We start from the raw sequence: 56,858 nt of genomic DNA on the forward strand, positions 1-56,858 counted from the left end.
AGCCCATGAGGTAGGGCAGCGCGTCGGCGAGTTCGGCCGGGCCGCGCAGGGTGACCTGGGGTTCGGTTGTCCGGGTCCGGTCGGTACGGGCGGGGTCGGAGGAACTGTTGAGGTCGGGCGGGTTCGGAGGCTTCGGCGAGTCGGCGGTGGACGGGCGGGCAGCGCCGGACGACTCAGGCGGCCCGGCCGGGCCCGTGGAGGTCTCTGCAGTGGTCTTGGCGGTGGTCTCGGCGGTGGTCTCGGCTGAGGTCGAGGAGTGCTTGGACGAGTGCTCGGGCGGTTCGCTCTGCGGATTCATGGCTCGAAGATCCCGCGGCCGGCCGCTCCGCCGCGACCCCTGTGGACAACTCCCGGGTGACGCCGGTTGTCCACAGGTTCGGGCGGGAGTTCGCGCGTTGTCAGTGGCATCGGGTTGCATGGGGGCATGAGCAACGAAGACCTGCGCACCTCGGCCGATGCCGTCCTGACCCGACTCGTCGGGGATCCCGGCGGCTCCGCCCGGCTGCGCGAGGACCAGTGGCGGGCGATCGAGGCGCTGGTCGCCGACCACCGCCGCGCCCTGGTCGTGCAGCGCACGGGCTGGGGCAAGTCCGCGGTCTATTTCGTCGCGACGGCGCTGCTGCGCGAGCGCGGCAGCGGGCCGACCGTGATCGTCTCACCGCTGCTCGCGCTGATGCGCAACCAGGTCGAGGCGGCCGCGCGGGCCGGGATCCGCGCGCGCACGATCAACTCCGCCAACACCGAGGAGTGGGACACCGTCCAGGCCGAGGTGGCGGCCGGTGAGGTGGACGTCCTCCTGGTCTCGCCGGAGCGGCTGAACAACCCCGATTTCCGCGATCAGGTGCTGCCCAAGCTCGCGGCGGCCACCGGCCTGCTGGTGGTCGACGAGGCGCACTGCATTTCGGACTGGGGCCATGATTTCCGGCCGGACTACCGGCGGCTGCGCACGATGCTCGCCGACCTCCCGCCCGGTGTGCCGGTGCTCGCCACGACGGCCACCGCCAACGCCCGGGTGACGGCCGATGTCGCCGAGCAGCTGGGGACGGGCGAGGGGACGGCCGAGGCGCTGGTGCTGCGTGGCCCGCTGGGCCGGGAGAGCCTGAGCCTGGGGGTGCTGCCGCTGCCGGACGCGGCGCACCGGCTCGCCTGGCTGGCGGACCATCTGTCCGAACTGCCGGGCTCGGGCATCATCTACACCCTCACCGTCGCGGCCGCGGAGGAGGTCACCGCGTTCCTGCGGCACCGGGGGCACACCGTGTCCTCGTACACCGGCAAGACGGAGAACGCCGACCGTCAGCAGGCGGAGGACGATCTGCTGGCCAACCGTGTCAAGGCGCTGGTGGCGACCTCCGCGCTGGGCATGGGATTCGACAAGCCCGACCTGGGTTTCGTGGTGCATCTGGGCTCGCCGTCCTCCCCCATCGCGTACTACCAGCAGGTGGGGCGCGCGGGCCGTGGGGTGCAGCATGCCGAGGTGCTGCTGCTGCCCGGCCGGGAGGACGAGGCGATCTGGAAGTACTTCGCGTCGCTGGCGTTCCCCCCTGAGGAGCAGGTGCGCCGGACGCTGGACGTCCTGGCGGCGGCCGGCCGTCCGGTGTCGCTGCCCGCCCTGGAACCGCAGGTCGAGCTGCGCCGTTCGCGTCTGGAGACCATGCTCAAGGTGCTCGATGTCGACGGCGCGGTGCACCGCGTCAAGGGCGGCTGGACGGCCACCGGCCGGCCGTGGTCCTACGACGCCGAGCGCTATGCGTGGGTGGCCCGCCAGCGCGAGGCGGAACAGCAGGCGATGCGGGACTACGCCACGACGACGGGCTGCCGGATGGAGTTCCTGCGGCGCCAGTTGGACGATGACGCGGCGGTGGCGTGCGGCCGCTGCGACACCTGTGCCGGGGCCCGGTTCACCACCGAGGTGTCCGCCGCGTCGCTGGACGCGGCCCGCGGCGAGCTGGGGCGCCCGGGGGTCGAGGTGGAGCCGCGGCGGATGTGGCCGACGGGGCTGCCGGCCATCGGCGTCGACCTCAAGGGACGCATTCCGGCCGGTGAGCTGGCCGCGACCGGCCGTGCCCTGGGCCGGCTGTCCGACATCGGCTGGGGCAACAGGCTGCGGCCGATGCTCGCGCCGGGGGCCGCGGACGGTCCGGTCCCCGATGACGTGTCGGCCGCGGTGGTCACGGTCCTCGCCGACTGGGCGAAGGGGCCCGGGGGCTGGGCCTCGGGCGCGGCGGACGCGCCGGCCCGCCCGGTGGGCGTCGTCTGCCTTTCCTCGCGCACCCGCCCACAGCTGATCCGCTCGCTCGCCGAGCGGATCTCCTCGGTCGGCAGGATGCCGTTCCTGGGGACGGTCACCGCCACGGACGACGGAGCCGACGGCCGGATTCCGCGCAGCAACAGCGCTCAGCGGCTGCGGGCCCTGCACGGTGCCCTGAGCGTGCCGCCGGAGCTGGCGCAGGCCCTGGCGTCGGCCGGCGGCCCGGTGCTCCTGGTGGACGACTACGCCGACACCGGCTGGACGCTGGCCGTGGCCGCCAGGCTGCTGCGCAGGGCGGGTGCGGACGGGGTGTTTCCCCTGGTCCTCGCCGTGCAGGGCTAGGTCTCGTCGGGGCGGAAGGGGAGAGAGGGGTGGCCGGGGCGGCGGGCCGGAGCCGACGGCGCATGGGGCGAATTCGGGTCGTGGGCGCGAATTGCTCGTTGCCGCATGCGTGTGCGACCGCAAGAATTGGAGCCGCTTCCCCGTACCAGCCCCTCTGCGGCCGGGCAGGGCCTGTCGCGGTGCGCTCTCGCGCGCCCGGCCGCCGCCCGGCGCGTGGACGCGTAGACGAAGGGAGGACCGTGGCCCTCGGTTTCGCCTCGCCCGCGAACATGTCGCGGCTCGCGGGCGGGGGTTCCGCCGCCCGGCTGGGCCGGATGCTGGAGCCCGCCGAGTGGGCCTCGGCCGGTATCCCGCTGCTGCGCAATCCCCGTGGGGTCGTCGTCGGCCTGCACGATCTCCATCGCCCCGGGCCGTCGACCGCCGTCGTGGCGGTGCTGGATCCGCGGGAGCGGGTGACCGCCAGCGCGTCGTTCACCGGGCCCGCGACCGCGCCCGACGGCTGGGAGTTCCGCAACGCGCTGCTGTCGCAGCTGCGCCGGATCATCCCGCACGACCTGCGGCGGCGCGTCCCGGTCCGGACGGCCGTACTGCTCTACTGCCGTGCGGGCGAGCCCCGTTGGACGGAGACGGACGGGGCGTGGCTGTGGGGGCTGCGTGACGCCTGCACCCTGCACGGGCTGCGGTGCGGGGCGTACATCATGCTGACCGCCGACCGCTGGCAGGTGCTCGGCGAGGGCCGGGGCGGGCGGCGGCCCCGGCTGCCGTCCCGTACGGAGGCGCCGCGCACGGCCGTGCCGCGTATGGATGCGTCGCCCACGGCACCATCGGGCGACGCGCCGTCCGGAACAGCGGCGGAGCGGACGAGGGTTCCGGCCGATGTGCCCGGGTCCGGGTCCGGGTCTGAGATCCCGTCCCCCGCCAAGGCGCGGCGTCCTCCTCCGGGGCGGCACGGTGTCCCGGGGACGGCCGGGCCCTCGGGTGCGGACGGAACGTCGGTGTGCGGCTTCCCCGTTCGGGCCGGTGGCGCGCCGCGGCAGGTTCCGCGGGACACGGGGCAGCCGTCCGAGCCGCCGTGGGACGGCAGCCGGGTGGCGCCCCGGCTCACGGCCGCGGCCCGGCGGTACTCGGCGGCCCGCTGAGGGGCATGCGGCGGCCGCCATGCACGGCCGAGGCCGTGGGCACGCGGTCGGCACCGGCGCGCGAGCGAGCCCGACCGGCCGGTGTGGCCGGCGGGCCGCTCCCTGCGGTACCGCTAGGCGTGGGCGCCCAGCACGGCGTTGATCGTCTGCGGGTCGCCGCAGACGATCAGCAGCGCTCCGGCACGGGCCATCGCTGCGGGCAGCGCCTGCGCGGTGGCCTCGTCCGTACCGCCGTTGACGGCGACGACCACGACGGGCCGCCCGGTGGCGCGCCCCGCGGCGGCATCCGCGTAGAACACATCGTCCGCGGCGTCGTGTTGGGCCCAGTAGGACGTCTCACCGAAGGACAGCTCGTGCGCCGCCCACGGATGGGTTTCGCCGGTGGTCAGCACCAGGATCTCGCCCGGCGCGCGTCCGGTGTCCAGCAGCAGATCGACGGCTTCGTCGGCGGCGTCGACGGCGCCACCGGCGGGTGCCGGGATCAGCTGGAGCTGCGCTCCGGCGGCGGTGCCGGGGGCACCGGCGACAGGCTGCTCGGAGCCGGTGCGCTGCGCCGGCGGAGCGGCGACAGGTACACGCGGCGGGGCAGCGGGTCCGGGATTGCCCGGACGGGCACTGGCCGCGGGAGCACCGCGCGGAGGCGCGGGGCGGGGACCGGGACCAGGAACAGGACGGGGGCTCGGCGCGGTGCGGCCAGCGGCCGGAGTAGCGCGAGGACCCGGGACACTCTCGTGAATCTGAGGCTCCTCGGGGATGAGAGGCATAAAGGGATGTCTATCAAACGTAAGTGCGGAACACGTCATCGGGTACCGAATTGATGCCCGCACCGCTCAGAAGCCGAAGCCGAGTTGGCCACCGGCCTCCAGAGCGGCTGCTTCGGGAGTGACGCGCACCTTCTTCAGGTGCCGCCACCGGGGCAGCGCGTCCATGTAGGACCACGACACTCGGTGGTGCGGCGTGGGACCGTGCTCCTCCAGGGCGATGCGGTGGGTCGGGGAGGGGTAACCGGCGTTGCCCGCGAAGTCGAAGTCGGCGTATTCCAGGCCCAGTTCGGCCATCATCGCGTCGCGCCGCACTTTGGCGATCACGGATGCGGCGGCGACCGCGATGCAGGACTGGTCGCCCTTGATGACCGTACGGACCCGCCACGGCGCGCCCAGGTAGTCGTGCTTGCCGTCCAGGATGACCGCGTCCGGACGGACCGGCAGCGCCTCCAGGGCGCGTACGGCCGCGAGCCGGAGTGCCGCGGTCATGCCGAGGGCGTCGATCTCCTGCGGCGAGGAATGGCCGAGGCCGTAGGCCGTGACCCACTCGCCGAGCACACCGGCGAGTTCGGTGCGGCGTTTGGGGCTCAGCAGCTTGGAATCGGTGAGTCCGGCAGGCGGCCGGCGCAGGCCGGTGACGGCTGCGCAGACGCTGACCGGGCCGGCCCAGGCTCCGCGTCCGACCTCGTCGACACCTGCGACGATCTTGGCGCCCATTGTGGCGCGCATCGATCGCTCGACGGTGTGGGTGGGAGGCTCGTACGGCATGGCGCCAGCCAGGTTACGCCTATTCGGCGCAGGCGTCCGCACCGGATCCCCACCGATTCCGGACGGGGCGGGTACGGGGCCCGGCGAGGGCCCGGCGAGGACCCGGCAGACCGTACGGCGCGGTCGCCCCGGAGGCCCGGATCGGCGCAGGGCCCGGCCCCAGCGATGCTCACGCTCTCGCCATCCCGCGCCGGTCCGCGACGCCGGGGCCGGACGCCGGCCGGTCTCCCGTCGCCGTCAGGTCAGGCTCCCGTCCCGGTCGCCTCCGGCCCTGCCTCGTGGGAGACGGCCGCAGTGCCGAGAGCCGCGCCGGAGAGCGCAAAGACGTCGCCGGGCGGCAGGCGGCAGGCGGCAGGCGGCAGGCGGCAGGCGGCAGGCGGCAGGCGGCAGGCGGCAGGCGGCAGGCGGCAGGCGGCAGGCGGCAGGCGGCAGGCGGGAAACGCACGCGAGGGAAATCCGTTACGCCGCAGAAGGTCGCGGATGAGGGCGAGGGCGCGCACCACGACCAGGTGCCCGACGAAAGCCGGCAGCGCGGCGGTCCGCTCACCCGGTAGCAGAGCCGCGAGGCCGGACTCGGGTACGGGAGTCGGCGTGGCGTCGCCGAGACCGAAACCCCACCGCACGCCGGGCCGTCCGCCCGCGCCGGCCGGTCGGCCGACGCGGAGAATGCGCGGCCCGTCGAAGCGGTCCAAGAACGCCGCCAGGCTGGCGCAGATCCCGCCGATCCGCTCCGACAGCCTCGGCAGCATCCCCGCTGACGCCCGCAGCGGAACGAGGGGCGCGTGGTGCGGTTTCCGGTCGGCGTCATCGCCGTCTTACCAGCTGCTCTTCGAGGTTTACGCGCAGGCCGCGCGGCAGGCTGACCACGACTCCCCGCACCTCATGGAGGACCTGGCCGGGGCAGCGGGTTGCCCTCTCACGCGGGCTCTCCCGATGGCCTCGGTGATCCTGACGCAGGCCCGCGGCCTACCTCTCGGCCCGCTCGCTGCCGACGGTCCCGGACGTGTGGACCGCGGCTTGGCGCTCGTCGCCGAACTGCTCACCGGGCTCGGACAGACCTGGCACCGGTAGTCCACGCCGTCCTCCCCCGGTCCTGGCCCGTTGTCCCGGCCCGAGGGCGCTGTGCGCTGCGCCCGTCCACGTCCGACGCGCTCTCTCCGGCTCCTTCCCGCCGTGTCCTCGTGTTGCGATGTCGCGACATCGCCGAGGGCGGCAACGAGGCCGGGCAATGGGGGTTTCGGGCACGGAACGGTCGATGGGGAGTGGTCCACGGGCCGGAGGTGACTCGGTGGCGGCGGGCAACGCCCCGTGCCGCACGCAAGGCGGTACGGGGCGCGAAGTCGCCATGGGACGGTGTCCGTTGGACGGCGGACGCATAGGGAGCAAAGACGCACGGGCGCGGAGGGACGGCGGACGGCTGGGGAGCGCGCAGCCGGGGATCAGAGTGCGTGGCGTAAGCGCGGCGGGATCAGGTCGCGGCAGGCGGAACGGGCGGCCCGGCCGTGGTGGGACGGCGGCGGAGCTCGTCAGCCGGTGGGCGTGGGGGTCCAGGACGGGAGGGGCTCCACGCCGTCCAGCCATGCCCGGGGCGGGGTGCCGCCGCTGCCCGCGGCGACGATGCCGCCGACGATGGCACAGGTGGTGTCCACATCCCCGCCCACCTGGGCAGTGGTCCAGAACGCCTGCTCGTAGTCGCCGAGATGGCGGGCCGCGGCCCAGAGGGTGAAGGGGACGGTGTCGTGGGCGCTGGTCCGCCGTCCGCAGCCGAGGACGGCGGCGACGGTGCCGGAGTCGGCGTAGTCGAGCATGTCCCGGGCGCGGCGCAGACCGGCCTGTACGGCGCTGCGCGGGATCAGCTCCAGTACGCCGTCGAGGAGCTCCTCGGGGCCGATGTCCCGCCCCGGGCTCGCCACCAGGGCGGCTGCGGCGGCGACGGCCATCGCGCCGACGACGGCCTCGCGGTGCTGGTGGGTGACGTACGCGGAGATCTCCGCCTGGTGTGTGGCCTGCTCCGGGTCGTCGGCGTACCAGGCACCCAGGGGGGCGATGCGCATGGCGGCGCCGTTGCCCCAGGAGCCACGGCCGTTGAAGAGCCCGGACGCCAGCTCGTGCCAGTCGCCGCCCTCGCGGATCAGCCGGAGCATACGGTTCACGGCCGGGCCGTAGCCGCGGTCGGCGTCGTGGTGTTCGGCGAAGGAGCGGGCCAGGGAGTCCTGGTCGATCCGGCCGTGGGTGCTGAGCACGGCGAGGACGGAGCAGGCCATCTCGGTGTCGTCGGTCCACTGCCAGGGGGCGGGCGGCAGCTCGCGGCTCTTGAGGGAGGGGACGTGGGCGGGGACGAAGAACCGGGAACCGAGGGCGTCGCCCACGGAAAGTCCGCGCAGGCTCGCCAGAGCCCGCTCACAGCGGTCTGCGTCACGGTGGTCGGCGGTCATCGGTGTGCACTCTAACCGGTGACGCCGTAAGGCTCGGGTACGCACCAGCGCTCGAACGGCCGGTCAAGGGAGTAGCGGCCGTCCGCGCCGAGGAGCAGGGTGCGCCGCTCCGCGTTGCCCGGGTTGGACAGCGATTCGAAGTCCGCGACCGTCCAGTGGAACCACCTCATGCAGAACAGGCGCATGGTGAGGCCGTGCGTGACGATCAGGACGTTCGGCGGGTGGCCGGGGTCCTCGAAGCTGCGCCACAGGCTCTCCAGGAAGGCCCCGACCCGGTCGTAGACGTCCGCGCCGGACTCGCCCTGCGCGAACCGGTAGAAGAAGTGTCCGTAGGCGTCGCGGTATGCCTTCTGGAGCCGTACGTCGTCCCGGTCCTGCCAGTTCCCCCAGTCCTGCTCGCGCAGCCGTGGCTCTTCCCTGACCCTGACCCGCTCCCGGTCCAGAGCGAGTGCCCGGAAGGTCTGGTGGGTGCGGCGGTAGGGCGAGACGTAGGCGGAGACCTGTTCGTCCCCGAAGATCGCCCGGAGCGGGGGGCCGGCTTCCTCGGCCTGCCGGAACCCGGTCTCCGTGAGGCTGAGGGCATGGTCGGGCTCCCGTTCGTAGACGGTGTCGTCGACGTTCCCCGCCGACTCTCCGTGGCGGATGAGGACTATGCGTCGGGGCCGGGCCATACCGCCACCCTAAGACGCCTGCCCTGTACATGCCGCGTGCTGCGACGCCCACGGCTGTGCACCCTCCTCCGCGCATCCCATGCCGCGGTGTCCCCGTGTCGCCTCGCTCTTCCTCAGGTCGGTCACCGTTCCGCACGCCGTGCTTTCTCATATCGCCCTTTCTCGTGTCGCCCTTTCTCGTGTCGCCCTTTCTCGTGTCGTACGTCGTCCGGCTCCGGCGGTCCCGCACCGAACCGGCAGACCGGCAGACGGGCAGACGGGCAGGGGGCCGAGCAGGCGGGCAGGCAGGTGGACGAGGGACGGGAGCACGGCCGGAAACCCGAGGAGCCGGCACCAGGAGCGGGCGCCCGCGAAGAGCGTCGTGCACCCGCGACGAACGCCCGCGGCGACGAGCACGCGGGGCGGTGGGCACGCACGGCGGCGAGCGTGCGCTCGCGGGCCGCGCCTCAGTGCTCGTCGGGGACCGGGCGACCGTCGCGTATCCCGTAGCTGCGGCCGCCGAAGCGCCGGCGCAGCAGGCGGTCGTGGGAGACGACGACCAGCGCGCCGGGCCATACCGCGAGGGCCTCTTCCAGCTCTTCGACCAGGCCGAGGGCCAGGTGGTTGGTCGGTTCGTCCAGCAGCAGCAGATCCGCCGGACGGACCAACAGCCGGGCCAGCGCCAGCCGGCGCCGCTGGCCGGCGGAGAGCGCCCCCACCGGTACCCGCAGATCGCGCTCCCGGAAGAGCCCGAAGGACAGCAGGAGGCCGGCCAGCTCGTCCGCATCGCCGGTCAGGCCCCGCCCGAACGCCGCCAGCAGCGGCTCGGCGGGGCGGGTGACCGGTATTTCCTGGGCGAGGAAGCCGATCCGCCCCCGGCGCCGCACCGTTCCGCTGTCCGGCTCGGTGATTCCCGCGATGACCCGTAGCAGCGTGGTCTTGCCGGCGCCGTTGGCACCGTGGATCAGCAGTCGTTCACCGGCGGCAACCGAGAGGGAGTCCACCGCCAGCCGGTCCGCGACGCGGACCCCGTCGAGGTGGACGAGGGTGCCCTCGGCGTCGCCGGTACCCGGTGCGGCGCGGAAGCGGAGCGGATCCGGCGGTCTGGGGACCGGCTCGTCCCGCAGCCTGCGCAGCCGCTCCTGGGCGTTGCGCACCCTGCTGGACACGGACGCCTGGACGCGGCCCTTGTCCCGGTCGTACGCCATCTTGTTGCCGTCCTTCATCGCCCGGCCCCGGGCGACGTGGTGTGCGGCCCCCGCCGCGAACTCGGTGAGCTGCGCGATCTGCTCGCACCACCGGGCGTACTCCTGCTCCCAGCGCCGGCGGGCGGCCGTCTTGGCGGCGACGAAGGTGCCGTAGCCGTCGCCGTAGCGCACGATGCCGCGGCGGTCGGCGTCCACCTCGACGATCGCGGTGGCGATCCGTTGCAGGAAGAGCCGGTCGTGGGAGACGGCGAGGACCGTGCCGCGATGGGCGAGCAGGGCGTCCTCCAGCCAGTCGAGGGCGGCCGCGTCGAGATGGTTGGTCGGCTCGTCGAGAAGCATGACCTCGGGCGACGCGGCGATCAGGCAGGCGAGTCCGAGCCGGGCCTGCTCGCCTCCGGAGAGGCTGCCCAGCAGCCGGTCGTGCGCGACCCGCTCCAGCCCGAGGCCGTGCATCGCCTTGTCGACACGGGCATCGGCTTCGTAGCCACCGCGCAGCTCGAAGAGGGTGAGCAGCTCGCCGTACTCGTCCAGTTGACCGGCCGTGGCGCGGCCCAGCCCGCGCTCCAGTGACCGCAGCCGGCGTTCGATGTCCCTGAGATCTGCCAGGGCGGCGTCGATCGCGTCCTGTACCGTCCGGTCCGGGCGGAGGCCGGGGGTCTGTCCGAGGTAGCCGATACCGCCATCGGCGCGGCGGACGACCTGACCGTCGTCGGGGTGCTCGGCGCCCGCGATGATGCGCAGCAGTGTCGACTTCCCGGCGCCGTTCTCCCCCACGATCCCGATCCGTTCACCGGGCCGTACGGAGAGGGAGACACCGTCGAGCAGCAGCCGGTCGGCGTAGGAGCGGGAAACGTCGTGCAAGGAGATCTGGGTGGGCAATCAGTCCTCCGGCCAGGTCGTGTGGACGCATGGGGGGCGTGAGCGGGCAGACGGCTTCGGATACAGGTAGGGATGCAGGTGCGGGTCCGGGTGGAGGGGTTCAGGTCCAGGTGCAGGGACGGACGGGGCGTCGGACCGGATGGTCCGTCACACTCAAATGCAACTTCCATTGCATTACGATGATGGCGACACACCCCACCCCGCTAATGCAATAGGAGTTGCAGTTGTCCGGTGAGACCGAGCCCGCGAACGAGAGCAAGGCCGGTACGTCCACGCCGCCCACCCCCGGCACCCGGCGCCCCGGCGGACGCACCGCGCGCACCCGGGCCGCCGTCCGTGACGCCGTCCTGACCGGCCTCACCGAGCACGGCTACCCCGGTCTGACCATCGAGTACGTCGCCGAGCACTCGGGCGTGCACAAGACGACGCTCTACCGCCGCTGGGGAGGCGTCGAGGGCCTGGTGGCCGATGCGCTGGACCTGGCGGGCGAGGACAGCTGGCTCCCGCCGGACACCGGCTCCCTGGAGGGAGATCTGCGCGCCCTCGCCCACGAGGCCGTCGATTCCTTCACCGATCCGGGCGCGGCCGCGTCGGGCTCCGCGATGATCGCGGCCGCCTTCCAGTCGGAGCGGGCCGCCGGGGCGCTGCGCGCCTACTACGCCGAGCGGTTCGCGCGCTGCGAGGTGATCGTGGCACGCGCCGTCGGACGCGGCGAACTGTCGGTCGCCGAGGGCGCCGTGATCGACGCCGGCGCGCTCGTCCGGTCGGTGTCCGCACCGGTCTTCTTCCGCCTCTTCATCACCCGGGAGCCGGTCGACGGCGCGCTCGCCGACCAGACCGCGGCGGCAGCGCTGGCCGCCGCCCGCGCGGGGGCGTTCACCACCGGCTGACCTGGGCCCCCGGGGGCACGCCCCCGGCGCCGCTCACCGACACCCCACCGCGACCGCCGCCCCCGACGACGCCCGCCTCTCACACCGTCCACGACGGTTCGAGCTGCACGACATCCCCGGCGACCGCCCGTACATCCGCCGTCATCTGGGCCCGCAGGGCCAGCCGTTCCACCCGCTCCGGCCGGTACTTCCCCCGCTCGGCCTCCGACTGCCACATCGACAGCACCAGGAACTCCTCCCCCGGAGCCCGCCCCAGCATCCCCCGCAGCATTCCCGGCGACCCCGCCATCGCCGGATTCCAGACCTTCTCCTGCATCAGCATGAAGTGATCCACCCGGTCCTGGCGCACCTGGCAGTGCGCCAGGCGGAGCACGTCCGCATCACCGAACGAGGGCCGGAAACCCACCTTCACGTCAAACTCGTGCTCGAACAGCCGCACTTGGATGTCCTTGAACGTGCCTACCTGGGCGGCCGCCAGCCGGTCGTGCGAGCGCGCCATGAAGGAGTCGTAGAGCGCCCGGCTCTCCCAGAAGGCCACCAGATGCGCGACCCCCGGGCGTCCCCGGCTCCACCCCCCGCCCTGCCCTCGAAACCCCGGCTCACCCAGCAGCCCCGCCCATTTCCGCTGCCCCCGGTCGAACCCTCGACGGTCCACGACGGTGAGGCGAATCCACTTGACCAGCACCGCGCCATCGTACGGCCCCAGGGCGAGCGGCAAGCCGCGCGTCACACCGTCACCACCATGAACTCTCCTACGGACGTGGATCGATGGGCGTCAGCACCCCGAGCCGCCGCTCGACCTCCTCGGCCGCCGCCAGGCACAGGTCCTCCCGATAGGCCCGCCCGATCAACTGCACACCACAGGGGAGCCCACCCGCCACCCCGGTGGGCACGGCCACCGCCGGTACGCCGACGAAGCTCGTCGCGGTGCACAGCCGCATGGCCGTCTGCACGCGCTGACAGCTCTCCGGGTCGCGCACCTCGGCCCCCGGCGCGAACGGCGGATCGGTGAACACCGGCCCCAGGACCAGCGGATATTCGTCCAGGAAGGCCGCCCAGTCACGGCGGATCCCCAGGCGCACACCGGTCAGCCGCAGGTATTCCGTCAGCTCCACCGGGCCGCGCTTCGCCATGCCCAGCTCGATATAGCGGTGCCCACCCTCCCCCAGGAGCGTCCTGACGACCGGCCAGGAGGGGGCGAACTCCGTGAACGTCATCCGGGCGTAGACGTCGAGGGCGTCATCCAGCCGCGGCACGTCCGCCACCTCGCACACCTCGTATCCGGCGTCCCGCAGCGCGTCCGCGGCCCTCTCCACCGCCTTGCGCACCACCGGATGCACGCCGTGCCCACCGGGGTCCGTCACCATCGCCACCTTGAGGGGTCGCACCAACGGCTCGCCGTAGGGGGGCACCGGCACCGCCCTCGGGTCGCGCGGATCGGTCCCGGCCAGCACCTCGTACGCGAGCCGCAGATCGTCGACCGTACGCGCCAGGGGCCCGTCGACCACCAGCACCTGGGCGGCGAGGGAGGGGTCGTCCGGCCCGAGGCGGTGATCCGCGGCGAACCGCCCGTAGGTGGGCTTCAGCCCCGCGACGCCGCAGAAGGACGCGGGGATGCGCACCGAGCCCCCGGAGTCGTTGCCGAGCCCGAGGGCGGCCATCCCACTGGCCACGGCCGCACCGTCACCGCCGCTGGTACCGCCGGGCGTGACGGCCCGGCTCCAGGGGTTCACCGTGTCGCCGAACAGCTCACTGCGGGTATGGACGCCGGCGAGGACGAGGGTCGGCATGTTGCTGTGCCCGACCGGGATGCCCCCGGCGGCGCGCAGTCGCGCCACCGGGGGCGCGTCGGAGCTCGCCACGGCGTCACGGAAGCGCTTCGCGCCGTACGTCGTCGGCACACCCGCGATGGCGGTGCTCTCCTTGACGGTGAACGGCACACCGGCCAGCGGCCCCGGTTCCGTGCCCGCGGCATGCCGCCGGTCGGCCTCCGCGGCCTCGGCGCGCGCCCGCTCGGCGAGCAGCTGCGTCACGGCGTTGACAGCCGGGTTGACCTCGACGATCCGCTCCAGGTGGGCGTCGACCAGCTCGACCGCCGTCACCGTACCGTCACGAACCGCGACCGCCTGGGCGCGGGCCGTCATCTTCCACAGCGCGTCACGCATGTTCTCACCCTCTCGTGCCAGCCTTCCGGCACTTCGACGTTCCGGTGCGCTTCGTCGTCCGGGCGCCCCGAAGTCCCTGCGGAACCAGGCGGTTCGATACCCCCAACGTTTCGATGCGCTTGCATCACTTCGGCATCGTAACCTTGTTCCCGATACATACGCATCGAATAAAAACGACATCGGAACCGGAGTGCGCGACATGCCCAAGCAGGTGGATCACGAGGGCCGGCGCCGGCAGATCGCCGACGCGGTCTGCCAACTGGCCGACGAGAGCGGTCTGGAAGGTGTCACGCTGCGCGATGTGGCGGCCCGTGCGGAGGTCTCCATGGGTGCCGTCCAGCGCTGCTTCGGCACCAAGGAGGAGATGCTGGTCTTCGCCCTCGGCCACATCGGCGAGCGGATCGCGGCGCGGGTGACGGCGCGGCTCGTGGCCTCACCGGCCCAGTCGGCCCGTACGGCGCTCGGGCACGCCACCGCCGAGATCTCACTGCTCCAGGAGGAGCAGCGCGCCGAGGCCCGCATCTGGCTGGCCTTTGTCGCACAGGCCGCGGTCAGCCCACCACTGGCCGAAATCCTGCGCACCAACTACGCCGAATTGCAGGCGGTGTTCACCCGGCTCATCGGCGAAGCCACCGGCTCCGCCGACCCGGGCCGCGAGGCCCGTACCCTCCTCGCCCTCGCCGACGGCCTCACCACCCACGTCCTGATCGGCCACCTCTCCCCCGCCGCCGCGCTGGACGTTCTCGACGGCCACCTGGGCCGCCTGTGGCGCGAACCGGCGGCCTGACCGCCCGACTTCCGGGACGGGCAGCGGGCCGCCGGACGATCAACCCGGCCCGCCGGACGGACGGCGATCCGACAGCCCCCGCTCCAGACTTCCGGACCACCTCGGCGACACCCCCGAGACCCGGCTTCCCACCTCCGCCCACCTGGCCCGACGGCGTCTTCCAGCCACGGACTGACCTCAACTCGACGCCGCTCGACCATCACTTGACCCCAGCCGGCGGACACTCGACGTGTCACCATGTCAACGAATGGGAAATCTTGGGGAGTTACCCGCGCGACGGCCGGGCGGACCTCGCCACCCGGGTTCACCTCGGCCGTAGGCCCGACCGGCTGCGTCCGTCCGCCCCGGCTCCCCACAGCGGCCCGGAACGACAACCAGCACCGAGCGCCCAGCAGTTGCACGCCGACCGATGACAGCCTGACGGCCTACGACGCGTACGACGCGAGAGTGACGGACAGCGAAGCGCAAGAGAAGTCGAGACGAGAAGAAAAGCAAGAAGAAAGGGGAACCCGGTGAGCACTCTCAACAAAGGGATCGAGAAGGTCGAGGTGACGCTCAAGTGGGACCCCAGCCCCCTCGGCACACCCGCCAATGACCTCGACATCATCGCCGCGACGTACCCGGCGGGCGCACCGCACGGCGAGCCGTCCTACCTGGTGCACTTCGACAGCCGGTCACCCGACGGCACCATCACCCTCAACCGGGACAGCCGGACCGGTCAGGGCTTCGGTTCCGACGAGGTCATGACGCTGGAACTGGACCGGCTGAGCGAGACCTACACACGCGTCGTCGTGGGCGTGGCCATCCAGCAGGGCGAGGGCCGCAAGGTCTTCGGCGACGTAGCGAATACCGAGGTCCTCGTCCGCGAGGACCGCACCGATCTGGCGGCGAACGATTTCTCCGGTGTCGCGGACGCGACCGCCGCGACCGTCGCCGAATTCTCCCGGGACGACACGGGCGCATGGCGATTCCACGCGACCCTCCGCGGATTCGACGCCGATCCGCATACGTTCACCTCGCTGATGGGCAGCTGATGGGCAGTTTGACCGCCGGCTGACGGACCGCACAGGAAAACGGCGAAGGGGAGGCGGCTGATATCCGCCTCCCCTTTCCCGTGCGTTCCCCATTTCCAGGAGTCCCCGATTCCCACGCAATCCCGCCTCTCGCGCATTCCCGCTTCCCGCTTCCCGCTTCCCGTACGGTCCGGGCGAGAGCGACTACTCCGCGCCCGCCCGCCGACGACGGCGATGAGCCGCGACCCGTTCACGCGAGGCGCAGGCGGCGGAGCAATAGCGGCGGGCACTTCCGGGGCCGGTGCCCAGGTAAAGAGTGACGCAGCGCGGGGCGGTGCATTCGCCCCAGGTGACACGGCCGTATTCGGTGAGAATCTGCGCCAGCGCCACGGCACTTGAGGCCAGGAACCAGTCGGCCCGGTCCGCGTCCTCGCCCCGGTCGACATGCAGATGCCAGGCGTGGCCGCCGTGCCGGGACAGATACGGGCGCGCACCGCATTCGGCCAGCAGCGCGTTGACGGCGTGGGCGGCCCGGTCGGTGCCGGCGTCGTCCGCCCCTTCGCCACCCGCCGCCTCCTCACCCGATTCGGTGGCGGTATGCGCACCGCCAGCGGCATCCGTACCGACACCCGCAGCGACGCCGTCCCCGTTGGCGCCATCCCCATCAGCGCCGTCCTCGTTGACGTCATCCCCGATCGCACCGCTCCCAGCGGCACCGTTCCCGGCAAGGATGCCGGTGATCCGGACGACGGCGCTCCGCAGTTCCTCCGCGTCCGCCTCCGAGAAGGCCCGCTCGGTCAGCTCATCCGGGCTCTCGCCATGGCGCGCGAGCAGGTCCGCCGGCCCGGCCCGCGACCGTGCCTACGCGCTGGGCACAGCCGTCCACAACGCCGCGTCGGTGGCCGGCCCCGCCGCCGTCAGCGTCCTGGCGGAGCTGGGGTCACCGGGCCCCGCCGTGCTGCTGCTCGCCGGTGCGGCGGCGCTGGTGGTCACCCTGCCGTACGGGCGGACGCGCCCCGCCGTGCCCGCGCACCCGCCGGCCTCCTTGCTCGCCGACCTGGCGGCGGGTCTGGCGGTCGTCCTGCGCACCCCGGAGTTGCGCGCGATCACCGCCGCCACCTGTCTCGCCCATATCGGGATCGGCGCACCGGCCACCACCACGGTGCTGCTCGCCGAGGGCCGCGGCCGACCGGGCGGCGGCGGGGTCCTGATGACCGCCTTCGCGGCCGGGGCCCTCGCCGGTGCCCTGGCCGTGGGCCGGTGGCCACCGCCGGTCCCGGTCGAGGGCCTGGCCCGCCCAGCCCTGTTCGGCACCGGCCTGGCGCTGGCCGCCGCCGCACTCGTCCCCGCACCGGCCGCCTGCGCGGTGCTCACCGTGCCCGCCGGACTCTTCGACGGTCCGCTGCCGACGGCCACCCTCCGCATCCGGGCCGATCATGCCCCGCCACGTCTGCGTGCCCAGGTCTTCCTGCTCGGCGCGGGGCTGAAGATCTCCGCGGCGGCCTGCGGAGCCGCCCTCGCCGGGCTGGCCACCGCGCTGCCCGCGCCCCTGCTGCTCCTCGGGATCGCCGCCCTCCAGCCGGGCGCCGCGCTCCTGCACACCCTCGCGCGGCTCCGCCCGCCCCGTGGTCCCGGTACCCCGAGTGCCGCGGCACGGCGGCCGGAAACGGCCGCGCCCTGAGCACGTCGGCGCCTGCCCCTCCGGCCCGCGGACCGGCGGACACGCCGAAGGGGACCGGCTCCCGGCCGGTCCCCTTCGTACGCTCTTCCTCATCCCGGGCCATGTCTCAGCCCGGTGCGCGGGCCGCGCGGGACGGTGTGTCCCGCGCGGGTCCGCTCATGCTCAGCTGCACCCGCTGGTCGAGCCGCAGCCCTCGCACAGGTAGCAGCTGCCGGCCCGCTGCATCTTCGTGCCGCAGGAGAAGCAGAGCGGCGCGTCGGCGTTGATGCCGAGCTGCATCTCGACCAGTTCGGCGTTGGTGTGCGCCTGCTTCGGGGCGGCCGGGGCGGCCTCCTCGACGGCCTTGACCACCGGGGCGGACTTCGGCGACTCGGCCTGGAGCGGCGCGGACTGGGCCAGCCCCTCCACGTCCATGTCGTCGGCCGGCTCGTACGAACCGGTGTCCAGGTGGCGCTGGCGCTCCTCGACGGAGTGGATGCCCAGTGCCGAGCGGGTCTCGAAGGGCAGGAAGTCCAGCGCCAGGCGGCGGAAGATGTAGTCGACGATCGACTGCGCCATCCGCACGTCCGGGTCGTCGGTCATACCGGCCGGCTCGAAGCGCATGTTGGTGAACTTCGAGACGTAGGTCTCCAGCGGCACGCCGTACTGGAGGCCCACCGACACCGCGATGGAGAAGGCGTCCATCATGCCCGCGAGGGTCGAGCCCTGCTTGGACATCTTCAGGAAGACCTCACCGAGACCGTCGTCCGGGTAGGAGTTGGCGGTCATGTAGCCCTCGGCGCCACCCACCGTGAAGGAGGTGGTGATGCCGGGACGGCCCTTGGGGAGGCGCTTGCGCACCGGGCGGTACTCGACGACCTTCTTCTCGGCCGCGGTCTCCGTCGGCGCCGCGGCCTTGGCGGTGTCCGCGGAGTCCTTCTTCTTCGCCGAGAGCGGCTGGCCGACCTTGCAGTTGTCGCGGTAGATCGCGAGCGCCTTCAGGCCGAGCTTCCAGCCCTCGTAGTAGACCTCTTCGATCTCCTCGACGGTGGCCGTCTCCGGAACGTTGACGGTCTTGGAGATCGCGCCGGAGAGGAAGGGCTGCGCGGCGGCCATCATGCGCACGTGGCCCATGGCGGAGATCGAGCGGACGCCCATGGCGCAGTCGAAGACCTCGTAGTGCTCGGTCTTCAGGCCCGGCGCGTCGATGACGTTGCCGTGCTCACCGATGTGGGCGACGATCGCCTCGACCTGCTCGGGCTGGTAGCCGAGCCGCTTGAGCGCCTTGGGGACCGTGTTGTTCACGATCTGCATGGAGCCGCCGCCGACGAGCTTCTTGAACTTGACCAGGGCCAGGTCGGGCTCGACACCCGTGGTGTCGCAGTCCATCATCAGGCCGATGGTGCCGGTCGGCGCGAGCACCGACGCCTGCGCGTTGCGGAAGCCGTTCTTCTCGCCGAGGCGCAGCACGTCCTGCCATGCCTCGGTGGCCGCCGCCCAGACCGTGGTGTCCAGGTCGTCGGCGCGCACCGCGGCGGTGTTGGCGTCGGAGTGCTGCTTCATCACGCGCTTGTGGGCGTCCGCGTTACGGGCGTAGCCGTCGTACGGGCCGACGACCGCGGCCAGCTCGGCGGAGCGCCGGTAGGAGGTGCCGGTCATCAGGGAGGTGATGGCACCGGCCAGCGCGCGGCCGCCGTCGGAGTCGTAGGCGTGACCGGTGGCCATCAGCAGGGCGCCGAGGTTGGCGTAGCCGATGCCCAGCTGGCGGAAGGCGCGGGTGGTCTCGCCGATCTTCTCGGTGGGGAAGTCCGCGAAGCAGATGGAGATGTCCATCGCGGTGATGACCAGCTCGACGACCTTGGCGAAGCGCTCGGCGTCGAACGACTGGTGGCCCTTGTCGTCGTCGCGCAGGAACTTCAGGAGGTTGAGCGAGGCGAGGTTGCACGAGGAGTTGTCCAGGTGCATGTACTCGCTGCACGGGTTGGACGCGGTGATCCGGCCCGACTCCGGCGAGGTGTGCCAGTGGTTGATGGTGTCGTCGTACTGGATGCCGGGGTCGGCGCACGCCCACGCGGCCTCCGCCATCTTGCGGAAGAGGCTCTTGGCGTCGACCTCCTCGATGACCTCACCGGTCATCCGGCCGCGCAGCCCGAACTTCGAGCCGGTCTCGACGGCCTTCATGAACTCGTCGTTGACCCGGACCGAGTTGTTGGCGTTCTGGTACTGGACGGACGTGATGTCGTCGCCGCCCAGGTCCATGTCGAAGCCGGCGTCGCGCAGCGCGCGGACCTTCTCCTCTTCCTTCACCTTGGTCTCGATGAAGGCTTCGACGTCGGGGTGGTCGACGTCCAGGACGACCATCTTGGCCGCGCGGCGGGTGGCGCCGCCCGACTTGATCGTGCCGGCGGAGGCGTCGGCCCCGCGCATGAAGGAGACCGGGCCCGAAGCGTTGCCGCCGGAGGAGAGCAGTTCCTTGGACGAGCGGATACGGGAGAGGTTCAGGCCGGCGCCGGAGCCGCCCTTGAAGATCATCCCCTCTTCCTTGTACCAGTCCAGGATCGACTCCATGGAGTCGTCCACGGAGAGGATGAAGCAGGCGCTGACCTGCTGCGGCTGCTGGGTGCCGACGTTGAACCACACCGGCGAGTTGAAGCTGAAGACCTGGTGCAGCAGCGCGTACGCGAGCTCGTGCTCGAAGATCTCGGCGTCCGCCGGGGAGGCGAAGTAGCCGTTGTCCTCGCCGCTCTTGCGGTAGGTCCTGACCACCCGGTCGATGAGCTGCCGGAGGCTCGCCTCACGCGCCGGCGATCCCACCGCGCCGCGGAAGTACTTGCTGGTGACGATGTTGACCGCGTTCACCGACCAGAAGTCGGGGAACTCGACGCCACGCTGCTCGAAATTGACCGAGCCGTCGCGCCAGTTGGTCATGACGACGTCACGGCGCGCCCACTCCACCTCGTCGTACGGATGCACGCCGGGGGTGGTGTGGATGCGCTCGATGCGCAGACCCTTGCTCGCCTTGCTGCCCTTGGCGCGGGAGCCTCGTGCCGGGCCGCTCGTCGTCTCTGTCATTCCGCCTCCCTATACGGGCAAACGCCCATATGTGCACACTTCTTCCGTGGCACGGTATATGTCTTTTGGCGACCGGGGCCGCTCACAGACCCCGGTCAGGTCCTGGATATGTGCGCCGAACTCAGTCGGCGGTGGTGGCGGGCACGGGGACGGCCGGGCCGCCGGCCGCCTTGCCGGTCCCGCAGTCCCCCGCGGGCGGCCGCTGCTCGCGCTGCTCCCGCAGCTCGGCGATGGCCGCCTCGAAGTCTTCGAGCGAGTCGAAGGCTTGGTACACGGATGCGAAGCGCAGGTACGCGACGAGGTCGAGTTCCCGCAACGGGCCCAGTATGGCGAGCCCGACGTCATGGGTGGACAGCTCGGCGCTGCCGGTGGCGCGCACCGCTTCCTCGACCCGCTGGCCGAGCTTGGCGAGGGCGTCCTCGGTGACCGGGCGGCCCTGGCACGCCTTGCGCACCCCCGCGATGACCTTGTTGCGGCTGAAGGGTTCGGTGACCCCGCTCCGCTTGATCACCATCAGTGATGCCGTCTCGATGGTCGTGAAACGGCGGGAGCAGTCGGGGCACTGACGGCGCCTGCGGATCGAGGTGCCGTCGTCGGTGGTGCGACTGTCCACCACCCGGCTGTCCGAGTGCCTACAGAAGGGGCAGTGCACGGCTCCACCCTCCTCACCTCGGATACGGGCGTACGCCATCGAACCCGGCGTACGGCTGAACTGCCTCCGGCCGGTCCGTACGGACCCTTCGGAGGAGTCACCAGCATAGGCGATCCTCGGAGCCTCGCAGGACCAGCACCACAACTTGTAGGCGACCAAACGCACCTAAGCACTAGATGTGGTGTCGGGGTGCGTATATCCGCCTACCGCGTGTCGCGGCGGAGGCGGGCCGGGAGGTCGCCCATGAGGGTACGGGAAGCCACCCGGGCGGCGGGGCACAGGGGCGGGGATGACAGAATCGGCCACGGTGTGGCGGCCCGCGCGGCCCGTGACGACGGCAATTGCGCGCCGGCGGTCCGGCCGGTGAACCCGGGCGGAAGCGTATCCCAAAGGCCCGAAATGCCTTTTCGCTATACACCCAGCCACTTGATCGGGTCAGCCAATCAGCGAATTTTCACTCGAACGTGTGTTTGGCGCAACCTTTCGAAAGCAACTACCGTTGGCTAACTAGGGAGAACATTTCGAGAGGGGCCGACGTGACCACCACCGCAGACAGCGCGACCATCACCGCACAGAGCCACTCCCAGAGCCGATTCGAGCAGCCGCGGAAACCGCCGATGGACGACGCCACGTTGGACCCCGAAGAGCAGAAGCCCGCACGTTCGCTGCCGGGTCGGCCGCCAGGGATTCGGGCCGACAGTTCCGGACTCACCGACCGCCAGCGCAGGGTGATCGAAGTAATCCGGGATTCGGTCCAGCGGCGCGGCTATCCGCCGTCGATGCGTGAGATCGGCCAGGCCGTGGGGCTGTCCAGCACCTCGTCCGTCGCCCATCAGCTCATGGCTCTGGAGCGCAAGGGCTTCCTGCGCCGCGATCCGCACCGCCCCCGGGCGTACGAGGTCCGCGGCTCCGACCAGACCACCAGCGCGGCCACGGAGACCGCCGGCAAGCCCGCGGCGTCCTACGTCCCGCTGGTCGGCCGGATCGCGGCCGGTGGCCCGATCCTCGCCGAGGAGTCGGTCGAGGACGTCTTCCCGCTCCCCCGCCAGCTGGTCGGCGACGGCGAGCTGTTCGTGCTGAAGGTCATCGGTGACTCCATGATCGAAGCCGCGATCTGCGACGGCGACTGGGTCACCGTCCGCCGCCAGCCGGTCGCCGAGAACGGCGACATCGTGGCCGCGATGCTGGACGGCGAGGCCACCGTCAAGCGCTTCAAGCGCGAGGACGGCCATGTGTGGCTGCTGCCGCACAACTCCGCGTACCAGCCGATCCCCGGCGACGAGGCGACCATCCTCGGCAAGGTGGTGGCGGTGCTGCGGCGGGTCTGACCCGCCCCTCACGACCGAGCCCCGGAACCACTGCGCCGGTTCCGGGGCTCTGTGCTGTGCTGTGCTGCGCTGCGCGCTGCGGCGCGGACACCCGCGCTCCCTACGACTCGGCCGCCTTCGCCGCCGCGTCGATCGCCGCGAGGGAGCGGCGGACCTGATTGCGGTCGGTGGTGTACCAGAAGTCCGGCATCGACTTGCGCAGGAACGCACCGTAGCGGGCCCGCTCCACCCGGGGGTCGAGGACGGCGACGACACCGCGGTCCCCGGTGGCGCGCACCAGACGGCCGGCGCCCTGGGCCATCAGCAGGGCCGCGTGCGTCGCGGCGACCGCCATGAAACCGTTGCCGCCCGCCTGCTCCACGGCCTTCTGCCGGGCGCTCATCAGCGGATCGTCCGGGCGCGGGAACGGCACCCGGTCCATGACCACCAGCTGGCAGTTCGGCCCCGGCACATCGACGCCCTGCCACAGCGACAGCGTGCCGAACAGGCACGTACGGGCGTCGGCGGCGAACGTGCGGATCAGCTCACCGAGCGTCTCCTCGCCCTGGAGCAGAATCGGCATATCGAGCCGGTCGCGCATCGCCTCGGCCGCGGCCTGAGCACCGCGCATCGACGAGAACAGCCCGAGCGTACGGCCGCCGGCCGCCTCGATCAGCTCCGCGAGCTCATCGAGCATGTCCGTGCGGCTGCCCTCGCGGCCCGGCTGCGCCAGGTGCTTGGCGACGTAGAGGATGCCCTGCTTGGCGTAGTCGAAGGGCGAGCCGACGTCCAGGCCCTTCCAGACCGGGATGTCGTCGCCCTGGGTGCCCTCCGGGGCGAGGCCGAGGGAGGCCCCCACACCGTTGAAATCGCCGCCGAGCTTGAGGGTCGCGGAGGTCAGGACGACCGAGCGGTCCGCGAACAGCTTCTCCCGCAGCAGCCCGGAGACCGACAGCGGCGCGACCCGCAGGGAGGCGCCGAAACGGTCGTGCCGCTCGTACCAGACCACGTCGTACTCGGAACCGTTCGCGATGCGCTCGGCGACCGCGTGGACGTTCTCCACCGAGGCGAGGGCCTGCTTGCGGACGGCGTCCTCGTCCTGGACGGACTTGTCGCGGGTGGTGCCGAGCGCGCTGATCACCGTACGGGCCGCGTCGCGCAGCGCCATCAGGCAGTAGCCGAGGTCCTCGGGGAGCTCTTCCAGACGGCCGGGCAGGGCCAGCTCCATCAGGCGCTCGAAGGACTCGGCGGCCGTCTGGAGCTGGTCGGCGGCCTTTTCGTTGACGAGCTTGGCGGCCCGCCGGACGGCACGGTTGACCTGGCCCGGGGTGAGCTCGCCGGTGGCGGCGCCGGTGACCCGGGAGACCAGCTCATGGGCCTCGTCGATGATCAGCACTTCGTGCTGCGGGAGGACCGGGGCGCCCTCGATCGCGTCGATCGCGAGCAGCGCGTGGTTGGTGACGACGACATCGGCGAGCTTGGCGCGCTCCCGGGCGGCCTCGGCGAAGCACTCCGCGCCGTACGCGCATTTCGACGCGCCCAGGCACTCCCGGGAGGAGACCGAGACCTGTCCCCAGGCCCGGTCGGAGACGCCGGGGGTCAGCGCGTCACGGTCGCCGGTCTCGGTCTCGTCCGCCCAGTCGCGCAGCCGCAGCAGGTCCTTGCCGAGCTTGCTGGTGGGCGTCGCCTGCTCGAACGGGTCGAAGAGGCCCTCCTCCTCTTCCTGCGGAACGCCTTCGTGCAGGCGGTGCAGGCAGAGGTAGTTGGAGCGGCCCTTGAGCATGGCGAACTCGGGGCGGCGGCGCAACTGCGGATGGAGCGCGTCGACCGTGCGCGGCAGATCGCGCTCGACGAGCTGGCGCTGCAACGCGAGGGTGGCCGTGGCGACGACCACACGCTCGCCGTGGGCCAGCGCGGGCACCAGATAGCCGAGGGACTTTCCGGTGCCGGTGCCGGCCTGGACCAGCAGGTGGGACTGGTCGTCCACGGCCTCGGCGACGGCCTCGGCCATCGCCACCTGGCCGGGGCGCTCGGTGCCGCCGACGGCGGTGACGGCGGCGTGGAGCAGATCGGGGAGGGAGGGCTTTGTCATAGCACTGCAAGCCTACGCGGGCCCACTGACAGCCGTCTCGCTCACAGGGCGTGCAGGGGGTTGGGGACGGTGCCGTGGACAGCGGCGTGCGGGCGGTCGTGCCGGTCGCGGTAGCCGTCGACGTGCAGCCGGTTGCGGTTCAGGCACAGCCGCTCGATCCGGGGGGTGAGCAGGTCGAAGGTCTCGTGCCGTTCCTTCAGGCGCGGGAAGCGCTCGTGGTGGCGCAGCACCTCCGCCCGTACGAGGGACCAGAACTCGGCCTCGGGAACGCCGAGTTGCTCCTCGCAGAGCGGCGCGAGATAGCGGAAGACGCCGATGAACAGGCCGGCGTGGATGAACTGGGTGAGGAAGGCGGGCGGTTCGGTGAGCAGCACCGCCCGGACGTCGTCCGCCATCGACTCGTGCTCGGGCAGCGGTACCGAGCTGGTGTTGACGTCGTCGACGAAGTCCTTGACCGCGAGCCGGGTGGGGATGTCGTGCTCGTCGAAGACGACGATGGCGTTCTCGCCGTGCGGGGAGAAGACGGTGCCGTACTGGTAGAGGAAGTGCAGCAGGGGCGGCAGCAGCGCGGCGAACAGCCGGCGGAGCCAGTGGCGCGGGGCCAGCCCGGAACGGCGCACCAGCTCCGCGGTCAGGGCGCGGCCGCGCGGGTCGGTCTGGAGCAGCGCGGCGAGGGTGCGGGCGCGTTCGCCGGGGTCGAGGTAGCGGGTGATCGGCTCCCGCCAGATGCAGCCGAGCAGCTCCTTGAACTGGTACGGGACGCCGGGCAGCCGGTCGTAGAGGGGGTGCTCGACGGTGACGGAGGCGGTCTCGCCGAGCAGGATCACCCGGGTCTCGTCGCGCAGATACGGGTCGGCGTCGCGCAGGCCGTGCACCCAGCGGGTGACGGCGGGGGCGGCGAGGGTGCGCTCGGTGGGCAGACCGCGCCAGACGAGGGTGTTGAGGATGGACAGCGGCAGTTTGACCGAGCGGGCCTGCGGGCGGCTGATGTTGAGGAAGGTACGGATCGACTGCTGGGCCAGTCTGAGGTCGTTGTCGGTGGGCAGCGCGATGAGGGAGCGGTCGGCGAGCTGCGGGGCGAAGAGCGGGGCGATGGTCTCGTCCCACTGCCAGGGGTGGACGGGAAGGTAGAGGTAGTCACCGGGGTCGCGGCCCTCGGCGGCGACGGTGCGGGCGAAGGCGTCCCGGGTGGCGGGGCTGAGTTCCTCGCCGTAGAGACGGTCGGGGGTGGCGAGGGCGGGGACGCCCCGGTAGTGGGCGAGGCCGTGGTGGGCGGCGAGCCAGGGCAGTCGCTGCGGGATACGGGCTTCGGGGGCCCAGAGTGCCGCGTCGGCGGCGGAGAAGCCGAGCCGGCCCTTGTTCGCGACGAGCCAGGGGTGGCCGGTCTGGTGGCCTTCGAGGTCGGCGTAGTCCAGGTCGGCGAGGTCGGCGGCGCTGAGGGCGGTCGCGTCGAGGCGGGTGTCGGCGGCGAGGGTGGCGGTCAGCTCGCGGATGAGATGGCCTGTGGTGTCGCCGGACAGGCCGAGGACGGTGTCGTGGGCGTGCGTGAGGAAGTGGAGGGGGTCGCTGTGGGGGGTGATCGAGTCGGGGTCGACGCGCCAGTGTCCGTAGGCGCCGCGGCGGGCGCGGAAGCGGTAGGTCAGGTCGTCGGTGACCGGCAGCCGGTAGCGGGGGGTGCCGTCGGGGGCGGTGCCGTCGGGCTCGGGGGTGAGGACTTCCTCGTACGCGAGCTCCGCCAGGGTTTTGGCGAACAGGCGGCGCGCGGCGTGCTGCCAGGCGCGGTGCGAGGGCTGGGGCGCACAGGACAAGGTGGGACTCCTCGGAACGGGGCCGCCCCGGCAGGTGCGGGGACAACGGGGGCGGCGGGACGGACGGGGAACGGGTGGCGGGGCGGACAGCGGGGCGGGTGTCCAGGGGGGGGTGGGTGCGGGGTCCGGTACGGAAGCGGGGCCGTCGACGGACGGCCCCGGGGTCAGAGGAGGTGGCGGTGGGCGCGGTCGCGCACCATCAGGGCCGCGCGTTTGCCGGGCAGCTCGATCTCGTCGGCGTAGCGGAATCCCGCGCCCAGGAACGCCGCGACGGAGGCGGTGTTGCGCAGATCGGGCTCGGCGACGACGCGTCCGCAGCGCGGGCGGTGGTCCAGTACGAGATCCGCGGTGGCGCGCAGCAGCGTCGTGCCGAGGCCGCGGCCCCGGTCGCCGACGCCGCCGATGAGGAGGTGTACGCCGGTGTCCTGCGGCCGGGCCGGGTAGTAGCGGGCCACCGGGTCCAGGTCGGCGCGGTAGATCTCCCAGTAGCTCATGGGGATGTCGGCCAGCAGCCCCAGGCAGGGCACGCTGCGCCCGTCGCCGGCGAGCTGGCCGCGCAGATGGGCGGCGGTGGTCTCCTGGGGGCCGGCCAGTTCCCAGAAGGCCGCGACGGCCGGGTCGTTCATCCAGCCGGAGATCCGGGCGAGGTCGCGGTCCAGGTGGACCGGGACGAGTGCGAACGGCCCGGCCGGGGTGTCGGCCGGGCCCCAGCCCGCCAGGTTGTCGAGGAGCGGGCCGGCGGCCGGGGCGTCGGGGGCCACCGGGGGCCGGTCCCCGGCGGTGGGCAGCGGGCCCCATTCGGGCGGGAGTTGCAGGTCGATGGTGTCGTCGGAGCTGGAAGTGAAGCCGGCGTCGGTGGATGGCACGGCGGCGCTCTCCTCTCGTGGCCCCGGGTGCCGCGGGGCCTTGTGGGTCGCGGGGCGGGGCCGGCGGGCTGGGGTGGGTCGGCCAGGCGCCGGGTATCGCACGGGCCCTGGGGGGGGTGTGTCGTCACGGTGGCGTCGTTCGCCCCGAGGGCGGGTCCCGCGCGGTGTGCCGGTGCGGTGGGCCGCCCCGGTACCGGGTGTGCCGGGGTGGTCCCGGCGGCGCCGCGTGGGGGTACCTCCCGGCGGTGGCCGGGAGAGGGCCGTGCCGGCCGCCGCGGAGCAGGCGCCACTGTGACGGCACGCCCTAGGACGCCAGCGGGTTGGACAAAGTGACGTAGACGGACTGGGTGTCGACCGGGCCGACGAGTTCGTCCAGGCCGTGCAGCCGGGTGGCGAGGTTGGCCTTGCAGCGCAGGGTGCGGGCGGTGAGCAGGTGTTCCGGCAGCGGTGAGCGGTGGGCCCGGGGGGCGGCGGCCGCGTCGGCGAGGAAGCGGCGGAAGGCGGCGAGCAGGATCTCCTCGCGGGCCAGGCGCTGCGCGCCGAACGCCCCGATGAGGCCGAGGACGTTGTTGATGCCGAGGTAGTAGGCGAACCGCTCGTCGGTGACGTCGTCGGCGACGAAGGTGTCGCTGGTGGCGCCGATGCCGGGCAGCCGCCGTTCCAGGTCCGTGCGCCGGGAGACGCGGAAGTAGTAGCCCTGGTTGTCGCGGTAGCGGCCGCCGACCGGCCAGCCGTCGGGGTCCAGCAGGACGAGGGTGTTCTGCTGGTGGGCCTCCAGGGCGACGCCGGCCGTGCCGTCGAGCCACAGCACGGGCCGGACGACCGCTTCGAGGTAGCGCAAAAACCACTCGGTCGCGACGGCGCCCGCGGTGCGGCCGGTCCTGGCGCCGAGCGTGGTGACGAGAGCGGCGAGCCGCGAGCGCGTCCGGCCCCGGCCGGGCCTGGGCGAGGTGAGTCCGGCGATGCAGACGGCGTCGTCCGTGGTGGTGAAGGGGTTGTGGCGGATGACGACGTCCAGTCCCTGGACAGGCTCGCCGGCGGCGCCGTCGACGGCGAGATACGCCGGGTCGCGGATGATGTCGAAGCCGGGATGGGCGGACTGCCACTGTTCGGCGAGGCCGGTGCGGAGCAGCCGGTGGACCTCGACGCCGCGCTCCAGTTCCTTGCGGAGGTTCTCCCGGCGGGAGTTGGTGATGCGCACGCCCAGGGAGAGCTTGAGCATGGCGTCCGCGCCGGGGCGGTAGACGGTGCGGACGGAGGAGGTGGGGTGCCAGACGGGTCCGTACGGGCCCAGGTCGTGCAGCAGGCCGGCGTCGAGGAGCGCGGCGACGTCCGGGCGGGCGGCGAGTTCCCCGGCCTGCCAGGGGTGCAGCGGCAGCGGGACGGTTTCGCCGGGGCACCGGAGACCGTCCCCCGCGAGGCCGGCGGCGAGCCGTTCGGCCGGGACGGTCTTGCCGCGTTCGGTCCAGGCGGAGTCGGCGGCGAGGACGGAGCGGTGCACGGCCATCCAGTGCAGCGGGAAGGCCCCGCGCAGTTCGGGCGAGTAGGCGCGCCGCTCGGCGTCCGAGAGGCCCTCGCGGCTCTTCGGTGTGGGGTGCAGCGGATGGCCGAGGAGGAGGGACTGTTCGGCTTCGAGGAAGAGCGCGCTGCGGTCGTCGTCGGGGCGGGCGCGCCGGTCGGCGAGGAAGGCGGCAGTGTTCTGTACGGAGTTGGCGACCCTGCCGACGAGTTCGGCGCCGTCACCGTCCGGGCCGAGGTGCGCGCGGCCGTACGCCGCGCGGCGCCCGCCGTCGTACGCGGCCTCCCGGTGCAGCAGTGCGGCGAGGGTGACGGCGTCCAGCGGAGCCGCGTCGGTGGGGGCGCCTTCCAGGACGGGGGCGCCGAGGCGGTGCCAGCCCGTGGGTGACCAGTAGCGGACGGGGATGTGCAGGACGGTCGCGCTGGCGGGCAGCGGGAGGCGCAGCCGGCCGTCCGGCGGGCGGTGTGCGCCGCTCTCGCGGACCCAGCAGCGCAGCAGGTTCTCGGTGCCGGCGGCGTCGGCGGCGACGGCCGGGTCCGGGTGGTCCAGGGGGTCGGCGTCGCCGTCGCCGAGGAGGGCGCGGTCGTACGGGCGGGGGGTGCCGGCCGTGCCCGCGGAGGGTGCGTGGCGCAGGTCGTCGGCGGTGTGCCGTTGCTGGCGCGGTACCGATTCGATCGTCCCCCCGCCCGGATGGTGGGCGAGGAGCCGCTCGGCGGCCTGGGTCCCGTCTGGGCCGGTGCGTTCGTTCATGGGGAGGTGCCTCGCATGGTCGTGGGGGACGGGCCCGTCGGCGCGGGGGTGGTGCGGACCGCCGCCGCGATGGCGTCGGTGAGGCGGTCGAGGATCGCGTCCGCCTGTTCGTCGGTGAGGGTCAGGGGTGGCAGCAGCCGGATGACGGCGCCGTGCCGGCCGCCCAGTCCGACGATGAGGCCGCGGTCCAGGCAGGCGTCCCGGACGGCGGCGGCGAGCGCCGGGGCGGCGGGGCGGGCCCCGGTGGCGTCCGCCGCGGCCTCGGCGTCGACCAGTTCGACGCCGAGCATCAGCCCGCGGCCGCGGACGTCGCCGATGCAGGCGCAGGAGTCGGCGAGCCGGCCGAGCCGGCCGAGCATCCGGGCGCCGAGCTCCCCGGCGCGCCGGGCGAGCCCGTTCTCGCGGACGTGGGCGAGGGTGGCGGCGCCGGCCGCCATCGCGAGCTGGTTGCCGCGGAAGGTGCCGGCGTGGGCGCCGGGCCGCCGGACGTCGAGTTCCTCGCGGTGGACGATCACCGCGAGCGGCAGGCTGCCGCCGATCGCCTTCGACAGGACGAGCACATCGGGCACGATCCCGCTGTGCTCGACCGCCCAGAAGGTGCCGGTGCGCCCGACGCCGGTCTGTGCCTCGTCCACGATCAGCGGGATGCGCCGGGCGGCGGTGACGTCCCGCATCCGCCGCAGCCAGCTGTCCGGCGCGGGGATCACCCCGCCCTCGCCCTGGACGGGTTCGAGGATCATCCCGGCCGGCCGCGGTACCCCGCTCCCGGGGTCGTCCAGCAGATGCTCCGTCCAGCGCGCGGCGAGTTCGGCGCCGTGCTCGCCGCCGGTCCCGAACGGGCAGCGGTAGTCGTACGGATAGGGCAGCCGGGTCACTCCGGTGTGCGGCGCGCCCCCGGAGGCCGTCGACGCCTCCTCCGGCAGGCCGTGGTGCGCGCCGGAGAAGGCCAGCAGGCCGTCGTGGCCGGTCGCGGTGCGGACGAGGGTGAGGGCGGCCTCGACGGCGTCGGTGCCGGCCGGTCCGCAGAACTGGATGCGCCCCTTCTCCGCCAGTTCGCCCGGCAGGGTGGCGAAGAGTTCGGTGGTGAAGGCGTCCCTGACCGGCGTCGCCAGGTCGAGGGCGTGCAGCGGCGCGCCGGAGTCCAGGACCCCGCGGATCGCTTCGAGCACCACCGGGTGGTTGTGCCCGAGGGCCAGGGAGCCGGCGCCGGAGAGGCAGTCGAGATAGCGCCGGCCGTCGGCGCCTTCGATGGTCAGGCCGCGGGCGCGCACGGGGACGATGGGCAACGAGCGCGCGTAGGTACGGGCGGCGGACTCACGCAGGGACTGCCGGCGCAGGATCCCCTCGTGGGCCGGCGGGGCGGCCGCCGGCACGGATTCGGTCAACGCCACGGCAGTTGTGTCCTCCTGCTGGTGAGCTGCTGATGCCGCGCGGGCCGCTGCGGGCAGCCCGGCGCCCCCGTAGGTACCAACGACGGTGCCGACGGAGGATCACGGCCGGTGTCAAGATCATTGCCGCGGCCGGAACCGGGGGCCCGCCTGGCACCGTCCCTCACGGCACCGGCATAGTGGGGGCCGCGCCGGGATCTTGACGTGCATGACAAAGATCGTGTCGGCGCGGTTCCGCACAGGCTCAGATCGAATTTCTCAGGGGGAGCTCATCCATGCGATCCATACGTCGGCCGGTCCTGGCCGCTGCCGCCCTCACCGCCGTCGTGGCGATGACCGCGACCGCCTGCGGGCCGGAGGGCGGTGGCGCGGACGCCAAGCAGGGCCAGTCAGCGGCTCAGGACACCGGGGGTGAGTTCAAGATTCCGCAGGACATCCAGGACAGGCTCAAGGAACACGGCATCGACCTGGACAAGTGGAAGAACGGCGACTGGAAGAACTGGGACAAGGACAAGTGGCTCCGGGAGGCCGGGGAGTTCATCAACCCGATCATCAAGAACTTCTGGAACCCGGACAAGATCGAGAAGGTCAAGCCGCCGCAGGATCCCAGCAAGCCCGAGGACATCTCGCAGGACCAGGGCAAGACCGATCCCGAGCCGGCGGCGGTACCGGCGCAGCCCGTCCGGACTCCGTACACCTCGACCGCGCCCGGTGTCGGGCTGCTGCTGTTCAGCACGCCCCAGGGTGAGTCGCGCTGTTCGGCCACGGTCGTCAAGGACCCGGCACACCCCGGTAAGTCCAACCTCGTGTGGACCGCGGCGCACTGTGTGCACGCCGGCAAGAGCGGCGGCTGGTACCGCAACATGGTGTTCGTGCCGAACTTCAACCGGAACGGCGTGTCGGCCGCCAAGATGAAGGCCACGCCGTTCGAGGACCGGGTGCCGTCGGGCAAGTGGTGGGCGGACGACATGGCGACGTCCGGCCAGTGGATCAAGGCCGGCGGCGCGGTGCCAGGGGTGCCGATGGCTCCGTACGACTTCGCCCTGATGCATGTGAAGCCCGAGGAGAGCACCGGCGGCAAGTCGCTGGAGGAGGTGGCCGGCGGCGCGTACGAGGTGAGCTTCAACGCGCCGGCGATCGGCAAGATCCCGAGCCTGACCGCGCAGGGCTACCCGGCCGAGGCGCCGTTCGACGGTGCGGTGCAGGAACAGTGCACCGACAAGCCGACCCGGCTGTCGCGCGACGCGCAGCTGCCGACCATGTACCGGATCGGCTGCACGATGACCGGTGGCTCCTCCGGTGGCCCCTGGTTCGTCAAGGGCGCGGACGGCAAGCCGGTCCTGGTCTCCAACATGTCGATGGGGCCGCGCCCGGCCCGCTGGTCGGCCGGTCCGCACCTGGGCCCCGAGGCCAAGTCGATGTTCGACGCGATGAGCAAGAAGTGGGCCGCCAAGCAGTAGGGCGGTGACGGGGCGGTGCCGCGGTCCGGCACCGCCCGCGGTGCGCCGGCGCACCGTGCGAAGGCCCGCCGTACGACGGAGGCCCGCCCCCGGAGGAACTTCCGGGGGCGGGCCTTCGTCCTGCTTCCGCCGTCGTACGCGGCCGCTCCGCGTGGCGGTGCTACGCGGCCGGTACGAACCGCTGGAACTCGGCGGCCAGTTCTTCGTGCACCCGCGCCTTGAGGACCGTGCCGTCGGCGGTGTGCTCCTCGGAGATGACCTCGCCCTCGGCGTGTGCCCGCGAGACCAGGGCGCCGTGGGTGTAGGGCACCAGCACCTCGATCTCCACCTCGGGGCGCGGCAGTTCCGCGTCGAGCAGCGCCAGCAGCTCCGTGATGCCCTGGCCGGTGCGGGCCGAGACCACGAGGGCGTGCTTCTCCTGGCGCAGCAGGCGCTGCAACACCAGCGGGTCGGCGGCGTCCGCCTTGTTGACGACGACGATCTCGGGCACGTCCGTCGCGCCCACGTCGCGGATCACCTGGCGCACGGCGGCCAGCTGCTCCTCCGGCACCGGGTGCGAGCCGTCGACCACGTGCAGGATGAGGTCGGAGTCGCCGACCTCCTCCATCGTGGAGCGGAACGCCTCGACGAGGTGGTGCGGCAGATGCCGGACGAAGCCGACGGTGTCGGCGAGGGTGTAGAGCCGCCCGCTGGGCGTCTCGGCGCGGCGGACGGTGGGGTCCAGGGTGGCGAACAGGGCGTTCTCCACCAGGACACCGGCGCCGGTGAGGCGGTTGAGCAGCGAGGACTTGCCGGCGTTGGTGTATCCGGCGATGGCGACCGAGGGGACCTTGTTGCGCCGGCGTTCCTGGCGCTTGATGTCCCGGCCGGTCTTCATCTCCGCGATCTCCCGGCGCATCTTCGCCATCTTCTCGCGGATCCGCCGCCGGTCCGTCTCGATCTTGGTCTCACCGGGACCACGGGTGGCCATCCCGCCGCCGCCGCTGGATCCGCCGCCGCCCATCTGGCGGGAGAGCGACTGGCCCCAGCCGCGGAGCCTGGGCAGCATGTACTGCATCTGTGCCAGGGAGACCTGTGCCTTGCCCTCCCGGGACTTGGCGTGCTGGGCGAAGATGTCGAGGATCAGGGCGGTCCGGTCGACCACCTTGACCTTGACGACGTCCTCCAGGTGGATCAGCTGGCCCGGGGAGAGCTCACCGTCGCACACCACGGTGTCCGCCCCGGATTCGAGGACGATGTCGCGCAGCTCCAGGGCCTTGCCGGAGCCGATGTAGGTGGCCGGGTCGGGCTTGTCGCGGCGCTGGACGACGCCGTCGAGCACGAGGGCGCCGGCGGTCTCGGCCAGCGCGGCGAGCTCGGCGAGGGAGTTGTCCGCGTCCTGCACCGTCCCGGAGGTCCACACACCGACGAGCACCACGCGCTCCAGGCGGAGCTGGCGGTACTCGACCTCGGTGACGTCCTCCAGCTCGGTGGAGAGGCCCGCGACGCGGCGCAGCGCCGCGCGCGCCGAGCGGTCGTACTGGTCGCCGTCACGCTCCCCGTCGATCTCGTGGCTCCAGGCGACGTCCTCTTCCATCAGGGCGTCGGCCCGCAGGCTCTCGGGGAGGCGCTGGCGGTCCTGCGGAAGGGAAGAAGAGGAGGTCATTTGATCCTTTGTGTCGTTGGGAAGTCCTCGTCGGGACCTGCCGGTCCCGGTGGGACTGTCGGTGGTGACAACGTCCGAGCCGCCCCGGAGATTCCCGGGCCTGTCGGCGTCGCCCGTCGATGGTCGCACGGAGGGTGGGGGCCGTCACGCGGATTTTCCGGCCTGTCGGGCGCGTCCTTGGACGCCCGCCGTGCTCCTGGTGCCCGTCGCGCTCTTCCAGGCGGGGTGGCCGGGCATCGGCGGGGTCTTCGTGCCGTACAGCCAGGACTCGAGGAAGCCGCCGAGGTGCTGCCCGGAGATCCGGGACGCCAGTGCGATGAAGTCGCCGGTACCGGCCACGCCGTCGCGGTGGCGGGACACCCAGGAGCGTTCGAGGCGGTCGAAGGCGGCCCGGCCGATCTTCTCCCGCAGGGCGTACAGGACCAGGGCGCTGCCGTCGTACAGGACCGGGCGGAAGATGCTGGTCTTCTTTCCGGGGTCGGCCGGCTTGGGCAGCGCGGGCGGCCCGCCGCTGGCGCGCCAGCCGTCCGACCACTGGTACGCCCGGCGCATCCGGGCCTCCAGGGGCGCCTTGCCCTTGCTCCGCTCCTGTGCGTAGAGGGCCTCGTACCAGGTGGCGTGGGCTTCGTTGAGCCAGGCGTCGGACCAGCGCCGCGGGCTGACGCTGTCGCCGAACCACTGGTGGGACAGTTCGTGCACCATGACGGACTCGACGTACCAGGCGGGCAGCCCGGCGGTCGTGAAGAGCCGCTTCTCGAACAGCGAGAGGGTCTGGGTCTCCAGCTCGAACCCGGTCTTGGCGTCCGCGATGAGCACCCCGTACGTCTCGAAGGGGAACCGGCCGACCTTGCGCTCCATCCAGGCGAGCTGGTCCGGGGTCTTGGCGGCCCACGGCGAGAGGGCGGCGCGGTCGGCGTCCGGGACCACGTCGCGCATCGGCAGACCGTGCGGTCCGCTGCGCGGCAGGACGGCGGACTTTCCGATGGAGACCTGCGCCAGCTCGGTGGCCATGGGGTGCGCGGTGCGGTAGGTCCAGGTGCGGCGCCGGCCGCGGTCGTCGTGGCCGAGCTGCACTCCGTTGGCGACGACCGTCAGTTCTCGGGGCGCGGTGACGTGGAAGGTGAAGTACGCCTTGTCGGAGGGGTGGTCGTTGCAGGGGAAGACGCGGTGTGCGGCGTCGGCCTGGTTGGCCATCGCCAGCCCGTCGGTGGTGCGGATCCAGCCGCCGTCGCCGCCGGCGGCCGGGTTGCTGATGTGCCGGACGACGATCCGCAGCTGCCGGCCCGACGAGACGGGGAAGGGCAGGTCGACCACCAGGTGCTCGCCGCTGCGCGAGAAGGCGGCCGGTACGCCGTCCACCTGGACGGAGTGGACGGTGCCGCTGGCGTAGTCGAGGTCGAGGCGGTCGAGGTCGGCGGTGGTGCGGGCGGTGATCCGGGTGACGGCGGACAGTGCGCTGTCGTTGCGGCCGGGGTAGTCCAGCGCGATGTCGTAGGAGGAGACGTGGTAGCCGTTGTTGCCGAGCGTGGGGAAGACGCGGTCGCCGATGCCGTGCGGGCCGGTGGCCGGGGGCGCGGCCGCGGCGAGCGTGGCGACGGCCGCCAGCCCGAGGGCGGCGGCACGGCGGCCGGCCCGCGACGGGATCCGGCCGCGTGGGACACGGGGCAGGTCACGGGCGGGGCGGACGGGGCGGACGAGGCCGTGGGGCGGGCGGCGCGAGGGAAACGGCATGGGTTACCGCTATCAGCGCGGCCCGCCCCCGGGCGGGTGGCGCGGCAGTACGGCACCCGAACGGGCGGCGGTTGCGGCGTCCGGCTTACGCCTTCGGTCCGAGGCGGGCTACCGGCGCACCGCCGCGGCCGGCCTGGCGCGCCCCGCCCGCAACACGTCGAAGACGCCCGGCACTTGGCGCATCGCGCGCATCAGGGAGGGCAGCGCGGCGGCGTCGGGCAGGTGCAGGGTGTAGGTGTGCCGTACCCGCTGTTCGTGCGGGGGTTCGACGGCGGCCGACACCACGGCGGCGCCCTGGGCGGCGATCGCTTCGGTGAGGTCCGCCAGGAGGTGCGGCCTGCTGAACGCCTCGGCGAGGAGGGTCACCCGGCAGCCGTGGCCGGTTTCGTCCGCGCCCCGCCAGCGCACCCCGACCGGCTGCCGGCCGGTCGCCGTCATCCGTGCGACCACGGGGCACAGGGCGCGGTGCGCGGTGACCGTGCCGCCCCGTACGGCGAAGCCGGTGACGGAGTCCGGCGGTACCGGGGTGCAGCAGCCCGCCAGCCGGACGGCCGCACCGGGCAGATCCGCCACTGCGAGGACGTCGGCGGGGCCGCGGGGGGCCGCGCCGTCCCGCCCGGACGGACCGTGCCCGGCGGAGCCCGCGGGGCCGGTGTGCCCCGCGGGTCCGGTCCCCGCCGGGGTGGGCGCGGCGGCGGCCGGGGCGTGCGCGGGCGCCGACAGCCACCGGGAGATGGCGAGCCGGGCGGCGGGCGTACGGGCGTGGTCGAGCCACTCGGGCGAGGGGCCGGCCGCGGAGTCCGGGGCCATCAGCAGATGCAGGCTGTCGCCGTCGCGCAGGACGGTGGCGAGCGTGGCCAGGCGGCCGTTGACGCGGGCGCCGATGCAGCAGTGCGCCGCCTCGCCGTGCAGCGCGTAGGCGGCGTCCACGCAACTCGCCCCGGCGGGCAGGCCGATGACGCGGCCCGTGGCGGCGGACGGGCCGTCCGCGGCGTCGTCGGAGGTACCGTCCGCGCAGCAGACGGTGATCTCCCCCTCCTGGGCCAGGTCGGCGCGGAGCGAGGTCCAGAACGCGTCCGGATCGGGGGTGGTGCGCTGCCAGTCCAGCAGTCGGGAGAGCCATCCGGGGCGCGTCGGGTCGGCCCGCTCGCCGTCGGGGGCGTCGGCGCCGTCGGTGGGGGCGTACGGGTTGCCCAGGGCGATCACCCCGGCCTCCGCGACCCGGTGCATCTGGTGGGTGCGGATCAGCGTCTCGGCGATCTTCCCGTCCTCGGCGGTGACGGCGGTGTGCAGCGATTGGTAGAGGTTGAACTTGGGGACCGCGATGAAGTCCTTGAACTCGGAGACGACGGGGGTGAAGCAGGTGTGCAGCTCGCCGAGGACCGCGTAGCAGTCGGCGTCCTCGGCGACCAGGACGAGCAGCCGCCCCAGGTCCGCGCCGGTGACCTCGCCGCGCCGGAGCCGGACGCGGTGCACGGAGACGAAGTGCCGTGGCCGGACGAGGACTTCGGCGTCGATCCGGGCCTCCTCCAGGGTCGTGCGCACGCGTTCCGCCATGGCGGCGAGCGGATCGGGCCGCGCCGCGCACTCGCGTACCAGGCGGCGGGCGGCGGCGTACTCCTCCGGGCGCAGGATCGCGAAGACCAGGTCCTCCAGCTCGCTCTTGAGGGCCTGTACGCCGAGGCGTTCGGCGAGCGGGATCAGCACGTCCTGGGTCACCTTGGCGATCCGGACCTGCTTGTCGGGGCGCATCACGCCGAGGGTGCGCATGTTGTGCAGCCGGTCGGCGAGCTTGATGGACATCACCCGGACGTCGTCGCCGGTGGCGACCAGCATCTTGCGGAAGGTCTCCGGTTCGGCGGCCGCGCCGTAGTCGACCTTCTCCAGCTTCGTCACGCCGTCGACGAGGTAGCAGACCTCGGCGCCGAACTCCGCGCGCACCTGGTCGAGGGTCACCTCCGTGTCCTCGACGGTGTCGTGCAGGAGGGAGGCGGTCAATGTCGTGGTCTCCGCGCCCAGTTGGGCGAGGATGAGGGTGACCGCGAGCGGGTGGGTGATGTAGGGCTCGCCGCTCTTGCGCAGCTGGCCGCGGTGCGAGGACTCGGCCCGCGCGTACGCCTTGGTCAGGATGTCCAGGTCGGCGTCCGGGTGATGGTCGCGGTGCACCTTGGCGACGTGTTCCAGGGCGTCCGGGAGGCCGTCGCGCGGCGCCGGGCCCAGCAGCGCGGCGCGCCCGATGCGGCGCAGCCCCCGCAACTCCAGCCGGGGGCGGCCGCGCCGGCGCCCCGCCGCTCCGGGACTACCTGGGTTCGTGGCCTCTGCGCTCATGGGCACCTCCGGCGGCGTCGGCCGGCGGTTGGCCGCCGTCAGTCGGGCGTCCGGGCCGGTGCTTGATGCTACCGAGCCCATCACGCACCGCTGTACGCCTCTCGCCCAGCGTGAAACGGATCACCTATTCGAGCGAATCCCGCGACGGGGCCCGTGTCCCGTCAGGCGAGCGCGGTGGCCAGCCAGCCGGGGTCGAAGGCGCCCTCGGCGACGATCACGGCGGGGCCGGTCATCTCGACCGTGCCGTCCGGCAGCTCGGTGATCGACAGGCTGCCGCCGAGCACGTCGACGGTGTACGTGACGGGGGTGCCGGTCCGTGCGGGGTCCGTGCCGTCCCGGCGGGCGGTGGCGACGGCGACCGCGCAGGCGCCGGTGCCGCAGGAGCGGGTCTCGCCCGAGCCGCGCTCATGCACCCGCATCGCCACATGGCGCGGGCCGCGGTCGACGACGAACTCGATGTTCACGCCGTCGGGATAGACCGCCGCCGGGCTGTACGGCGGTACGCCGCGCAGCTCGCCCGCGTGCGCCAGGTCCTCGACGAACGCGACGGCGTGCGGATTGCCCATGTTCACGTTGCGGGCCGGCCAGCTGCGGCCGTCCAGGGTGACCACGACGCTCTCCTCGGGGAGTTCGGCGCGGCCCATCGAGACGGTGACGTCGCCGCTCGTGGCGAGGTGGACGCGCCGGACGCCGGCCCGGGTGGCGATGGCGAGGTCGCCCGCCTCGGCCAGCCCGGCGTGCAGCAGATAGCGGGCGAAGACGCGGACGCCGTTGCCGCACATCTCGGCGATCGAGCCGTCGCCGTTGCGGTAGTCCATGAACCACTCGGCCTCGTCGGCCGACGCGCGTGCCTCGGGGTGCGCCGCGGACCGTACGACGCGCAGCAGGCCGTCGCCGCCGACGCCGGCCCGCCGGTCGCAGATCCGGGCGACCGCGGCCGCGGGCAGGTCGAGGCGGCCGTCCGGGTCGGGAACGATCACGAAGTCGTTCTCGGTGCCGTGGCCCTTGAGGAAGGCGATGCGCTGCGCGGTGCTCACCCCTGAATCGTACGGGGGTGCCGGGGCGCGCCGCGCGGCCGGGGCGTTCAGCGCAGCCGGGCGACGCGCCAGATGGCGAGCGCCGCGAGGACGGCGACCACCGCGGTGTAGATCAGGATGACGCGCCAGCCCGCGCGCCGGCCGGAGCCGCGGACCGGCAGGCCGGGCCAGGTGTGGCCGACGTGGCGGGCGGCCATCATGCCCGAGCCCGCGGCGCAGCAGCAGAGCAGCAGGCCGAGCATCGCGATCACCGCGCCGCCGTCGCCGAACTCGAAGGCGAGGGGGAAGGCGAACATCAGCGAGCCGAGGGCGGCGAGCACGACGATCGGCGCGAGCTGCCACAGGCGCAGCCGGCGCGGCGGGCGGAGCTCCCGGAAGGACTCGCCGCCGCCGGGGTCCTGCCCGGTCTCGGCGCCGGGGCGGTCCGAGTCGTCCAGGGCGGCGCGGTCCGGGGCCGTCAGGGCGGCCGGGTCGGCCGCCGGGACGCGCTCTCCGGAGGCGGTCACACCGTCGCCGGCGTCCGGGCCGTCCGCGTTCAGCGGTGCCGTACCGGGGCCGTTCCGGTCCGGTTGCTGCGCTCTGTTGCGAGGGCCGGCTGCCATTGCCACGCGCCCTCCCCACTGCGACTGCACGCCTCGATCGAGGTTGATGATGACATGTCCGCAGGGGGCCGGACGGCGGCCTGAGCGTCCCGATGCCATGACGTGATCAGGCTGTGACCGGTCGTTCGAGCAACGCCAGCGCGTGCCCCGGCAGTTCCGCCCGCCGGTCGGCCGCGCCGCTGAGCCAGTGGACCCGCGGATCCCGGCGGAACCAGGAGTCCTGGCGGCGGGCGAACCGCTTGGTGGCACGCACCGTTTCGTCGCGCGCCTGCTGCTCGGTGCACTCCCCCGCCAGCTGCGCCAGCACCTGCTGGTAGCCGAGCGCCCGGGAGGCGGTACGGCCCTCGCGCAGGCCCTCGGCCACCAGCCGGCGCACCTCGTCGACGAGCCCGGCGTCCCACATGCGGTCCACCCGCCGCGCGATCCGCTCGTCGAGTTCGGGGCGCGCGACGTCGACGCCGATCTGGAGGGTGTCGTAGACCGCTTCGTGGCTGGGCAGGTGCGCGGTGAACGGGCGGCCGGTGATCTCGATGACCTCCAGGGCGCGCACGATGCGGCGGCCGTTGCCGGCCAGGATCGCGTCTGCGGCGGCCGGGTCGGCGGCGGCCAGCCGGGCGTGCAGGGCGCCGCTGCCGAGCTCGGCCAGTTCGGCCTCCAGGCGGGCGCGGACGGCCGGGTCGGTGCCGGGGAAGTCGAGGGCGTCGAGGGCGCCGCGTACGTAGAGGCCGGAGCCGCCGACGAGGACCGGGGTGCGGCCCTCGGCGAGCAGCCGGTCGATCTGCGCGCGCGCCAGTTTCTGGTACTCGGCGACGTTCGCCGCCCGCGTCACGTCCCAGAGGTCGAGGAGGTGGTGCGGGACCCCCTGCTGCTCCTGGGGTGTCAGTTTGGCGGTGCCGATGTCCATCCCCCGGTAGAGCTGCATGGAGTCGGCGTTGATGACCTCGCCGCCCAGATGCCGGGCGAGCGCGACGCCAAGGTCGGATTTTCCGGCCGCGGTGGGGCCGACGACGGCGATGACCCGCGGAGCGGGAACGGCGATGTTCACCCCGTCAGTCTCGCAAACATCGCGCGCCACTCCCGAACGAGCGACGTGACGGGGGACGGATGAGGTCGTTGCCTGTTCGAGGTCCCGAGTGCCGGTATCTGCAACCGGCGCCCGCGGGCAGCGCAATGGGTGCGCTCCGGGCGGCGCAGGATCTCGCCCGCACACGTAAGGTAGGAGCAGTTATGGGCGTTTTTTCACGTTTTCGCCGCCGTAAGTCCGAGGCTTCGGCCGAGGAGGCGGCCGCCGCGACCGTGACGGCGGAACCGGCCGAGCCGACAGACGAGACCGGGGAGTCCGCCACCGCACCGCAGCCGGCGGCATCCGGCGACCAGGCCGGCGCCACGAGCGGCGCCACGAAGGGTGACGCGGCCGGTGACCCGGCCGGTGACGACGGGCAGCGCGCGGCCGAGGCCGCCGAGGGTGCCGGGATTCCCCGGCAGCAGTCCGCGGGGGCCGCGGCGGACAGCGACGCCGGCGAGAGCGCCCGCCAGTAGTCCGGCGGCCGGACCGCGGTGGTCCGGCGGAGGATCCGGCGTCGGTTCCTAAGGAGAAGGAAGGTGGCCCATGGGCCTGATGGACAATCTCAAGACCACGGCCGGCCTCCTCAAGGACAAGGCCGGTGACCTCGCGCAGCAGCACGAGGACAAGATCGGGTCCGGGCTGGAGAAGGCCGCCAGGACGGTCGACGAGAAGACCAAGGGCAAGTACAGCAGCCAGATCCGGACAGGCACGGACAAGGCCAAGGACGCCCTCGGGCGGCTGTCCGGGAGCGCCGGTCACCCACCGGATGCAGGATCCGCGGACAGCGCGGAGAAGAGACACGAGGGCGGGCCCCTCTGAGGCCCTGAGCGGTCCCTGGCACCCCTGGTACCGGCGCGGCCGCCACCCATGGTTTCGCGGGACACCACAACGGCCGCGAGGCGCTGACGATGCGCCTCGCGGCCGTTGCCGTGTGCGGACGGGTACGGGGCCGGCCCGGCGGGCCGCCCGGGGCGGGGTACTCGCCGGGCGGGCGCGGTGCTACGACCAGGCGGCGACGAAGTAGCCCACGCCGTACGGTGCCTCCTCGCGCAGCAGCTGACCGCGCAGGCCCGCGCCCTGGGCCGCGCCGGCCAGGACCTGCCAGCAGGCCCGGCCCGATGCCTTGAGGCCGGCGGCCAGTTCCTCGTCGAGCGCGGTCAGCGCGTCCGTGTCGGCGCTGCCCAGGGCGCGGGCCACCGCGGCGTCGAACGCCTCGGCCCGCTCGTCGAAGTACCCCGGCGCCTTGACCGTCCGGCAGGCGCTGCCGTCGCCCATCACCAGCAGCGCCACCCGGGCCGCGGAGGCGGCGATCTCCCGGCCCACCGGCAGACAGCGGTCAGGGGCCAGCGGTTCGCCGACGCCCAGCCCCTCCACCGGGGCGTCGGCCCAGTCCGTACGGGCCAGCAGCCAGGCGCCGACGGAGAGCGACGGCGGGAGTTCCCGCTCGGAGTCGGGACCCTCGGGGCCCAGCCGCAGTTCCAGGTCCACGCCGAACCCGCGGAAGGACCCGGTCGCGCCCTGCGGGTGCGGGCCGCGGCCCGCCTGCTCCGCGGGGCCGAGCACGACGAGCCGGTCGGGACGGGCCGCCGCCAGCACCCCGACCGCGTCCAGACAGGCGGCCCGCAACGCGTCCAGCTCGGGCGCGGCACCCGCGGCGACCTCGGGCACGAGCAGCGGCGGGCAGGGGCAGATGGCTGCGGCGACGAGCATGGCCGGAACCCTAGCAAGGCGGCCCCGGGCCCCAGGAGAGTTCGGTGACATCCCGGCCGTGCGGGGAGCGCCGGGAGACCCGTCCGGGGCTCCGGTGCCTCCCGGGGCCCGGTGCGCGTACCACCCCGGGCCGACGGCCGGCAGCCCGGAGGCCGGCCCCGGGCGGCGATGTGCGGTCCCCTCGCGCCCGTCAGCCTCCCGGGCACGCCGATTGCGTCAGTCGCGCCCGCAGGCCGGTGCCGGGGCGGGCGACGGTGCCGGGGCGCCGACGGTCGGCAGGCCCAGCAGGACACCCTTGGGCCGTTCCGCCGGGGCGGCGGTGCGCTTCTCCCAGGCGTCGCCGGCGCGGGTGCGGCGGACGGCGCGGGCGGGGCCCTCGGCCAGGAGGTGGTGCGGGGCGGCGTAGGTGATCTCCACGGTCACCATGTCACCGGGGCGGACCGGCTCGTCGGGGCGGGCGAAGTGCACCAGGCGGTTGTCGGGGGCGCGGCCGGACAGCCGGCGGGTCGCGTCGTCCTTGCGGCCCTCGCCCTCGGCCACCAGCACCTCCAGAGTGCGGCCGACCTGCTTCTTGTTCTCCTCCCAGGAGATCTCCTCCTGGAGCGCGGCCAGCCGCTCGTAGCGCTCCTGGACGACGGCCTTGGGGATCTGGTCCGCCATATCGGCCGCCGGGGTCCCGGGGCGCTTGGAGTACTGGAAGGTGAACGCCTGCGCGAAACGGGACTCGCGGACGGTGTGCAGGGTCTGCTCGAAGTCCTCGTCGGTCTCGCCCGGGAAGCCGACGATGATGTCGGTGGAGATGGCGGCGTCCGGCATCGCGGCGCGCACCTTCTCGATGATGCCGAGGTAGCGCTCCTGCCGGTAGGAGCGGCGCATCGCCTTGAGGACGGTGTCCGAACCGGACTGGAGCGGCATGTGCAGCTGCGGCATGACGTTCGGGGTCTCGGCCATCGCGGCGATCACGTCGTCGGTGAAGTCGCGGGGGTGCGGGGAGGTGAAACGGACCCGCTCCAGGCCCTCGATGCCGCCGCAGGCGCGCAGCAGCTTGCTGAAGGCCTCGCGGTCACCGATGTCGGAGCCGTAGGCGTTGACGTTCTGGCCGAGCAGGGTGATCTCGCTGACGCCCTCGGCGACCAGCGCCTCGATCTCGGCGAGGATGTCGCCGGGGCGGCGATCCTTCTCCTTGCCGCGCAGCGCCGGCACGATGCAGAAGGTGCAGGTGTTGTTGCAGCCGACGGAGATGGACACCCATGCCGCGTACGCGCTCTCACGGCGGGTGGGCAGGGTCGAGGGGAACGCCTCAAGGGACTCGGCGATCTCGACCTGCGCCTCTTCCAGCACGCGGGCGCGCTCCAGCAGCACCGGCAGCTTCCCGATGTTGTGCGTCCCGAAGACCACGTCGACCCAGGGGGCCTTCTTGACAATGGTGTCGCGGTCCTTCTGGGCGAGGCAGCCGCCGACGGCGATCTGCATGCCCGGCCGCGCGGCCTTCTGCGGGGCGAGCTGGCCGAGGTTGCCGTAGAGCCGGTTGTCGGCGTTCTCCCGCACCGCGCAGGTGTTGAAGACGACGACATCGGCGCCGTCGGCACCCTTGGGCGCGCGGACGTAGCCGGCGTCCTCCAGCAGGCCCGACAGCCGCTCGGAGTCATGGACGTTCATCTGGCACCCGTAGGTGCGGATCTCGTAGCTTCGAGTAACGCCCACGTCGGCCATCTCTCCGGTCCGGTCTTTGCTGCTGGTCACCGTTCAAGGGTAAGGGGACGCCGGAGGCGCGCCACCATGCCGGTCCGCCCCTCGCCGCGGCCCTCCCGCTCCGGCCGGTCCCGCCTTCCCGGCCGCCAGGGGCGAGGGGGCAGCGCTCCGCCCCCCGCGGGGAGCACGGCCCGGCCCGTCAGGTCTCTTCGCGGTAGAGGTCGGTGAGGAGGGCCACGGCGGCGTGGGTGGCGGGGTGGGGGTCGTGCCGGCGCCAGATGAGGTGGACGGGGACGGGGTCCGCGTCGCGCAGCGGGCGGTAGGCGATGCCGTCGCGGCGGTACTGGGTGACGGTGGCGTGCGGGGTGACACCGACACAGCGGCCGGTGGCGATGGCGGCGAGCCAGTCGTCGATGTCCTGGGTGTACTCCAGGGCGGGGCGCGTGTCCTCGGGCCACAGGTGCGCGGTGGTGGTGCCGGTGCGGCGGTCGACGACGAGGGTGCGGTCACGGACCTCGTCGAGCCGGACGCTGCGGCGCCGGGCCCAGGGATCGTCCGCGGCCATGGCCACGTAGCGGTGCTCGGAGCCGACCCGGGCGTGGGCGTACCGGCGCATGTCGATGGGGGTGCGGACGACGGCGAGATCGCACAGGCCCTCGGCGAGGCCGCCGGTGGAGGTGTTGCGGCGGATCAGGTGGAGCTCGATACCGGGGTGGCGGTGGTGCCAGCGGCGCTGGAACTCCGCGGTGTGGCGGCCCATCGCGGACCAGGCGTGGCCGATACGCAGCCGGGTGTGGCCGGTGGCGGCCTCGCGCACCAGGTTGTCCGCCTCGGTGAGCAGGAGGCGGGCACGGGCGAGGACCTGTACGCCCGCGGTGGTGGGGGCGACGGTACGGCTGGTGCGGTGCAGCAGCCGCACACCGAGGATCTTCTCCAGTGCGATCAGGGCGCGGGAGACCGCGGCCTGGGAGACGCCCAGTTCGATCGCGGCGTCGGTGAAGCTGCCGGTGTCGACGATCGCGACCAGGCAGCGCAGATGCCGCAGCTCCAGATCCCCGTGTCCGTCCATGACCCCAGCGTATAGATGGCGCTCCGGATGCATTTTGCGCATACGTGCCGGCGGTGGAGAGTCCCGGCATGTCGATACGCGCTCAGGGGACGGCCGCCGCGGACCCCGCCGGAACGCCGGGGCCGCAGGCGCCCGCGCACCGGTGGGCCGGGACGGCGCTGATGGTGGGGAGCGGCCTGTCCAACCAGGTCGGGGCGGCGGTGGCCGCGCTCGCCTTCCCGGTGATCGGACCGGTCGGGGTGGTGGCGGTGCGCCAGTGGGTGGCCGCCGTGGTGCTGCTGAGCGCCGGCCGGCCGCGTCTGCGGTCGTTCACCGCCGCGCAGTGGCGCCCCGTACTGGGACTGGCCGTGGTGTTCGCCGCCATGAACCTTTCGCTGTACACGGCGATCGAGCGGATCGGGCTCGGCCTCGCGGTCACGCTGGAGTTCCTCGGTCCGCTGGCCGTCGCGCTGGCCGGTTCCCGCCGCCGTACGGACCTGGGCTGTGCGCTCGCCGCCGCGGCGGCCGTCATCGTCCTCACCCGCCCGCGGCCGAGCACCGACTACCTGGGCATCGGCCTGGCGCTGCTGGCGGCGGCCTGCTGGGGCTGCTACATCCTGCTCAACCGCACCGTGGGCGCCCGCCTGCCCGGGGTACAGGGTCCGGCCGCCGCCGCGGCCGTCTCCGGTCTGCTGTACCTGCCGGCCGGCGCGCTGGTGCTGTGGCACCGGCCGCCCACCCCCACCGCACTGGCCTGTGCGCTCGCCGCCGGTGTGCTCTCCTCCGCGGTGCCCTTCCTGGCCGACCTGCTCGCGCTGCGCCGGGTTCCCGCCCACTTCTTCGGGATCTTCATGAGCGTCAACCCGGTGCTGGCCGCCCTGGTCGGCACCGTGGTGCTGGACCAACGCCTGGAGCACACCTCTTGGCTGGCCATCGCGGTGATCGTCGCCGCCAACGCCACCGCCGTGACCACCGCCGCCCGCCCCCGCCCCTCCTCCGGCGCGGCGGAACAGCCCGCTGACCGCACCGGCCGTCCGGGCCATGCCCCCTGACCGGCGCGGACGGGCCCGGAGCCGTCCGTCCCGGGAAAGAAGTGCCACGGTGGCCGCCGGCCCGGCACCGGGAGTACCGGCACGGCCCCGGTACCGGCGAGCACCGGCGCCCGCCCCGCCCTCGCCCCTCCCCTTCGCGGTCCGGTACTGGCAGGATCCCGCCCATGGTCACAGCACTCCCCCGCCTCGGCTGCCGGGCACTCCAGGTGGCAATCGCGGCACTGATCGCGCTCGGACTCCTGCTGTGGTGGCTGCTGTCGATGGGCGGCGCACCGTCTCCGGGCGGGCGGGTGACGCTGGCGACGGGGGTGCCCACCGGCGTGTACGCGCGCTACGGGGAGCTGCTCAAGCAGGATCTGTCCAGCGAAATGCCGGGGGTGGATCTGCGGCTGACGCGCAGCGAGGGCTCCATCGACAACCTGCGCCAACTGACCTCCGGGCGCGCGGAGTTCACCATCGCAACGGCGGACGCGGTCGCGGCGTACCAGATGCAGGGCGAACCGGGCGCGGACCGGCTGCGGGCCTGCGCGCGGCTGTACGACGACTACTTGCAGCTGGTGGTGCCCAAGGGGTCCACCGTCCGCTCGGCCAAGGAGCTGCGGGGACTGCGGGTCGGGGTGGGTACGGACGGTTCCGGCGTCCAGCTGATCACCCGGCGGCTGCTGGAGGCCGCCGGGCTGGACTTCGACCGGGACGTCGAGCCGGTGCGGGCCGGTATCGACAGGATGCCGGGGCTGCTGGAGCACGGCCGGCTGGACGCGTTCTTCTGGTCGGGCGGGCTGCCGACCGGCGCGTTGCAGCAGTTGGCGAAGCGGTTCCCGGTGCGTCTGGTGCAGCTCGGCGATCTGGTCGAACCGCTGCACCGGCAGGGCGAGCGCACCCGCTACTACCGGGCGGCGGTGATGCCGGCCGACGCCTATCCGCGGGTCCAGGACGGGCAGGCGGTGAAGACGATCGCGGTGGCGAATCTGCTGGTGACGACGGACGGGGAGGACGCCGCGCTGACCGAGGGCATCACCCGGGCCCTCATCCGGAGCCGGGACGGGATCGGGCGTGCGGTGCACGCCGCGCAGAGGGTGGATCTGCGGACGGCGGTGTTCACCGATCCGCTGGCCCTGCACGAAGGAGCCCGGCGCTACTACGTGTCGGAGAAGCCCTGAGACCCGCCGGTCCGCCGGAGGACCGGAGCGCGTCGCCCCGGCCGCGCGGCGGGCGCCCGAGGAGCGCCGGCCGCCGGCCGCTGCGCGAGGGGAGGAGACCGCGTGATCCGCCCGGGAAAACGCCCCCGCACACACGGAAGGGGGCTCGCACCGGCAGACCGGCGCGAGCCCCCTTCACGGGACGCGGTGCGTCAGGCGGGGACGATGTTCTCCGCCTGCGGGCCCTTGGGGCCCTGGGTCACGTCGAACGAGACCTGCTGGCCCTCCTGGAGCTCACGGAAGCCCTGAGCCTGGATGTTCGAGTAGTGGGCGAAGACGTCGGGGCCGCCGCCGTCCTGCTCGATGAAGCCGAAGCCCTTTTCCGCGTTGAACCACTTCACGGTGCCAGTAGCCATTTTTTTTCTCCTTCATGGGGCAAACCGGAGACCGCACTTCGCGGACTCCACGTCGCCGAGATGATTGCCCCACACCGGAAAAGGTCCGGAAAACAATGAACGCCCGGGGCTACAAGCCTCCAGGCGCACACGAAGTTCATGGGTACCACAACTGCAACGACGTTCACGATAGCACAGCTCCGGCCCGCCGTGTGCAAACGCTCCGGCGGCCCGGTGGGGCCGGGCTCAGGGCGCGCTGCGCGGCACGGTGACGGTGACCCGCAGACCGTGCGGGCGGTGCGGTGCGTAGGTGATGGTGGCGCCGCCCGCGGCGAGCAGCGCGCGGGTGATCGACAGGCCCAGGCCGGAGCCGGAGACGTTCTGGTGGCGGCCGCTGCGCCAGAAGCGGTCGCCGATCCGGGCGAGCTCGTCCTCGCTCAGCCCCGGACCGCGGTCGGCGACGGTGATGCGGACGCGCTCACCGGCCGGCGCCACGTTCACGGTGACCGGCTCGCCACGCGGGGTGAACTTCAGCGCGTTGTCGACGACGGCGTCCAGCGCGCTGGAGAGCGCGACCGGGTCGGCCCAGCCGGTGACGGCGCGGTGCCCCGCGTACGTCAGCCGGACCCCCCGCTCGTCGGCGAGCGGGCGCCAGGAGTCGACGCGCTCGGCGGCGAGCGCCGCGACGTCGGTGAGCTGGAGGTCGGCCGGGGCGTGTTCGGCCAGCGCCAGGTCGAGGAGGTCGTCCAGGACGCGGGCCAGGCGTTTGCCTTCCGTGCGGACCGAGGCGATCTCCTCGTTGCCGTCGGGGAGTTCGAGGGCGAGCAGCTCGATCCGCAGCAGCAGCGCGGAGAGCGGGTTGCGCAGTTGGTGGGAGGCGTCGGCGACGAAGGCGCGCTGCTGTTCCAGGACGTCCTCGACGTTGTCGGCCATCTCGTTGAACGAGCGGGCCAGCCGCCGCAGTTCGGGCGGGCCCGCGGTGGCCGCGACACGGGACTTCAGCCGGCCGGTGGCGATGTCGTGGCTGGCCGCGTCCAGCACCCGGACGGGCCGCAGCACCCAGCCGGTCAGGCGGATGGCCGCGCCGACTGCGAGGAGCATGGCCGCGGCCTCGCCCGCCGCAATCAGCAGCCAGCTGTCCAGGACGCGCCCCCGCATCCGGCCGGTGGGCGAGTCGGTGACGACGACGGCGACCACGTCGCCGTCGCGGATGACCGGTGAGGCGACCGGGATCCGCCCGTCGCGGTCCCAGGGCCAGATCTGCTGCGGGTCGTGGCTGCGGCGGCCGGCCAGCGCCTCGTTGAAGGCGCCGGCGCCCTCGCCCCCGTCCGGGACCGGCAGGCCCGTGGGGGCCGCCGCCATCGGGGTGCGGTCGCGGTAGAAGACGCCGACGCGGATGCCGTAGAGGGCGTGGTAGCGCCGGAGTTCGGCGCGGAGGGTGGCCAGCCGCTCGTCCTCCTCCGCGCTCTTGCCATCGGCGTCGGTGGTGGGGCGGGCGGTGACGAACTGGGCGAGGGAGGCGAACCGTGCGGCGTCGTCGATCCGGTCGACGACCACCCGCTGCTGTTCGAGACCGGCCGTGATGACGCCGAGCGGTATGCCGAGCGCGAGCAGTACACCGGCCATGAGGACGATGAGGAGCGGCAGAAGTCGGGAGCGCACGTGGTCGCGGCGGCCGTCAGGCGGACGGTCGCGGGGGCGGCAGCGGACGGGCGGCGGACGGGGCGCCGGCCGTGGGGGCGACGAGGCGGTAGCCGACGCCGCGCACCGTCTCGATCAGCGCGGGCATGCGCAGCTTGGCGCGGAGCGAGGCGATGTGCACCTCCAGGGTCCGGCCGGTTCCCTCCCAGCTCGTACGCCACACCTCGCTGATGATCTGCTCCCGGCGGAAGACCACACCGGGGCGCTGGGCGAGGAGCGCCAGCAGATCGAACTCCTTGCGGGTGAGCGGGACCGCGGTGCCGTTCACGGACACCTGGCGGGTGGGCAGTTCGACGGTGACCGCGCCGAGCCGCAGCGCGTCCTCGGCGGCGCTCTCCTCGGCGGTCTGCTCGCCGCCGGGCGCGTTGCGCCGGCTCACCGCGTGGATGCGGGCCAGCAGCTCACCGGTGTCGTACGGCTTGACGACATAGTCGTCGGCGCCGAGGTTGAGGCCGTGGATGCGGGAGCGCACATCGGCCCGCGCGGTGACCATGATGACCGGGACGGCGCACATCCGGCGGATCCGGCCGCACACCTCGAAGCCGTCCTGGTCGGGCAGGCCGAGGTCGAGCAGCACCACGGCGAAGGGCTCGGCGGTGTCGGGGAGCAGGGCCCGGAGGGCCTCCTGGCCGTTGCGCGCGTGGACGACCGCGAAGCCGTGCCGGGCCAGCACCGCGGACAGGGCCGCGGCGACATGGTCGTCGTCCTCGACGAGCAGCAGTCTCATCGGCCTCCTCCTGGGGTGCGTGCGTACGGATGGTGCGGGGTACGGATGGGGCGGGCAGGGCGGCCGACTGTGTGTACGGCCACAGGGCATCTACGGCGATAGGTGGTGCGCGCGTCAAGGGGCGGTCGCCTCCGGACCGTCATCCGTTACCCAGCCGGTACGCCCGCGGCGCGTCCGCCGCACGATTCCGTGGCGTCGCGTCCCGTTCACGCGGACTGTCCCTTTGCGGCCGGATCGTTATGCTCAATTTCCGCTCAGATGTAATGACGCTGGTCGCGGGCCGTTACTAGGGTCCTCCCCAATCGAGGAGGACGGAGCTACACGCCGATGAGCGAAGTATCGGTGACCGAGAACGCCGACGGTCCCGCGCCGGCGGGAGACCAGCTGGTCGTGCTGGACAACGTGAACAAGCACTTCGGCGCGCTGCACGTGCTCCAGGACATCGACCTGACGATCCACCGCGGCGAGGTCGTCGTCGTGATCGGGCCCTCGGGGTCCGGCAAGTCGACGCTCTGCCGCACGATCAACCGGCTGGAGACCGTCGACACCGGCAGCATCAGCATCGACGGCAAACCGTTGCCGCAGGAGGGGCGGGAGCTGGCACGGCTCCGCGCCGACGTGGGCATGGTCTTCCAGTCCTTCAACCTCTTCGCGCACAAGACGGTGCTCGAAAACGTGATGCTGGGGCAGATCAAGGTCCGCAAGACGGACCGGGCGGCCGCCTCGAAGAAGGCCCGCGACCTGCTGGACCGGGTGGGCGTCGGCACCCAGGCCGACAAGTACCCGGCACAGCTCTCCGGCGGCCAGCAGCAGCGCGTGGCGATAGCCCGCGCGCTGGCGATGGACCCGAAGGTGATGCTGTTCGACGAGCCGACGTCCGCGCTGGACCCGGAGATGATCAACGAGGTGCTGGAGGTCATGCAGCAGCTCGCCCGGGACGGGATGACGATGGTCGTGGTCACCCACGAGATGGGCTTCGCCCGCTCGGCCGCGAACCGGGTCGTCTTCATGGCGGACGGCCGCATCATCGAAGAGGCCGAGCCGAACCAGTTCTTCAACAACCCGCGCAGCGACCGGGCGAAGGATTTCCTGTCGAAAATCCTTCATCACTGAGACCGCAGTTGGGCCACGATGACTTCCCACTCCTGTGGAACCAAAGGATGTTCACCATGAGGATGCGTAAAACGGCTGCGGCGGGTGCGATGGTGCTCGCGCTGACGGCGACGGCGACCGCATGCGGCGGCGAGACGGGTACCGCCGGCGACAAGGACACGGCGGCGAAGGTCTTCAGCGGCGAATACACCGTCGCCAAGAATGTGACGCTGAATTCGCCGGTGCTCAAGAAGGCCCAGGAACGCAAGAAGATCGTCGTCGGCGCCAAGGCCGACCAGCCCTTCCTCGGTTTCCAGGACACCGACGGCAAGCGGACCGGTTTCGACATCGAGATCGCCAAGATGGTCGCCGCCGACCTCGGCTTCTCCGAGCAGCAGATCACCTTCAAGACCGTCGACTCCAACATCCGCGAGACGTCGATCTCCGAGGGTCTGGTCGATTTCTACGTCGGCACGTACACCATCAACGACGAGCGCAAGCAGCGGGTCGGCTTCGCGGGCCCGTACTACACGGCCGGCGCGGACCTCCTGGTGCGCAGGGACGACAAGGCCATCACCGGCCCGACCGCCCTCAAGGGCAAGAAGGTCTGCTCGATCGTCGGCTCCACGCCGCTCTCCGAGATCAAGAAGCCGAAGTACGGCGCCGAGACCACCGAGTTGTCGAAGTACTCGGACTGCGTCAAGTCGCTGCTCGACGGCCAGGTCGACGCCGTCACCACCGACGACGCGATCCTCAAGGGATTCGCCGCCGAGCGCCCGGGCAAGCTCAAGGTCGTCGGCAAGCCCTTCACCAAGGAGCCGTACGGGGTCGGCATGAACAAGAACGACAAGGTGCTGCGTGACGCGGCCACCGCGTCCCTGGAGAAGCACATCAAGAACGGCGACTACAAGAAGGCGTACGAGGGCACGCTCGGCAAGTCGGGCTCGGCCTACGTCGCGCCGGAGACGCCGCTGCCGCGTAACTGACGCCCGCCGGCGCGGCCGTGAGAGCCCCGGCTCCCGCACCGCCGCGCCGCCCCGCGCCCACACCGGGCGCCCCTTGGCCACCGCCACGCCGGTACGCCCCGTACGCCCGCCGTGGCGGGAGTGCGGGGCGTGGTGCCGCCTGCCCTGTCCGCCGCTGACCTGACCGCTACCGCGGAGAACCCATGAACGTACTCCTCGATCATCTCCCCGAGTTCCGCGACGGGTTCCTCGGGACCTTGTCGATCACCGCGGCCAGCGCGGCGCTCGCCCTCGTCCTGGGCATCCTGATAGCCGGCTTCCGGGTCTCCCCCATCCCCCCGCTGCGCGCCTTCGGGACCGGCTGGGTGATGCTGCTGCGCAACACCCCGCTGACCCTGCTCTTCCTGGTCGCGTTCTTCGTGGTCCCGCAGATCCTGTTTCCCGGCACCAGCCCGTTCATGCTCGCCACCCTGGCGCTCGGTTTCTACACCTCGTCCTTCGTCTGCGAGGCGGTGCGCTCGGGCATCAACACCGTGCCGCTCGGCCAGGCGGAGGCGGCCCGCAGCATCGGGATGACCTTCCTCCAGACCCTGCGGCTGATCATCCTGCCGCAGGCCACCCGGACCGTGGTCCCGCCGCTGAGCAGCATCTTCATCGCGCTCACCAAGAACTCTGCGGTCGCCGGCGCGTTCAGCAACACCGAGTTGTTCAACATCTCCAAGCTGCTCAGCGACCGAGGCTTCGCGATCGGCTGGATCTTCCTGTGGATCGCCCTCGCGTACTTGATCATCACCTTCGCCATCAGCGGCCTCTTCCGGCTGCTGGAGCGCCGCCTGGAGGTGGCCCGATGAGCAGCAGCAGTGTCCTCTACGACGCGCCCGGCCCCAAGACCCGCGTCCGCAACCGGATCTACACCGTCGCCGGCTCGCTGGCCGTGCTCGGTGCCCTGGTCTTCGTCGTGCTCCGGCTGAACGACAAGGGCCAGTTCGCGCCGGAGATGTGGAACATCTTCAACAACGCCGGAGTGCGGACCAACATCCGCGACGGCGTGCTGATGACGCTTCAGGCGTTCGCGGTGGGGGCGGTGCTGTCACTGGTGCTCGGCGTGCTGCTCGCCGTCGGGCGGCTCTCGGACCACAAGCCGGTCCGCTGGTTCGCCACCGGTTTCATCGAGCTGTTCCGCGCCGTCCCCCTGCTGATCACCATCTACGTCCTGTGGGTGCTCTTCCTCGCCAACCGGGGCACGCTGGGCTTCTCCGGTGAGGGCACCCAGTTCTGGGCGCTGGTCATCGGTCTGACCGTCTACAACGGCTCGGTGCAGGCCGAGGTGCTGCGCGCGGGCATCAACGCGGTGCCCAAGGGCCAGAGCGAGGCCGCGTACGCGCTCGGCATGCGCAAGACGCAGGTGATGCTGACGGTGCTGGTGCCGCAGGCGGTGCGGTCGATGCTGCCGACGATCATCAGCCAGCTGGTGGTGACCCTCAAGGACACCTCGCTCGGCTATGTGATCACGTACCAGGAACTGCTCTTCGCGATCCGGCAGATGGCGGGCAACATCACCGTCAACGAGGAGAACCCGTACGTGCCGATGATCATCGTCGGCGGTGCGATCTACGTCGCGATGTGTCTGCTGCTCTCCGCCCTCGCCACCTGGATCGAGCGGCGCGGCCGCCGGGCCAAGACCGGCATCGGCGTGGCCGGGGCGGGCGAGCCGGTCACGGCCGCCGACGCCCTGGAGGTCGCCGACCCGGTCCCCGGCGGGCCGGCCCCCCGGCAGAACTGACGCGACGGCATATCCTGCCGAGGCGGCGGCACCGGTGCCGCCGCCTCGGTCACTTGACGCGAGGGGCCGCAGTGGGTTGCATACGCTGTGTGATCACGCACCGGGCTCCAACTGCCAGTTCCCGCACCGCCTCTTCGCACCACCGGGACCGGGGAGCGACGCCGTGGACCCGGTGATCGTCGTCGGGGCCGGTCCGGTCGGCCTCTCGCTCGCCCTCGCGCTCGCCCGGCGGGGCGTCCCGTCCATCCTCCTGGACGAGACCACGGGCACGGAGGACACCCGGCCGGCCCGTACCGCCGTGCTCCGCCAGGACACCGTGGGTTTCGTCGGCCGGCTGGGCTGCGGCGGTGTCCTGGAGAGTGCCGGCGCCCACTGGACCGGCTGGCGCACGGTGCGCCGCCGGCGCCTGCTGGAGCACGTCGTGTTCGAGCCCGGCGCCGCCGCGCCCCCGCTCCATCTCCCCCAGCACGCGCTGACCCGCGCCCTGCGCGCCGCGCTGGCCCGCGAGGAGCTGGCCCGGATCGTCACCGGCGGCCGGCTGGCCGAGCTGGAGCAGGACGAGCACGGGGTCGGCGCGCACACCCGCGGCCCCAACGGCACGTGGTGGCGCGGGAGTTACCTGGTCGGCTGCGACGGCCCGCGCTCGACGGTCCGCAAGCTGCTGGACATCCGCTTCCCGGGCCGTACGGCCGTCGAGCGGCATGCGGTCGCCGCGCTGCGCGCCGAGCTCCCGTGGCCCGGCGAGGCGCTGCTGCACCGTTCGCCGTCCCGGCACGGCGGCGAGGTCTGTGCCCGCCCGCTGCCCGACGGCGTCTGGCGGCTGGACTGGCTGCTGCCGCCCGGACGCGAGCTGGTGACGCCGGACGCCCTGGTGGCCCGGATCCGCGACACCCTGGCGGGCTGGGCCGTCGACGCGCTGTCCGACCCGGGCGACGGGACCGGCGCCGCGCGCCCGGGGCGCGGCGCCGGCCGGCCGGTTCCGCCGTACGAACTCCTCGACACCGGGGTGCACACCGTCCACCACCGGCTGGCGCGGCGCTGGCGGCAGGGCCGTGCCTTCCTCGCCGGGGACGCCGCGCATCTGCTGGGCGCGCTCGGCACCCAGGGCCTGGACGAGGGGCTGCGGGACGCCGAGAACCTCGCCTGGAAGCTGGCCCTGGTCTGGCATCAGGGCGCCCCCGAGGCGCTGTTGGACAGCTACCAGTCCGAACGCCGCGGCGCTGTCGCGGCCCGGCTGCGCGCCGCGGACCGGGCGCTGCCGCTTTTGCGGGAGGGCGGCGCGGCCCGCTGGCGGACCGCGCTCCCGGGGGCGGTCCGCGGGCGCACCGCGATGCTGACGGACGGGTATCTGGGGCGCGGCCCGCTGGGCGCACCGCCCGTGTACGCCCGCTCGCCGCTCGCGCCGCCCGCCGGGCAGACCACCGGTGCGCCGGTGGGCACGCTCCCCGGGGCGCCGGTCGCGGACGTGCCGGTGACCGCGGCCGACGGATCGGTGACCCGGCTGCGCGACCGGCTGGGACAGGGCCTCCTGGTGCTCCTGGTGGCACCGGGCACCGGCGTCTGGGACCGGCGGCACTGGCGGTCGGCGGGCCTGATGCCGCAGCTGACCGGCGCGGCCGAAGCGCTGCCGATGGGCGCCGAGGTCCTGGTGGCCGAGTCCTATCCGGGCGCGGCGGCGCACACCGTCCTGCTCGTACGCCCCGACGGCCACCTGGTCACCGCGCTGCCCGGCGTCCGCCCGGCGGAACTGCACGCCTGCGCGGAGGCCGTACGGGGCGGTGCCTACGGGCGCGGCGCGGGCGGGAAGGGTGCGACCGCGGGCCGTCAGGCAACCGCCGATGCCGCGGCTTCGGGTGAGGCGGGCGGGGGTGCCGAGGTGTCCGGGGACATCGGGGTGGCCGGGGACATCGGGGTGGCCGGGGACATCGGGGTGGCCGGCGGTGCGGACGGTACGGGCGGGGCCGGGGTGGACGGTGAGCCGGGGGCCGGCTCCGGAACGGCTCCGTCGGGCGCATCGGGTGCGTCGGGTGCGTCGGGTGCGTCGGGTGCGTCGGGTGCGTCGAGCATGACCTCAGGGCCACAGGCGCCCTGACTGTGGCTGGACACTGTGGCCCGGTGTGGCTGGACGATGTCGCGGAGAAGTCGGGGGAGGGCCGGCGAGACGCAGGGAAGGCCGGAGAGAGTGGGAAAGGCCAGGGAAGACCAGGGAGGGGTCCGGGAATGGCTGGGCAGGGCCCGGGGAAGGCCGTCGGCGTCCCGTACGGTGCGTGGTTGACCCTGCGTGAACCCCCGTGCTTCACTCCGAAGGTGACTGATCACGGCTCGCGATTCTGGCGGAGGGTCCATCTGGACCTGGTCCGCTATGCGGGCTGCACGTGTCGTCCGTCCTCCTGATCCGCAGTTCCTTATCCCGCGCGGCCCTTCGCCTCCTCCTGGCGGCCGCGCATCTTCGCGATCACCCAGGACGGTTTCCGTGCCCGACGTACGTACCCCCGCGCACCCGCCCGCCGCCGGCCGTGACAGCGGCCCCAGCGCGTCCGAACTCCTCGACTTCGCCCGGCGCACCGCCGCGGACACCACACTCATCGCCGCACTCCCGCTCGACCCCGAAGGCCGTACCTGGATCCGGCTGGACGGACCGGGCGGCAGCGAGGCGTGGCTGATCGGCTGGCCGCCCGGTACGGGCACCGGCTGGCACGATCACGGCGGCTCGCGCGGCGCCTTCGCGGCCGCCGCGGGCGAGCTGACGGAGCAGTCGCTCGCCGCCCAACTCCCCACCGAGGGCTGGAAAACCCTGGAACTCGCCGATGGTGTGGACCGGCAACGCAAGCTCGCCGAAGGACGCGGGCGGGCCTTCGGCCCGCACCATGTCCACCAGGTGCTCAACGCCTCCCCGGACACCCACGCGGTGTCGGTGCACGCCTACTACCCGCCGCTGCCGCTGATGCGCCGCTACAGCCGCACCGGCGCGGTGCTGCGGCTCGAAGAGGTCGAGCGCCCGGAGGAGTGGCAGTGAGCGCCGTCGACGAACTGCTGGAGCGGGCCCGGAGGGAACTGGACCGGGTGGACACCCGGGAGGCCGCTGCGGTCCAGGAGGCCGGCGGGCTCCTGGTGGACATCCGTTACGCGGCGCTGCGCGAGCGCGACGGCACGATCCCCGGGGCGCTGATCGTGGAACGCAACGAGCTGGAATGGCGGCTCGACCCGACGGGCGACCACCGCGCCCCCGAGGCGACGCATCACGGACTGCCGGTCGTGGTGGTCTGCAACGAGGGCTACGCGT

The 56,858-nt window shown here is 73.0% G+C and carries 48 protein-coding genes and 2 pseudogenes (2 of these 50 cut by a window edge); 21 read left to right on the forward strand and 29 right to left on the reverse strand.

The annotated features are described in order from the left end of the window. On the reverse strand, positions 1 to 298 hold the beginning of the coding sequence (locus ACLJWH_RS30910; protein ID WP_411145068.1) for a DUF4192 domain-containing protein. Its footprint begins 1,226 nt before the window's first position; only the first 298 of its 1,524 coding nucleotides appear in the window; it begins with the start codon at positions 296 to 298; its stop codon lies off the left edge, out of view. A gap of 126 nt (positions 299 to 424) precedes the next feature. Here ACLJWH_RS30910 and ACLJWH_RS30915 point away from each other — a divergent pair, with 126 nt between their 5' ends. After that, positions 425 to 2,590, forward strand: a complete 2,166-nt coding sequence (locus ACLJWH_RS30915; protein ID WP_411145069.1) for a RecQ family ATP-dependent DNA helicase — start codon at positions 425 to 427, stop codon at positions 2,588 to 2,590. Between the two features lie 239 nt (positions 2,591 to 2,829). Then, positions 2,830 to 3,450, forward strand: a pseudogene (locus tag ACLJWH_RS30920) (hypothetical protein); the annotation flags it as partial. Positions 3,451 to 3,842: 392 nt separating this feature from the next. Here ACLJWH_RS30920 and ACLJWH_RS30925 read toward each other — a convergent pair. The 3 genes from ACLJWH_RS30925 to ACLJWH_RS30935 all read right to left on the reverse strand — a co-directional run bounded on the left by ACLJWH_RS30925 (position 3,843) and on the right by ACLJWH_RS30935 (position 5,953). Beyond that, positions 3,843 to 4,493 carry a hypothetical protein gene (locus tag ACLJWH_RS30925; protein ID WP_411145070.1) on the reverse strand — a complete coding sequence of 217 codons (651 nt, stop codon included), beginning with the start codon at positions 4,491 to 4,493 and terminating at the stop codon, positions 3,843 to 3,845. Between the two features lie 66 nt (positions 4,494 to 4,559). Continuing rightward, positions 4,560 to 5,261 (reverse strand): ribonuclease HII, encoded by a 702-nt coding sequence (locus tag ACLJWH_RS30930; protein ID WP_411145071.1) that lies wholly within the window; start codon positions 5,259 to 5,261, stop codon positions 4,560 to 4,562. 242 nt (positions 5,262 to 5,503) lie between these two features. Further along, positions 5,504 to 5,953 carry a hypothetical protein gene (locus ACLJWH_RS30935; protein ID WP_411145072.1) on the reverse strand — a complete coding sequence of 150 codons (450 nt, stop codon included), beginning with the start codon at positions 5,951 to 5,953 and terminating at the stop codon, positions 5,504 to 5,506. A gap of 241 nt (positions 5,954 to 6,194) precedes the next feature. Between ACLJWH_RS30935 and ACLJWH_RS30940 the strand changes: the two genes are divergently transcribed. After that, on the forward strand, positions 6,195 to 6,332 hold the full coding sequence (locus tag ACLJWH_RS30940) for a hypothetical protein (protein ID WP_411145073.1): 138 nt from the start codon (positions 6,195 to 6,197) through the stop codon (positions 6,330 to 6,332). 455 nt (positions 6,333 to 6,787) lie between these two features. Here the strand turns inward: ACLJWH_RS30940 and ACLJWH_RS30945 are convergent, their stop codons facing one another. From ACLJWH_RS30945 to abc-f, 3 genes are all read right to left on the reverse strand, one after another. Next, a complete protein-coding gene (locus ACLJWH_RS30945; protein WP_411145074.1) occupies positions 6,788 to 7,696 on the reverse strand; it encodes an ADP-ribosylglycohydrolase family protein in 909 nt (302 codons plus the stop codon). A gap of 11 nt (positions 7,697 to 7,707) precedes the next feature. Beyond that, entirely contained in the window at positions 7,708 to 8,367 is a 660-nt protein-coding gene (locus tag ACLJWH_RS30950) for a histidine phosphatase family protein (RefSeq protein WP_411145075.1), read from the reverse strand. Positions 8,368 to 8,813: 446 nt separating this feature from the next. Beyond that, positions 8,814 to 10,433, reverse strand: a complete 1,620-nt coding sequence (gene abc-f / locus ACLJWH_RS30955; protein ID WP_411145076.1) for a ribosomal protection-like ABC-F family protein — start codon at positions 10,431 to 10,433, stop codon at positions 8,814 to 8,816. 224 nt (positions 10,434 to 10,657) lie between these two features. On the opposite strand from abc-f, the gene ACLJWH_RS30960 reads away from it, so the two are divergent. After that, positions 10,658 to 11,323, forward strand: a complete 666-nt coding sequence (locus tag ACLJWH_RS30960; RefSeq protein WP_411145077.1) for a TetR/AcrR family transcriptional regulator C-terminal ligand-binding domain-containing protein — start codon at positions 10,658 to 10,660, stop codon at positions 11,321 to 11,323. A 79-nt stretch (positions 11,324 to 11,402) separates the two neighbouring features. Here ACLJWH_RS30960 and ACLJWH_RS30965 read toward each other — a convergent pair whose 3' ends face one another. Then, the gene (locus ACLJWH_RS30965; RefSeq protein ID WP_411145138.1) at positions 11,403 to 12,008 is read right to left on the reverse strand and encodes a YdbC family protein; all 606 of its coding nucleotides are present in this window, start codon (positions 12,006 to 12,008) and stop codon (positions 11,403 to 11,405) included. Positions 12,009 to 12,075: 67 nt separating this feature from the next. Next, positions 12,076 to 13,488, reverse strand: a complete 1,413-nt coding sequence (locus ACLJWH_RS30970; protein ID WP_411145078.1) for an amidase — start codon at positions 13,486 to 13,488, stop codon at positions 12,076 to 12,078. 199 nt (positions 13,489 to 13,687) lie between these two features. Here ACLJWH_RS30970 and ACLJWH_RS30975 point away from each other — a divergent pair, with 199 nt between their 5' ends. Both ACLJWH_RS30975 and ACLJWH_RS30980 read left to right on the forward strand, forming a co-directional pair. Further along, complete coding sequence (locus ACLJWH_RS30975) at positions 13,688 to 14,275, forward strand: TetR/AcrR family transcriptional regulator (protein ID WP_411145079.1); 588 nt, start codon at positions 13,688 to 13,690, stop codon at positions 14,273 to 14,275. A gap of 512 nt (positions 14,276 to 14,787) precedes the next feature. Continuing rightward, the gene (locus ACLJWH_RS30980) at positions 14,788 to 15,309 is read left to right on the forward strand and encodes a TerD family protein (protein WP_411145080.1); all 522 of its coding nucleotides are present in this window, start codon (positions 14,788 to 14,790) and stop codon (positions 15,307 to 15,309) included. 183 nt (positions 15,310 to 15,492) lie between these two features. Here the strand turns inward: ACLJWH_RS30980 and ACLJWH_RS30985 are convergent. Next, a pseudogene (locus ACLJWH_RS30985) lies at positions 15,493 to 15,828 on the reverse strand (CGNR zinc finger domain-containing protein); the annotation flags it as partial. Positions 15,829 to 16,024: 196 nt separating this feature from the next. Between ACLJWH_RS30985 and ACLJWH_RS30990 the strand changes: the two are divergent. Then, positions 16,025 to 16,969, forward strand: a complete 945-nt coding sequence (locus ACLJWH_RS30990; protein WP_411145081.1) for an MFS transporter — start codon at positions 16,025 to 16,027, stop codon at positions 16,967 to 16,969. Positions 16,970 to 17,131: 162 nt separating this feature from the next. Here the strand turns inward: ACLJWH_RS30990 and ACLJWH_RS30995 are convergent, their stop codons facing one another. After that, positions 17,132 to 20,020 (reverse strand): vitamin B12-dependent ribonucleotide reductase, encoded by a 2,889-nt coding sequence (locus ACLJWH_RS30995; protein ID WP_411145082.1) that lies wholly within the window; start codon positions 20,018 to 20,020, stop codon positions 17,132 to 17,134. A 121-nt stretch (positions 20,021 to 20,141) separates the two neighbouring features. After that, positions 20,142 to 20,672 carry a transcriptional regulator NrdR gene (gene nrdR, locus ACLJWH_RS31000; RefSeq protein WP_411145083.1) on the reverse strand — a complete coding sequence of 177 codons (531 nt, stop codon included), beginning with the start codon at positions 20,670 to 20,672 and terminating at the stop codon, positions 20,142 to 20,144. A 536-nt stretch (positions 20,673 to 21,208) separates the two neighbouring features. Between nrdR and lexA the strand changes: the two genes are divergently transcribed. Further along, on the forward strand, positions 21,209 to 22,000 hold the full coding sequence (lexA, locus tag ACLJWH_RS31005) for a transcriptional repressor LexA (RefSeq protein WP_052859444.1): 792 nt from the start codon (positions 21,209 to 21,211) through the stop codon (positions 21,998 to 22,000). A 100-nt stretch (positions 22,001 to 22,100) separates the two neighbouring features. Here the strand turns inward: lexA and ACLJWH_RS31010 are convergent, their stop codons facing one another. From ACLJWH_RS31010 to ACLJWH_RS31030, 5 genes are all read right to left on the reverse strand, one after another. Beyond that, on the reverse strand, positions 22,101 to 24,071 hold the full coding sequence (locus ACLJWH_RS31010) for an ATP-dependent DNA helicase (RefSeq protein WP_411145084.1): 1,971 nt from the start codon (positions 24,069 to 24,071) through the stop codon (positions 22,101 to 22,103). A gap of 41 nt (positions 24,072 to 24,112) precedes the next feature. Next, positions 24,113 to 25,879 (reverse strand): IucA/IucC family protein, encoded by a 1,767-nt coding sequence (locus ACLJWH_RS31015; protein WP_411145085.1) that lies wholly within the window; start codon positions 25,877 to 25,879, stop codon positions 24,113 to 24,115. A 164-nt stretch (positions 25,880 to 26,043) separates the two neighbouring features. Beyond that, positions 26,044 to 26,745, reverse strand: coding sequence for a GNAT family N-acetyltransferase (locus ACLJWH_RS31020; RefSeq protein WP_411145086.1), 702 nt, complete (start codon positions 26,743 to 26,745; stop codon positions 26,044 to 26,046). Between the two features lie 304 nt (positions 26,746 to 27,049). Further along, positions 27,050 to 29,014: an IucA/IucC family protein gene (locus tag ACLJWH_RS31025; protein ID WP_411145087.1), complete on the reverse strand. Its 1,965-nt coding sequence runs from the start codon at positions 29,012 to 29,014 to the stop codon at positions 27,050 to 27,052. Then, entirely contained in the window at positions 29,011 to 30,405 is a 1,395-nt protein-coding gene (locus ACLJWH_RS31030) for a diaminobutyrate--2-oxoglutarate transaminase family protein (RefSeq protein WP_411145088.1), read from the reverse strand. The genes ACLJWH_RS31025 and ACLJWH_RS31030 overlap by 4 nt, the downstream gene beginning before the upstream one ends. A gap of 272 nt (positions 30,406 to 30,677) precedes the next feature. On the opposite strand from ACLJWH_RS31030, the gene ACLJWH_RS31035 reads away from it, so the two are divergent. Continuing rightward, positions 30,678 to 31,862 carry a trypsin-like serine peptidase gene (locus ACLJWH_RS31035; RefSeq protein WP_411145089.1) on the forward strand — a complete coding sequence of 395 codons (1,185 nt, stop codon included), beginning with the start codon at positions 30,678 to 30,680 and terminating at the stop codon, positions 31,860 to 31,862. A gap of 160 nt (positions 31,863 to 32,022) precedes the next feature. On the opposite strand, the gene hflX is transcribed toward ACLJWH_RS31035, so the two are convergent. The 6 genes from hflX to miaA all read right to left on the reverse strand — a co-directional run bounded on the left by hflX (position 32,023) and on the right by miaA (position 40,250). Next, a complete protein-coding gene (gene hflX / locus ACLJWH_RS31040) occupies positions 32,023 to 33,507 on the reverse strand; it encodes a GTPase HflX (RefSeq protein ID WP_411145090.1) in 1,485 nt (494 codons plus the stop codon). Positions 33,508 to 33,651: 144 nt separating this feature from the next. Further along, the gene (locus tag ACLJWH_RS31045; RefSeq protein WP_411145091.1) at positions 33,652 to 35,238 is read right to left on the reverse strand and encodes a M1 family metallopeptidase; all 1,587 of its coding nucleotides are present in this window, start codon (positions 35,236 to 35,238) and stop codon (positions 33,652 to 33,654) included. Positions 35,239 to 35,346: 108 nt separating this feature from the next. Next, a complete protein-coding gene (locus ACLJWH_RS31050) occupies positions 35,347 to 37,566 on the reverse strand; it encodes a RelA/SpoT family protein (RefSeq protein ID WP_411145092.1) in 2,220 nt (739 codons plus the stop codon). A 161-nt stretch (positions 37,567 to 37,727) separates the two neighbouring features. Beyond that, entirely contained in the window at positions 37,728 to 38,603 is an 876-nt protein-coding gene (gene dapF, locus ACLJWH_RS31055; RefSeq protein ID WP_411145093.1) for a diaminopimelate epimerase, read from the reverse strand. Between the two features lie 47 nt (positions 38,604 to 38,650). Beyond that, positions 38,651 to 39,205 (reverse strand): hypothetical protein, encoded by a 555-nt coding sequence (locus ACLJWH_RS31060; RefSeq protein WP_411145094.1) that lies wholly within the window; start codon positions 39,203 to 39,205, stop codon positions 38,651 to 38,653. Between the two features lie 106 nt (positions 39,206 to 39,311). Then, positions 39,312 to 40,250 carry a tRNA (adenosine(37)-N6)-dimethylallyltransferase MiaA gene (miaA, locus tag ACLJWH_RS31065; protein ID WP_411145095.1) on the reverse strand — a complete coding sequence of 313 codons (939 nt, stop codon included), beginning with the start codon at positions 40,248 to 40,250 and terminating at the stop codon, positions 39,312 to 39,314. 182 nt (positions 40,251 to 40,432) lie between these two features. Between miaA and ACLJWH_RS31070 the strand changes: the two genes are divergently transcribed. Together ACLJWH_RS31070 and ACLJWH_RS31075 are read left to right on the forward strand one after the other, a co-directional pair. Further along, positions 40,433 to 40,744 carry a hypothetical protein gene (locus tag ACLJWH_RS31070; protein ID WP_411145096.1) on the forward strand — a complete coding sequence of 104 codons (312 nt, stop codon included), beginning with the start codon at positions 40,433 to 40,435 and terminating at the stop codon, positions 40,742 to 40,744. A gap of 70 nt (positions 40,745 to 40,814) precedes the next feature. Then, entirely contained in the window at positions 40,815 to 41,090 is a 276-nt protein-coding gene (locus ACLJWH_RS31075; protein ID WP_411145097.1) for an antitoxin, read from the forward strand. Positions 41,091 to 41,270: 180 nt separating this feature from the next. Here the strand turns inward: ACLJWH_RS31075 and ACLJWH_RS31080 are convergent, their stop codons facing one another. The 3 genes from ACLJWH_RS31080 to ACLJWH_RS31090 form a co-directional block, all read right to left on the reverse strand. After that, positions 41,271 to 41,981, reverse strand: coding sequence for a class III extradiol dioxygenase subunit B-like domain-containing protein (locus ACLJWH_RS31080; protein WP_411145098.1), 711 nt, complete (start codon positions 41,979 to 41,981; stop codon positions 41,271 to 41,273). 216 nt (positions 41,982 to 42,197) lie between these two features. Then, positions 42,198 to 43,694, reverse strand: coding sequence for a tRNA (N6-isopentenyl adenosine(37)-C2)-methylthiotransferase MiaB (gene miaB / locus ACLJWH_RS31085; protein ID WP_411145139.1), 1,497 nt, complete (start codon positions 43,692 to 43,694; stop codon positions 42,198 to 42,200). Positions 43,695 to 43,872: 178 nt separating this feature from the next. Next, the gene (locus ACLJWH_RS31090; RefSeq protein WP_411145099.1) at positions 43,873 to 44,742 is read right to left on the reverse strand and encodes a LysR family transcriptional regulator; all 870 of its coding nucleotides are present in this window, start codon (positions 44,740 to 44,742) and stop codon (positions 43,873 to 43,875) included. 68 nt (positions 44,743 to 44,810) lie between these two features. Between ACLJWH_RS31090 and ACLJWH_RS31095 the strand changes: the two genes are divergently transcribed. Together ACLJWH_RS31095 and ACLJWH_RS31100 are read left to right on the forward strand one after the other, a co-directional pair. After that, the gene (locus ACLJWH_RS31095) at positions 44,811 to 45,773 is read left to right on the forward strand and encodes an EamA family transporter (protein ID WP_411145100.1); all 963 of its coding nucleotides are present in this window, start codon (positions 44,811 to 44,813) and stop codon (positions 45,771 to 45,773) included. Between the two features lie 164 nt (positions 45,774 to 45,937). Further along, positions 45,938 to 46,933, forward strand: coding sequence for a TAXI family TRAP transporter solute-binding subunit (locus ACLJWH_RS31100; RefSeq protein WP_411145101.1), 996 nt, complete (start codon positions 45,938 to 45,940; stop codon positions 46,931 to 46,933). 191 nt (positions 46,934 to 47,124) lie between these two features. Here the strand turns inward: ACLJWH_RS31100 and ACLJWH_RS31105 are convergent, their stop codons facing one another. The 3 genes from ACLJWH_RS31105 to ACLJWH_RS31115 form a co-directional block, all read right to left on the reverse strand. Beyond that, complete coding sequence (locus ACLJWH_RS31105; RefSeq protein WP_052860949.1) at positions 47,125 to 47,328, reverse strand: cold-shock protein; 204 nt, start codon at positions 47,326 to 47,328, stop codon at positions 47,125 to 47,127. A 225-nt stretch (positions 47,329 to 47,553) separates the two neighbouring features. Next, positions 47,554 to 48,969 (reverse strand): ATP-binding protein, encoded by a 1,416-nt coding sequence (locus tag ACLJWH_RS31110; protein WP_411145102.1) that lies wholly within the window; start codon positions 48,967 to 48,969, stop codon positions 47,554 to 47,556. 16 nt (positions 48,970 to 48,985) lie between these two features. Continuing rightward, positions 48,986 to 49,735, reverse strand: a complete 750-nt coding sequence (locus ACLJWH_RS31115; RefSeq protein ID WP_411145103.1) for a response regulator transcription factor — start codon at positions 49,733 to 49,735, stop codon at positions 48,986 to 48,988. A gap of 327 nt (positions 49,736 to 50,062) precedes the next feature. Here ACLJWH_RS31115 and ACLJWH_RS31120 point away from each other — a divergent pair, with 327 nt between their 5' ends. The 8 genes from ACLJWH_RS31120 to ACLJWH_RS31155 form a co-directional block, all read left to right on the forward strand. Then, complete coding sequence (locus ACLJWH_RS31120; RefSeq protein WP_052860952.1) at positions 50,063 to 50,848, forward strand: amino acid ABC transporter ATP-binding protein; 786 nt, start codon at positions 50,063 to 50,065, stop codon at positions 50,846 to 50,848. Positions 50,849 to 50,904: 56 nt separating this feature from the next. Next, a complete protein-coding gene (locus ACLJWH_RS31125) occupies positions 50,905 to 51,813 on the forward strand; it encodes a glutamate ABC transporter substrate-binding protein (RefSeq protein ID WP_411145104.1) in 909 nt (302 codons plus the stop codon). Between the two features lie 182 nt (positions 51,814 to 51,995). Beyond that, positions 51,996 to 52,643, forward strand: a complete 648-nt coding sequence (locus ACLJWH_RS31130; RefSeq protein WP_052860953.1) for an amino acid ABC transporter permease — start codon at positions 51,996 to 51,998, stop codon at positions 52,641 to 52,643. Further along, complete coding sequence (locus ACLJWH_RS31135) at positions 52,640 to 53,575, forward strand: amino acid ABC transporter permease (RefSeq protein ID WP_411145105.1); 936 nt, start codon at positions 52,640 to 52,642, stop codon at positions 53,573 to 53,575. The genes ACLJWH_RS31130 and ACLJWH_RS31135 overlap by 4 nt, the downstream gene beginning before the upstream one ends. A 163-nt stretch (positions 53,576 to 53,738) precedes the next feature. Next, entirely contained in the window at positions 53,739 to 55,667 is a 1,929-nt protein-coding gene (locus tag ACLJWH_RS31140) for an FAD-dependent monooxygenase (protein WP_411145106.1), read from the forward strand. Between the two features lie 128 nt (positions 55,668 to 55,795). Then, the gene (locus ACLJWH_RS31145; RefSeq protein WP_411145107.1) at positions 55,796 to 55,969 is read left to right on the forward strand and encodes a putative leader peptide; all 174 of its coding nucleotides are present in this window, start codon (positions 55,796 to 55,798) and stop codon (positions 55,967 to 55,969) included. 79 nt (positions 55,970 to 56,048) lie between these two features. Continuing rightward, complete coding sequence (locus ACLJWH_RS31150; RefSeq protein ID WP_052860986.1) at positions 56,049 to 56,591, forward strand: cysteine dioxygenase; 543 nt, start codon at positions 56,049 to 56,051, stop codon at positions 56,589 to 56,591. Next, positions 56,588 to 56,858, forward strand: partial view of a rhodanese-like domain-containing protein gene (locus tag ACLJWH_RS31155; RefSeq protein WP_411145108.1) — the 5' portion only. The gene runs 125 nt beyond the window's last position; 271 of the gene's 396 nt are visible here — the first part of the coding sequence; it begins with the start codon at positions 56,588 to 56,590; its stop codon lies beyond the right edge, outside the window. The genes ACLJWH_RS31150 and ACLJWH_RS31155 overlap by 4 nt, the downstream gene beginning before the upstream one ends.

Source organism: Streptomyces sp. x-80 (genome assembly GCF_046549095.1).
GTDB lineage: Bacteria > Actinomycetota > Actinomycetes > Streptomycetales > Streptomycetaceae > Streptomyces > Streptomyces celluloflavus.

Coding starts and splice junctions, on each gene's coding strand:
- ACLJWH_RS30915 (WP_411145069.1), top strand. CDS start 425: ATGAGCAACGAAGACCTGCGCACCTCGGCCGATGCCGTCCTGACCCGA.
- ACLJWH_RS30925 (WP_411145070.1), bottom strand. CDS start 4,493: ATGCCTCTCATCCCCGAGGAGCCTCAGATTCACGAGAGTGTCCCGGGT.
- ACLJWH_RS30930 (WP_411145071.1), bottom strand. CDS start 5,261: ATGCCGTACGAGCCTCCCACCCACACCGTCGAGCGATCGATGCGCGCC.
- ACLJWH_RS30940 (WP_411145073.1), top strand. CDS start 6,195: ATGGCCTCGGTGATCCTGACGCAGGCCCGCGGCCTACCTCTCGGCCCG.
- ACLJWH_RS30945 (WP_411145074.1), bottom strand. CDS start 7,696: ATGACCGCCGACCACCGTGACGCAGACCGCTGTGAGCGGGCTCTGGCG.
- ACLJWH_RS30950 (WP_411145075.1), bottom strand. CDS start 8,367: ATGGCCCGGCCCCGACGCATAGTCCTCATCCGCCACGGAGAGTCGGCG.
- ACLJWH_RS30970 (WP_411145078.1), bottom strand. CDS start 13,488: ATGCGTGACGCGCTGTGGAAGATGACGGCCCGCGCCCAGGCGGTCGCG.
- ACLJWH_RS30975 (WP_411145079.1), top strand. CDS start 13,688: ATGCCCAAGCAGGTGGATCACGAGGGCCGGCGCCGGCAGATCGCCGAC.
- ACLJWH_RS30995 (WP_411145082.1), bottom strand. CDS start 20,020: ATGACAGAGACGACGAGCGGCCCGGCACGAGGCTCCCGCGCCAAGGGC.
- ACLJWH_RS31010 (WP_411145084.1), bottom strand. CDS start 24,071: ATGACAAAGCCCTCCCTCCCCGATCTGCTCCACGCCGCCGTCACCGCC.
- ACLJWH_RS31025 (WP_411145087.1), bottom strand. CDS start 29,014: ATGAACGAACGCACCGGCCCAGACGGGACCCAGGCCGCCGAGCGGCTC.
- ACLJWH_RS31035 (WP_411145089.1), top strand. CDS start 30,678: ATGCGATCCATACGTCGGCCGGTCCTGGCCGCTGCCGCCCTCACCGCC.
- hflX (WP_411145090.1), bottom strand. CDS start 33,507: ATGACCTCCTCTTCTTCCCTTCCGCAGGACCGCCAGCGCCTCCCCGAG.
- ACLJWH_RS31045 (WP_411145091.1), bottom strand. CDS start 35,238: ATGCCGTTTCCCTCGCGCCGCCCGCCCCACGGCCTCGTCCGCCCCGTC.
- ACLJWH_RS31050 (WP_411145092.1), bottom strand. CDS start 37,566: ATGAGCGCAGAGGCCACGAACCCAGGTAGTCCCGGAGCGGCGGGGCGC.
- ACLJWH_RS31060 (WP_411145094.1), bottom strand. CDS start 39,205: ATGGCAGCCGGCCCTCGCAACAGAGCGCAGCAACCGGACCGGAACGGC.
- ACLJWH_RS31070 (WP_411145096.1), top strand. CDS start 40,433: ATGGGCGTTTTTTCACGTTTTCGCCGCCGTAAGTCCGAGGCTTCGGCC.
- ACLJWH_RS31075 (WP_411145097.1), top strand. CDS start 40,815: ATGGGCCTGATGGACAATCTCAAGACCACGGCCGGCCTCCTCAAGGAC.
- ACLJWH_RS31080 (WP_411145098.1), bottom strand. CDS start 41,981: ATGCTCGTCGCCGCAGCCATCTGCCCCTGCCCGCCGCTGCTCGTGCCC.
- miaB (WP_411145139.1), bottom strand. CDS start 43,694: ATGGCCGACGTGGGCGTTACTCGAAGCTACGAGATCCGCACCTACGGG.
- ACLJWH_RS31090 (WP_411145099.1), bottom strand. CDS start 44,742: ATGGACGGACACGGGGATCTGGAGCTGCGGCATCTGCGCTGCCTGGTC.
- ACLJWH_RS31095 (WP_411145100.1), top strand. CDS start 44,811: ATGTCGATACGCGCTCAGGGGACGGCCGCCGCGGACCCCGCCGGAACG.
- ACLJWH_RS31100 (WP_411145101.1), top strand. CDS start 45,938: ATGGTCACAGCACTCCCCCGCCTCGGCTGCCGGGCACTCCAGGTGGCA.
- ACLJWH_RS31105 (WP_052860949.1), bottom strand. CDS start 47,328: ATGGCTACTGGCACCGTGAAGTGGTTCAACGCGGAAAAGGGCTTCGGC.
- ACLJWH_RS31115 (WP_411145103.1), bottom strand. CDS start 49,735: ATGAGACTGCTGCTCGTCGAGGACGACGACCATGTCGCCGCGGCCCTG.
- ACLJWH_RS31120 (WP_052860952.1), top strand. CDS start 50,063: ATGAGCGAAGTATCGGTGACCGAGAACGCCGACGGTCCCGCGCCGGCG.
- ACLJWH_RS31125 (WP_411145104.1), top strand. CDS start 50,905: ATGAGGATGCGTAAAACGGCTGCGGCGGGTGCGATGGTGCTCGCGCTG.
- ACLJWH_RS31130 (WP_052860953.1), top strand. CDS start 51,996: ATGAACGTACTCCTCGATCATCTCCCCGAGTTCCGCGACGGGTTCCTC.
- ACLJWH_RS31135 (WP_411145105.1), top strand. CDS start 52,640: ATGAGCAGCAGCAGTGTCCTCTACGACGCGCCCGGCCCCAAGACCCGC.
- ACLJWH_RS31145 (WP_411145107.1), top strand. CDS start 55,796: ATGGCTGGGCAGGGCCCGGGGAAGGCCGTCGGCGTCCCGTACGGTGCG.